The organism is Ruegeria sp. YTSC004, from assembly GCF_059609805.1.
The window spans coordinates 224,367-280,275 of record NZ_JBXWMJ010000002.1 but is presented as its reverse complement, the minus strand read 5'-3'; the positions used below and the strand labels follow the sequence as shown (position 1 = coordinate 280,275).

The window sequence follows — 55,909 nt, the reverse complement described above, 5'->3', positions numbered from 1 at the left end:
GGCAAACGTGCGAAGGTGCTTACCGTACAAGGCGACCGTCTGAGCGTGAACGCCAAGAACGGCGTAAAAGTGAACGACGCTAAAGTCGTTCAGGCCGACATCGAAACCAGCAATGGTGTGATCCACGTCGTCGATGCGGTGATCCTGCCGGAATAAGACCCCCATCTGAGTAGAAGAAAGCCCCGGTTCTGATGACCGGGGCTTTTTCGTTAGACTAGTCTGACTTGGGTTCCGACTTTTACCAGAGGATAAAGCTCCTCGACATGTTGGTTATACAGGCCAATGCACCCTGACGAGCTTTGGCGTCCGATCTTTCGCGTATCATGAGTTCCGTGCACAAGATAAGCTGGCCAACCTAGATACATGGCGCGTGTACCCAGCGGGTTGCCGGGCTCCCCGCCTTCCATACGAACCGGCAAAAGCGGGTCGCGTTCGCGCATCGAGGCGGTCGGCGTCCAGCTTGGGTTTTCCGCTTTGCGCACAACTTTGGTATAGCCGCGCTTGGTCAGCTCTTCGCTCATCGGTACCGAACTGGGGTACAGCTTGTAGGTGCCATCGGGTCCCCAATAGTGCACCGCGCGGCTTGTGATATCGGCCAGCAAAGCGCCAGCGCCCAGCTGGTCAAAATGGTCCTGCCAGTTCTGTTGCGAGAAGGACGAGACATTGCGGCGCACCGGCAGTTGCGTGCTGATCGCCTCTTCTGTTGTTGGGAAAGCATCTGAACTTTCGGCGCGCAACAGCGTCGGTGTCGCAAGGACGGACGCAGCACCCAGCAAGGCGGTACGACGATTAATACGGGAACTGGACACGGATGCCTCCTGAAGGACTGCTCGAGAGTTTCCAGCAATTTAGTGACTGCGTTGCTTCAGGGCCAGATGCTTGGCTTAAATTTTCCGTGAGATTTACATGTTTCACGCGGTTTTTTGCCTGCTCGGACGGGGAATTGACCGGTGTCCGGACAGGGTTTTGCTGTTTGCCGGATAAGGCTTGGGGTATTTTTCTAACTTGGCCCCTCCATTTCCAAGGGACAGGCCCACAGATGTTCGGAGACCGCACGATATGACCAAGAAATCAGAAACCCTGGAAAGTCCCGTATCTTATGAGCTGAAAACCAAATTGGCAGATCTGAGCGAGCTCCTAAACAACTGATACCTTGACGAGGAACGAAAAAGGCCGCCCATTGAGGCGGCCTTTGGTCAATTTGACGCTAAAAATCAGTCCATCGCTTTGAAGTTGAACTCGCCACCTTCTTTGATGCCCGACGGCCAACGGGCCGTAACGGTTTTCGTGCGGGTGTAGAACTTGAAGCTGTCCGGACCGTGCTGGTTCAGGTCACCAAACATGGATTTCTTCCAGCCGCCAAAGGTGTGGTAGGCCAGCGGAACCGGGATCGGAACGTTGATACCGACCATGCCGATATTCACACGGCTGGCAAAGTCGCGCGCAGTGTCGCCATCGCGCGTAAAGATCGCGGTGCCATTGCCATACTCATGGTCCATCGCCAGTTTCAGAGCTTCTTCATAAGAGCCTGCGCGCACGGTCGACAGAACCGGGCCAAAAATCTCTTGCTTGTAGATGTCCATCTCAGGCGTCACATTATCGAACAGGTGTGGGCCGACAAAGAATCCGTCCTCATAGCCCTGCAAGCTGAAGTCGCGGTTATCAACAACCAGCTTCGCGCCTTGTTCCACACCCGAATTGATCAGACCAAGAATACGCTCTTTGGCAGCGCCGGTTACAACTGGGCCCATGTCGACGTCATCACCGGCGGTGTAAGGTCCGACCTTCAGCTTTTCGACGCGCGGGATCAGTTTTTCGATCAGAGCGTCAGCGGTTTCTTCGCCAACTGGCACAGCAACCGAGATGGCCATGCAGCGTTCGCCCGCCGCGCCAAACCCGGCACCGACCAGAGCGTCGGCAGCCTGATCCAAATCCGCGTCAGGCATGACGATCATGTGGTTCTTGGCGCCGCCGAAACACTGCGCGCGCTTACCGTTCGCGGTTGCGCGGGAATAGATGTATTGCGCGATCGGGGTCGAGCCAACAAAGGACACGCCCTGAATGGTATCGCTGTCCAGCAGAGTGTCCACGGCCTCTTTGTCGCCGTTGACGACCTGGAAGACGCCCTTGGGCAGGCCGGCTTCGACGAACAGTTCAGCCAGCATCAGCGGTACCGAGGGGTCACGCTCAGACGGTTTCAGAACCACGGCGTTGCCGCAGGCCAGTGCAGGACCCACGTGCCACAGCGGCATCATGGCCGGGAAATTGAACGGCATGATCGAAGCAACAACACCCAGCGGCTGACGCATCGAATACATGTCAATGCCCGGACCTGCGCTGTCGGTGAATTCACCTTTCAGCATCTGAGGCGCGGCGATGCAGTATTCGATCACTTCCAGACCGCGCTGCAGATCGCCTTTTGCGTCAGGGATAGTTTTGCCATGCTCGCGGCTCAGCGCTTCGGCCAGCTTGTCCATGTCGCGATTCATCAGGTGAACCATTGCCATCATGACACGTGCGCGTTTCTGCGGGTTGGTTGCCCCCCAGGTCAGCTGCGCGGCGGCTGCGCTTTCGATTGCGGCTGTGGTTTCAGCAGCACTTGCCATCGGGCACTTGTACTGAACCTCTCCAGTGGCAGGGTTAAAGACGTCGTCAAATCGTCCTGAGGTTCCGGCGACATTCTCGCCGTTGATGAAATGGGACAGCTCGGTCATTGCAGATCTCCTCCGATGCATTTGTGCGCACAATAGGCTTGCATAAATTGCTTGAACAGAGGCAATGTCCCAAAGAGGTTTTGCAAAAATGCAAAGGGCAGGGCGTGACACCGAACTGGGATGATATGCGGGTCTTTCTGGCCGTCGCGCGAGAAGAAAGCCTTTCGGCTGCCGGGCGTCAGCTGAAGATCGACCCTGCCACCGTCGGGCGGCGGATTGCTCGGTTAGAAGCCTCATTGGAAGCCCCCCTGTTTACCAAGTCGCAGCAAGGCTACCTTTTGACCGCTGCGGGTGAGCGCCTAATGGAACACGGGCAAAAAGCAGAAGAGGCGATGCGCGCGGCGGCGGGTGCAATGGCGGGAACGTCAAAAACGCTCAGCGGACAAATACGGATTGGCGCGCCAGACGGGTCGGCCAACTATCTTTTGCCGCAGGTCTGCGCGAAAATCAGCGATGCAAACCCCGATCTGGATATTCAGATTCTGGCCCTGCCGCGCGTGATCAACCTGTCCCGGCGCGAGGCTGATATGGCGGTGACCGTCAGTGCACCAACAGCTGGGAGCCTTCTGGTCCAGAAAATCACCGATTACAAACTGCACCTTGTTGCGACGCGCGACTATCTGGCCTCTTACCCGGCAATCCGCACGGTCCAAGACCTGAGTGGCCATCGCATGATTGGCTACATTCCGGATATGATCTTTGACCGCGAGCTGGATTATCTAGTGGATATCGGTGTTGACCGTGTCGCGCTTGCATCGAATTCGGTGTCGGTTCAGCTGCGGCAGGCCACGCTTGGAACGGGGGTTTGTGTTGCGCATGACTTCACCTTGCCGTTTCATCCCAACCTGCAGAAAATCCTGACGGATCAGGTGAGTTTGACCCGGAGTTTTCACCTGGTGCGACATCAGGGCGATCAGCGGAATGAAAGGTTGAACCGGTTTGCGCAGGCCTTGTCTCAGGGTATTCGGGAAGAGGTTGAGCGGCTTGAGGCTCAAGTGTCACCTTGACAGGTTTAAGCATTCCGGCAACGCTTTGGAAAACAGGACATTATTTCGGAGGTTACGCTTATGCTCGTTCAGGCCATTCTGAAATCCAAGGCCACCGGAGGGGTCGAGACAGTCAGCCCGACAATCACTGTGGCTGACGCCTCGAAAATCCTAGCCGAAAAACGGATCGGGACGGTTGTTGTATCAGAAGATGGCGGCGAAACGGCATCTGGCATCCTTTCCGAGCGGGACATCGTAAGGGAGTTGGCCGCAAGCGGCAGTGGTTGCCTGGCGCAGCCAGTCAGCGCCTATATGACCCGTAACCTTGTGACAGCCACTCAGCAGGACACGGTTCAGGATATCATGACGCGCATGACCGAAGGGCGCTTTCGCCACATGCCCGTTGTTGAAGACGGCAAGCTGGTGGGGATCGTGACGCTGGGCGACGTGGTTAAGGCGCAGCTGGCGGAACTGGCTATGGAAAAAGACGCGCTGCAAGGCATGATCATGGGGCATTGACGCCCTTGATCCCCATAGCTGCCTCTTGCACCTGCGGCGAAGTTATGTTTGCTAGCGCAGAAAGTTTATTGCGCAGGAGGCCACGATGAGGGTTGGATTATATCCCGGAACATTCGATCCAATCACCCTGGGTCATATCGATATCATTCGCCGTGCGGCTGCTTTGGTGGACAAGCTCGTCATTGGCGTCGCGATCAACCGCGACAAGGGCCCATTGTTCTCACTTGAGGAACGCGTTGCGATGATCGAGGCGGAATGCGCCCATCTGACTGAGCAAACGGGAACTGAAATCGTTGCGCATCCCTTTGAAAACCTGCTGATCGACTGCGCCCGCGATGTTGGGGCGCAGATCATTGTCCGCGGGCTGCGGGCGGTTGCGGATTTTGAGTATGAATTCCAGATGGTCGGAATGAACCGGGCATTGGACGACTCGATCGAGACGGTCTTCCTGATGGCCGAGGCGCGGCATCAGGCCATTGCCTCCAAGTTGGTTAAGGAAATCGCCCGGTTGGACGGGGACGTGTCGAAATTCGTCACGCCCCGCGTCAATGCTGCGCTGCGTGACCGTTTAGGATAGGGCTCCCATCGCCGCGGCGGTGTCTAGCATCCGGTTCGAAAAACCCCATTCGTTGTCATACCACGCCAGCACACGCACCAGTGTGCCGTCGGTCACCTTGGTTTCCGGCAATGAAACGGTCGAACTGTGTGGGTCGTGGTTAAAATCCACCGAGACCAACGGGCGGTTCTCTGCCGCCAGAACTCCGGGGATTCTGGCTGCGGCTTCGGTAAACAGCGCGTTGACTTCTTCTTCCGTTGTCGGGCGCGAGACTTCGGCGACCAGATCAACCACGGACACGTTCGGGGTTGGGACACGAATAGCCTGACCTGTCAGTTTTCCGGCCAATTGCGGCAAGACGAGGCCAACGGCAGAGGCCGCGCCTGTTGTGGTCGGAATCATCGACAATGCTGCCGCGCGGGACAGGTATGGGTCTTTCCCGGCAGTGTCGTGGACGGGTTGGCTGGCTGTGTAGGCGTGAACCGTGGTCATGTTGCCATGCACAATGCCAAGCCCTGCATCCAGTGCTGCGGCAACCGGTGACAAGCAATTGGTCGTGCAAGACGCGTTGGACACCACGTTATCTTCAGCCGTCAGCTCGTGATCGTTGACGCCGAACACAATCGTTTTTACCGCGCCATCGCCGCGGGCTGGGGCCGAGATCAAAACCTTCTTCGATCCGTTCGTGAAATGGCGGGATGCAGCTTCGCGTGTGCGGAATACGCCAGTGCATTCCAGAACGACGTCCACATCGGACCAATCCAGTTTTTCCGGCTCGCGTTCGCTGCTCAGGCGGATCGGACCGTTTCCAACGTCCAGGCCTGCCTCGGTTAAAGTGACCGGTTTGCCGTACCGGCCATGGACGCTGTCGAATTCGAACAAATGCGCGTTCAATTCCGGCTTCGCCAAGTCGTTTATCGCAACGATTTCAACGTCCGTCCGCCCGGATTCTATGACGGCCCGCAGCACGCCGCGTCCGATCCGTCCAAATCCGTTGATTGCCAGCTTGAGTGTCATGTCCTGCTCCGTGCGAATTGCGGCCAATATGAAGTTAGCGCTAACAAAGCCAGATCAGAGAAAAAGTCAAGCAAAACCTCAGTCAACGCCAGAAGGCGAGCCAGTCCAGAAAGAAGTAGAGTTTCTTGCCAAGGAACACGAATTGTTCGGTTCCAAAGAGGGCATAGCTGATAACGAACAAGCCCAGAATGAGCAGGGCAAGCCAAATGGCGATTTGATTTGTCATGCTAGCCCCGGACGAAAACGCCCGCCCAGTTAACCTGAGCGGGCGAAAAGGTTCAAGATTTCAAAGCAACCTTAGTTAAGGCGACCCATGGCAACTGCAACGTCTGCCATGCGGACCGAGAACGCCCATTCGTTGTCGTACCATGCCAGAACGCGGACCATGCGGTCGCCGACCACGCGGGTCTGATCGGGTGCGAAGATCGAGCTTTCTTCGGTGTTGTTGAAATCGGTCGAAACCAGCGGAGCGGGCTCATAGCCCAGAACGCGCTGCATCGAACCCTGCGAGGCCTCGCGTACGATGGCGTTCACTTCTTCTACCGTTACATCACGTGCGGCGCGGAATGTCAGATCAACCGCAGAAACATTCGGGGTCGGAACACGAATGGCCGAACCATCCAGGCGACCTTTCAGGTTGGGCAGAACCTCGCCCAGTGCTTTCGCGGCACCTGTTGAGGTCGGGATCATCGACATCGCGGCAGCACGGGCGCGGTACAAATCGCTGTGACGGCGGTCCAGGGTCGGCTGGTCGCCGGTATAAGCATGGATCGTGGTCATGATGCCGTTCTCGATGCCGATGCCCTCGTCCAGTACCTTGGCAAGCGGAGCAAGGCAGTTCGTGGTGCACGAACCGTTCGAGACCATTTTATCATCGGTCACAAGGCTGTTGTGGTTTACACCATACACGATGGTCTTATCGACGTTCTTGCCGGGGGCTGACAGCAGGACCTTTTGCGCACCACGATCTAGGTGCGTTTTGGCTTTCAGACCGTCATTGAATTTACCGGTGCATTCCAGAACGACATCGCAGCCATCCCAGTCCAGTTCATTCATGTCATAGGTCGAGAACATCTCCATCGGGCCGCGGCCCAGATCCATGGTTTTTCCGTCGATTGCGACATCGCGGGGGAAACGTCCGTGGACACTGTCATACTTTAGCAGGTGCGCTGTGGTTTCCAGCGGGCCGGTTGCGTTGACCTTGATCACTTCGATGTCGTTGCGGGCGGATGCCGCGATATGCGACAACGTGCAGCGGCCAATGCGGCCAAAACCATTGATACCGACCTTGATGGTCATGTGCTGTCTCCAAATGCGCTTGCGTTGGACGCCATATAGCGGTCAAAGCGCTTTCTCAAAAGACCAAAAGTGACATATTTTTAACGTGTTAGCGCAAACCTATGCCGGTTGCGCTAACGCTTGCGCTAGCCGTCGGATCGGGTAGGCTCCGGGTGCGGCAGGTGAATTGAAAGGAAACACCATGAGCGGTCTGTTGGCCCTGTTGGATGATGTAGCGGGTATTGCAAAGGTAGCGGCATCGTCTGTGGATGATGTGGTCGCGGCTGCCGGGAAGGCAGGGGCGAAGACCGCAGGCGTTATCATTGACGATGCCGCCGTGACCCCGAAATACGTTCAGGGATTCGCCCCGGCGCGGGAATTGCCGATCATCTGGCGTATCGCGCGCGGATCTATCTTTAACAAGATCATCCTGCTGCTGCCGGTTGCCTTACTGCTGGCGAACTTTGCACCGTGGTTGATTACGCCTTTGTTGATGATCGGCGGCTCTTATTTGTGTTTCGAAGGGGCCGAGAAGATATTTCATGTCCTATTCCCTCATGGCAGTCACGTTATCGACGAAGATATGGCCATTCGCGACCCCGGCCATCTGGAAGAGCAAAAGGTCAAAGGCGCGATCAAGACAGATTTTATCCTTTCGGCTGAAATCATGACGATTGCGCTGGCCGCGATTGAGGCCCCAAACCTGTGGATGCAGGCCGCGACCTTGGCGGTTGTGGGGATCGGTGTCACCGTGGCGGTCTACGGGTCAGTTGCCCTGATCGTGAAGATGGACGATGTCGGGCTGTACCTCGCGCAAAACGCACCGACACCGATTGGGCGAGGGCTTGGGCGCGGGTTGGTCAAAGCCATGCCGGTTGTCATGAAAATCCTGTCCATAGTCGGCACCGCCGCGATGTTGTGGGTCGGCGGTTCCATCATCATTCACGGGATGGAGGTTCTGGGCTTTGGGTGGCTGGGACACCACATCCACGACTGGGCCTATGCCATTGGTCATTCCGTGTCTGAGCAGTGGACCGGCGTTGTTGAATGGGTATCCAAGGCAACGATGGACGGTGTGTTCGGTCTGGCATGGGGATTTGTTCTGATCCCGGTGGCGACAAAGGTGGTCGGGCCGATGATCGGGATGTTTTCAAAGAAGACTGATGCGCATTAAATTCATAATCCTGAAATGAGAGACCTGAGCCATTTACCGACTTTTAGACCGGTCCAGAGTTGGGTTCGCATACAATTGAAGGGACGGGCAGCCAAACGCAAAGCGGCGGCCTTGTCGGCCATGAACCTTGGTGCGGAACAAATACCGTTTGAACCGCTCAGGCTTTACCAGGTACTGTATTTCCGGATCGACACGGCGGAGACTGCGGCCCGACGCGCCAAGTGGGCAGGGGGGCGATTGTTTAACCTGCTCAGCGGCCAGTCGGCGCAATTCATTCCGCTATATGGAACGCATGTTAGGCAGGTTTTGTCTGCTGCAGGGCTGAACGTGCCCGATAGGATTGTGCCAGCAGAACGGTATGAGTTGCGGTTGGGTTATGCGAAACGGGCCTATACGGCGTTGAAGGCCGAGCTAAAGCAGCCAAAATAGGAAAGGGCGGCCAAAGCCGCCCTTTTTGTATCTGGCTGATGAGCCGAGCGTTTATTGACCCAGCAGTTCCTTGACCTTGGCCACTGTCGCCTCGGCGGTGATGCCGAAATGCTTGTACAGTTCACCGGCTGGGGCCGACGCACCGAAGCTGGACATGCCGATGAAACCGGCTTTGGCTTCGCGACCACGTTCACCCAGCAACCAGCGATCCCAGCCACCGGCGCGAACGGCGGCCTCAATACCAACGCGGACGGGTCCACCTGGCAGGACGCGCTTTCGATAGGCTTCATCCTGCTCGGCGAACAGCTCCATCGAGGGCATTGAGACGACGCGGGTGCCAATGCCTTCAGCCTCAAGCATCGCTTTGGCTTCCATCGCCAGCGATACTTCGGACCCGGTGGCGATCAGGATGGCCTGACGTTTGCTGTCCGCGTCGGCCAGAACATACGCGCCCTGTGCGGTCAGGTTCTTGGTCTTGTGTTCTTTGCGAACCGTCGGCACGCCCTGACGGGTCAGCGACAGAACGGACGGGCTATTCTTGAAGGTCAGAGCCAACTCCCAGGCCTCAGCCGTCTCGACCACATCAGCAGGACGGAACACATAAGTGTTCGGCGTTGCGCGCGAGATTGCCAAATGCTCGACCGGCTGGTGGGTCGGGCCGTCTTCGCCCAGACCAATCGAGTCATGGGTCATCACGAAGACCGTCGGCACCTTCATCAAAGCGGCCAAACGCATAGAGGGGCGGGCATAGTCGGTGAACGCCATGAACGTGCCGCCATATGGGCGGATACCACCGTGCAGCGCCATACCGTTCATCGCTGCGGCCATTCCGTGCTCACGGATACCATAGTGAATATAGCGACCCTTGCGGTTTTCCGGCAGGAATACGCCCATATCCGCAGATTTGGTGTTGTTCGACCCGGTCAAGTCGGCCGAACCGCCAACGGTCTCGGGCATGATCGGGTTCACGACGTTCAGAACCTTTTCCGAAGACGCGCGGGTGGCGAGTTTCGGCTGATCTTCCGACATCTGCTTTTTGAACGCACGGATGGCACCGGCCAGTTTCTTAGGTGCATCAAACGCATAGGCGCGGTTGAATTCGGCCTGTTTGCGTTCGGAAATCTGCGCGAAACGCTCTTCCCATTCGGCGCGTTCAGCCGCGCCACGGGCACCGATGGCCTCCCAAGCCGATTTGACGTCAGTAGGGACCACAAAGGCATCATGGGGCCAACCATAGCCGTTTTTGGCGGCTTTCAGCTGATCCTGATCGGTCAGTGCGCCGTGACCTTTGGAAGTATCTTGTGCGGCGTGACCAAGCGCAATATGGCTTTCGCAGGCGATCATGGATGGTTTGTTCGATGATTTGGCTTGCACAATGGCCGCATCAATCGCGATCGGATCATGACCATCGATTTCAATCACGTTCCAGCCCGAAGCCTTGAAACGGCGCACTTGATCGGTGCGATCGGCAATATCCACGGTGCCGTCGATGGTGATGTTGTTGTTGTCCCAGAAAACAATCAGTTTGCTGAGCTCATGACGGCCAGCCAGAGTGATGGCTTCCTGGCTGACGCCTTCCATCAGGCAGCCGTCACCCGCGATGACGTAAGTATAGTGGTCGACAACCTTTTTACCGTAATGGGCGCGCTGAATTTCTTCGGCCATGGCGAAACCAACTGCGTTGGAAATGCCCTGACCCAGTGGTCCGGTCGTGGTTTCAATCCCGTCCACCAGGAAGTTTTCCGGGTGGCCTGCAGTTTTCGCACCCAGCTGGCGGAAGTTCTTGATCTCGTCCAGCGTCACGTCCGCATGACCGGTGAGATACAGCAGAGAATAGACCAGCATCGAACCGTGACCTGCAGACAGGATGAACCGATCACGATCGGGCCAGTTCGGGGCCGAGGCGTCGAATTTCAGATGCTTTTCAAACAGCACGGTCGCAACGTCGGCCATGCCCATCGGCATACCGGAATGGCCGGAATTGGCGGCAGCGACGGCGTCAAGGGTCAGGGTGCGGATAGCCGCAGCCTTGTTCCAGTGTTCAGGATTGGCATTGCGCAGCGCAGTCAGGTCCACGGGCGTTGTTCCTTTGGATTACAGGCAGATGGGGCGCTCAATACCATCCACCCCCCAAAGTGCAAGTGGAACCGAGGGTGGCGTCGCATTCGTGGTTCAAGAATGCTGTCCAAGTGATTGAAAGCAAACAGTGGGTATTTTCCGTTTCATTCGGTTAGACTAGGCCAATACCCGGCCTGTATTGATTCGGATGGGCCGCGAAAAAGTGAACCTTGGTAAAGAGGTGGCAGGGGCATGAGCCAGATCGAAGAATTACAGCGCCGTATCGTTGCCGCGATGGAGAGGATCGGAACCGGGGTCGACGCCCTGCGTGACGCGGTGCCTGCAAGTGGCGGTGACGACACCGCTCTACACACGGCATTGGAAGACGAGCGCGTCGCCAATGCGCAGCTGGAAGAGCGGCTGAAATCCCTCAAGGAACGGCACGAGAAAGAAGTCGACGCGATGCGCGCCGACATGGATGCGCTGAAAGCAACGCCAGCCGAAGATCCTGAAAACGGCGCGTTGCGTCAGCAGCTGTCAGAGGCCACCGCCAAATTGGCGGCGGTCGAAGCGGCCAGGGCCGAGTTGGCAGAGGCTAAGGCTGCATTGGAAAACCAGGACGAACTGGTTGTTCTCAAGACAGAAAACGATGAACTTAAATCGGTTGTGAGCAAAACGCAGTCGCTTGAAGATGAGAATAGAAAGTTGCGGTCCGAATTGGCCGACAGCGAGCGTGTTGCGGAGTTAAGCGCAGAGCTTGAGATGCTGCGTGCGGAACGTGCCAGCCACGGCGCGGCCATGTCGCGTTTGGATGATGATCTTCAACGTATGCGCAAGGCGAACGAACAACTGCGCAACTCGGTTGATGAGTTGCGGGCGGCCAGCAAGGACGGTCTGGCCGATGCCGAGCTGTTGAACCGCGCGACTGTGGCCGAGCTTGAGGCGACGAAGGCTGCGCAGGCGACGGACGCTGCCGAAGCTCAGGCGGTACTGGCCCGGCTGGAACCGTTGCTGTCGCAGGCAAAGCTGGCTGAGGGGGAGGTAGAGTAATGCCCGAATTGACCATTCATATCGGTGGCCGTGGTTTTGACGTTTCCTGCCAGGACGGTGAAGAGCCATTTCTGCAATCTGCGGCGAAAATGCTGGATGACGAAGCGCAGGTTTTGTCTGATCAGATCGGTCGGATGCCCGAAGCACGCATGCTGTTGATGGCCGGGCTGATGCTGGCCGACAAGACCGCCGCTACAGATGACAAGCTCAAACGGGCAGAGTCCAAGTTGGCCGAAGTTGAAGCCGAATTGCAAAGCCTGCGCAACCGACCTGAGCCCGAGCCTGAAAGAATTGAAGTGGCCGTCGTCCCGCCTTCGGTCACGGACACACTGGCCGAACTGGCCGCACGCGCCGAAGCCCTGGCCTCGGTGGTTGAGGAGAAAACGGCAAAATGAATGTGTTGAAAACGGTAGCGTTGACCGGTCTGATTGGTCTACCGGGGGGCTTGGCCTGGGCGGAAATAGATATCCTACCGGTTACCTTCACCTGCCAGAATGGCGTTGAATTGCAGGTTGCGTATTTCAATGCGGCTGATGGGTCTGGTGCGGCGGCGATGATGGTGGACAACCAATTGGTTGCCCTGCAGCAAGTGCCCAGCGGATCGGGTATTCGCTATGAAACCGTAGGAGAGACCGGGTCGTATATCCTGCGATCAAAAGGGTGGGATGCGACAGTCAGCTTTCTGGCGACCGGAGGGGCCGCCAGTGAGCAGGTTGTTTTGGAGAATTGCAACAGTCGCTGATCAGGCGTTTGCTTCGCGAATTTTGTCAGCAGCTTCCTTGTTGAATTCGACACCGTTTTCGTCAAACAAAGTGTCCAATTCGCCCGACAGGGTCATCTCGGTGATGATGTCGCAGCCACCGACGAATTCACCTTTGACATACAGCTGTGGAACTGTTGGCCAGTCAGAATAATCCTTGATGCCCTGACGAACGTCTTCGTCGGCCAGAACATTAACATCGGCATATTCAACGCCCATGTAATTCAGCACGCCGGCCACGCGGGACGAGAACCCACATTGGGGCATCTCTTTGGTGCCTTTCATGTAGAGCACCACATCGTTGGCTTTGACGGTTTCGTCGATCTGAGTCTTAACGTCGGTCATCTTGCTTGTCCTTTTCACCCGCGTCGGGGGCGGTCGTTTCATCTTGTGACGGGTCGGGACCCCATCCTTCTTCCTCAAGTCGCCGATGCTCGGCCTGTGCCAGAGCCAGCGGATCCAGCCCGTATCTTTCAATGCCGCCGACTTTGCTGATCTTGTCCGGATCGGGGCGCATGTCGGCCAGCTTACGCTTTCTGTTGCGCTTCACATAGGCTTCGATAAGCGCCGCGGCAACTATCAATGTCGCGAGTGCGCCTATCCAGAAGAGCCAGCCGGTCATTTTTTTGGAGCCATGGCTTTGGCGTATTCATGAGGGTCTCTAGGTATTAGCCCAGCTTGTCCTTGATCCCCATTTAGTCCGTTAAAGCTTGACGCAACCAGTGTAGCGTTCTGATTGGGTGTTGTTCCACGTTTGGTTGAATAGCGCGTTTTGCCAAACGTCGATTTGATGATGAGTACAATTCCGATGAACGTAAACACCCCGGAAACAGTATATACCCAAGCAGTAAACGTCATTCAGGCACTTTCGTCGTGAGCGCCAGAGCGTGCAGCTCTCCGTCCGAGCCGTCCATCTTGCCCTTCAGGGCGGCATAGACTGCGCGCTGTTGTTGCACCCGGTTTTTCCCGCGAAAGCTTTCGTCCACGACCATTGCGGACATATGCACGCCATCGCTGCCGCCAACCTGAATTTCCGCATCCGGAAAGGTTTCACGCAGTAGGGCTTCGATTTCGTGGGCGCTCATCGGCATGTAGGTTTCTCCTGAAGGTCTTTCTCAAGATGTAGAGCGCCCGGACGGGGCGTGCAAGAGGAGGATAGGGAACCTGAAACGACAAAACCTGCGCCGGGGCAGGCGCAGGTTTCATTTTGCAAAGATTGCTTCGGTGTTATGCGACGGCCTCAGCAAAGCTGGTGCGGAACGTGGTAGCCAGATCCTCTAACGCGGCCTCAGAGTTGCCAACCCGAATGCTATCGCCAGTGAACCGACCTACGGACACCAGAGGAACGCCTGCCTGACCAGCAGCGATCATCAGCGCCTCGGCCTGATCAAAGTTGCACGCGACCAGATAACGGGCCTGATCCTCGCCGAACAGGAACTCGGTCGAGGCTTCATCGAGGTGAACGCCGACGCCTGCGGATTCCGCCAGCTCAAAGGCTGCTAGCGCCAGGCCACCGTCACCCAGATCGGTGCAGGCCTTGATCATCTCGCGGTTGGCCCGGATGAACTCGCCGTTGCGTTTTTCGGCATCCAGATCAACATGCGGCGCGTCGCCGTCTTCGCGGTTGAACACTTCGGCCAGCAGGGCGGATTGGCCAAGATGGCCGTTTGTCTCGCCGATGACTAGCGCGACATGGCCCTCGCGAACCTCGTTGCCGATGATCTCGTCCGTGTGGTTCAGCAAACCTACTGCGCCAATGGTCGGGGTCGGCAGGATCGCCTGGCCATCGGTTTCGTTGTACAGTGAGACGTTGCCCGACACGATCGGCATATCCAGCGCGGCTACGGCTTCGCCGATGCCCTGGATCGCGCCGACGAACTGGCCCATGATCTCGGGCTTTTCGGGGTTGCCGAAGTTCAGGTTATCGGTGGTCGCCAATGGGTTGGCTCCAACGGCGGTCAGGTTGCGGTAGGCCTCGGCCACAGCCTGCTTGCCGCCCTCAACAGGGTTGGCGCGGACATAGCGTGGGGTTACGTCGCTGGTGAAGGCAAGTGCCTTGTCAGTGCCGTGCACGCGGACCATGCCTGCGCCCAGACCTGGGGTTCGGGCGGTGTCGGCCATGACCATGGTGTCGTACTGCTCATAAACCCACTGCTTGCCTGCATAGTTTGGAGAAGCGAGCAAGGCGCGCAGACCGTCGATCGGGTCGATTTGCGGGACTTCAGCCAGTTCTTCGGCTTCCGGCGTAGCCTCCCACGGGCGGTCGTATTCCGGCGCCGTCGAGGACAGCTTGGACAGGACCAGATCGGCTTTGACTTCGCCGTTGTGAAGGATCAGGAAGCGGTCTTCGGCGATGGTTTCGCCGACGATGGCGAAGTCCAGGTCCCATTTTTCGAACACGGCGCGGGCTTCGGCTTCAAGCTCGGGCTTGAGGACCATCAGCATGCGTTCCTGAGATTCAGACAGCATCATCTCATAGGCTGTCATATCCTCTTCGCGCTGGGGAACGTTTTCCAGATCCAGACGCACACCCAGACCGCCCTTGTCGCCCATCTCAACGGCAGAACAGGTCAGACCAGCCGCCCCCATATCCTGGATCGAGATCACGGCACCCGTCTGCATCAGCTCCAGCGTCGCCTCCATCAGGCGCTTTTCAGTGAACGGGTCGCCAACTTGAACAGTGGGGCGCTTTTCTTCGATGGTGTCATCGAACTCGGCCGAGGCCATGGTTGCACCGCCAACGCCATCGCGGCCAGTTTTTGCACCCAGATAGACGACGGGCATACCAACGCCGGAGGCTGCCGAGTAGAAAATCTTGTCGCTGTCGGCCAATCCGGCGGCAAAGGCGTTTACAAGACAGTTGCCGTTATACGCTGGGTGGAAACGAACTTCACCGCCAACACATGGTACTCCGAAACAGTTGCCGTAGCCGCCGATGCCTTCGACCACACCATTGACCAGTTGGCGGGTTTTGTGGTGGCCGGGCTCACCAAAGGATAGCGCGTTCATGGATGCGATAGGCCGCGCGCCCATGGTAAAGACGTCACGCAAGATGCCGCCAACGCCTGTGGCCGCGCCCTGATAGGGTTCGATGTATGAAGGGTGGTTGTGGCTTTCCATCTTGAACACCACTGCCTGCCCGTCGCCAATATCGACCACACCTGCGTTTTCGCCCGGTCCGCAGATCACCTGAGGCCCGGAGGTGGGCAAGGTGCGCAGCCATTTCTTGGACGATTTGTAGGAACAATGTTCGTTCCACATGGCCGAAAAGATGCCGAGTTCGGTAAATGTCGGCTCGCGCCCGATGATTTCGAGGATCATATCGTATTCGTCGGGCTTCAGCCCGTGTGCGGCAATCAGATCCGGGGTGATGGCGGGCTCTTGCATCGTTTGTCCTTGTCCAGGTTGGCCGGGATTGCCGGCCTTTTAGGGCAAGGTGCCGTCTGTGGAAAGGGTCAAGTCAGCGCAGGCCAATTGTGAAAGTAAAAAACGGAACCGGCGATTGGGCCGGTTCCGTCTGTTGTTTTGAAAATGAGGGTGTCAGTCAGTGTCCAATCAGCGACTGAACCGATGCCGCTAGGCCGGGTTTTGCGCCTTGGACGCATCTGCAGCCGCAGCGCCAACGGCTGCCTTTTGCTCCTCGGTCAGATTTTCGGCATCATCCAGCCCCGGAATAGCGACGCGAACTTCGCGACGGGCAAAGTCGATGCCGTTTTCCTTGAAGGCGGCTTTGACCCGATTGAAGATCTCTTTGCGCAAGGTGAACTGCTTGCCCGGTTTTGCCATGAACTTACCGCGGATGATCATGCCTACATCGTCAAAGTCGAACACACCCTGAGATTTGAAGGGCTGCAGGAAGCCGTCCTTGTGAACCTCATCCTCCATCATCTCGGCGCCGATCTTCTTGAAGATTTTCTTCACCTTGTTCGGATCGGTATCGAAGGGCACGGTGAACTTCAGCTTCATGATGACCCAGTCGCGGCTGAAGTTGGTGATCTTCTGAATCTCACCATATGGGATGGTATGAACCAGACCGCGGTGGTGGCGCAATTGCATGGAGCGGATCGAGATCTTTTCGACCGTTCCCATGGTGCCGCCGATATCGACATATTCACCTACCCGGAACGCATCGTCGATCAGGAAAAAGATCCCGCCGACAATGTCAGAGACCAGTTTCTGCGCACCAAAGCCGATAGCCAGGCCTAGAATACCAGCACCAGCCAGCAGCGGTGTGATATCCAGACCCAGCGCGCCAAGCGCCAGCAGGACAAATATCACCGCAATCGCGACCTGAGCTGTCACGCGCAGCAGGGGCAGAACCGTCGCCAGACGTGATCCACCAGAACCGCCGCCTTCGCCCGCTTCTTGATCGGCACTTTGTTCAACCGCAGTTTGCTCTTTCGCAAGGCGACGGTTGATCCAAAGCGAAACGACCTCGTTCAGGATGTAGCCAACAGCAATGATGATGAAGAACTGGATGACCTTGCTACCGGATTCATCCCCACCACCCGCGATTTCACTGAGGTCGAGATCCCATGCCCTGGCGATCATCAGGATGACAAGAATGCCGGCCAAAACCCGACCAATCCGGATATAACTGCGTTTAGTAGACTTGTATGCGCGCTCGGCCACCGGGCCTTCGCCAAGCATAGGCGGTTGCAGATGGCGAACCAACCCACGTATCAGCGTATCCAAGGCAGGTGCGATCAGCAGCCAAGCCATGGTGGTGAAATGCGCCCCCTTGACCAGCAGCGCCAAAGACGAGGGATTGCGTTGCGCTACGATAAACTCGACCAGCAGCCAGATTACCGCCGACACGCCGATTGCGAAGTAGGGGTAGTAGTGGGCGACTTCCTCATCAAATTTGGAATGATCAGGGTCGGTACCCAACATCATCTGAGACAGGCCTTCGCGCGCGGTCCAGGCGATGACGCCGATATAGATATGGATCGCTGCGTTCAGCCAGAAACCAATGCGTGTTTCGCCGCTGGTAATGCCGTTCAGCCTGTTGAAATGAAGCAGGAACAGCGTGAAACCGACCAAAATAAGCAGACCGATCAGGTTGCGGTGTAGGTATTTCGCCCAGTGATCATCGATATTCACCAGCCGGTAGTGAGGTTTGCTGGGTGCAAGTACGAACCGCGAGGCTGCTGCGCCCAAGCGCGGAATCCAGATCAGGTAAAAAACGAAGGGTGCCGCGTAGGTGATTTGTTCCGGAGTCAGAAGCCCACGCCCGACCGCGCGGATGACGACATAGAACACGACCAATCCTGCGATCTCGCGGCAAAAACGGCGAAACAGGTACCTGACGGCGCCCCAAAGATCATTTTCATCTCCGACTTCAGCATGTTCGTGCCACCGCCGAGTAAGGAATTCGAACAGCTTTTCTGCGAGGAAGCCGACGACAAGTACGCTGAGGATTAGGCCCAACAGGGTAAACGCGCCGGTTGTACCAAAGGTTGCCGAAAAGTTTTTGAAAGCGTCGGCTTGCGCACTGAAAATGTTCGGAACCGTGACGATAACCTGAGTCCACGACGCCACCATTTCGGCCCAGATCTCATTGATTTCCGTGATTGGGTCTTCGCGCTCTTCCGCTTCGGCGGCATTTTTTTCCGCAACCGCGTCCAGACGCTCTAACAAGATCGCGCGGACCTGGTCGTCGGACATACGTGCGACCATGTCATCGACTTGTTCGGGCGTCAGATCCTCGGGAATTGTGACGGTAGTCGGTGCACTAGAGGTACTAGTGACCTGGGCAAGTGCTGGCCCAGATAATAGCGCAATGGAGAAGAACGCCATTAACAGGCGAGTGAGGTGAAACATCGAATCTGTCCTCGACCATAAGTCTTGATGATTTTTTCGTGATCATAGGCTTAAGTGCAGGATCTTCCCAGATGTTTCACCCATTTCAGATATGAATTTAGTGTTGCGGGCAAAAAAAAGGCCGAGCACTAAGCTCGGCCGTAGTCCAACAGGGAGGTGAAGATGATGAGCGTTACAGCATCACCGCCTTCGATTGCTCATTTAGGGGGCGGTTTGTGTACTATCAAGGTTTTATAGACTGATCGCAGATCATTGCCGCTATGCCACTGGTGCATAGCTACAGTTTTCCCATCTGCTTCAACTGCTTGCGCTGCGCAATGATCTCATCCTGAACAAAGTCGCGGAATGCCGCGACGCGTTTGGAATGGCGCAGTTCCTCGGGGTAGGCGAGATAAACCGGGACATCGGCGGTTTCGATATCCGACAGGATCGACTGCAGATGCGGAAAGTCATGGGTCACGTAATCCGGCAACACACCGATGCCGAGGTTGTGCAAAACACCCTGCAAAACACCAAAATAGTTGTTCACCGTCAACAGCGAGGTCGGATTATAGGTCATCAGGTGCCGGACCATCATTGCGCTTGCGCCGACCTGCGGGGCCGAGGGTGTCTGGCAGATCAACCTGTGTTTCGAGATGTCTTCGGGACTTTCTGGGCTGCCGCGTTCTTCCAGGTATTCCGGCGTAGCATAAAGCTGCATTTGCACGGTCATCAGGCGTTTTCGAACCAGATCGGCTTGGCTGGGTTCTTTCATGCGGATGGCGACATCGGCCTCGCGCATCGGCAGGTCGAGAACACGCTCTTCCAGCATCAGGTCGATATTTAGATCGGGGTATTGCTCGTATAGTTTCGGAAGGCGTGGTGCTAGCCAGAGTGTGCCAAAGCCAAACGTGGTGGTAACGCGCAGAACTCCGAACACTTCTTCTTCGCTGTCGCGAATGCGGGCGGCGGCCGCATCCAGACGTTTTGACATGGCCGATGTCGCGTCGAACAGCAGCTCTCCCTGTTCGGTTAGAATCAGGCCGCGGGCGTGGCGGTGAAAAAGCGTCGAATCAAGCGACTCTTCAAGCGCACGGATCTGCCGACTGACCGCGGATTGGGACAAATTCAGCTTGTCCCCCGCATGAGTCAGGCTGCCCGCATCCGCAACCGCGTGAAATATCCTTAACTTGTCCCAATCCATCGCCGCAACTTTCGTTATCCTTCCGAAGCCCTATATGAAATAGGTAACAAGTTCTACATTCAAACTGTTGAAACGTTACAATAACAGACTGGTAGGTCCTATACAGGTCAGCTTTTTTGACCTAAAATGCGTATGAATGAAGCACACTGATCTGACGAGGGGAGGCGTCCGATGAGTCAGCCACAAATATCGCTAAACGACCGGTTCGATCTTGAGAAAAACCCCGTTCTTTTGAACGGCACACAGGCGCTGGTGCGTCTTATGTTGATGCAGAAGGCACGGGACAATGAGGCGGGTCTGAATACCGCAGGTCTTGTGACCGGATACCGCGGTTCGCCCCTTGGGGCTGTAGATCAACAGATGATGCGAGCCCAGAAACATCTGGCTGAAAGCGATGTGACCTTTCAGTTCGGGCTGAACGAAGATTTGGCCGCCACAGCATTATGGGGTAGCCAACAGGCCGGGTTGCGCGGTGACGGCAAGTTCGACGGCGTCTTTGGACTTTGGTACGGCAAGGGTCCGGGAGTGGACCGTTCCGGCGACGTGATGCGTCACGCGAACATGGCCGGAACCGCCAAACATGGCGGCGTTCTGATGGCCATGGGTGACGACCATACCGGCGAAAGCTCGACCGTGTTGCATCAGTCTGAATGGTCTTTGGTCGACACGTACATGCCTGTGGTTAGCCCTGCTGGTGTGCAGGAAATTTTGGACTATGGCATCTACGGGTTCGCACTCAGCCGGTTTGCAGGCGTCTGGGTAGGGCTGAAGACAATGAAAGACACGATCGAGGTTACCTCGGTCGTGGATGGCAGCCCGGATCGCATGAACGTGGTGGTTCCCGAATTCGACATGCCCGAAGGCGGTTTGAACATTCGGTTGGGTGATACACCGCACCTACAGGAAGGGCGGGTCATTGACTATAAGCGTTTCGCGGCCGAGACGTTCTCGCATGCCAACAAGATGGACAAGCGCGTCTGGGGCAAACCGGGCGCGAAAATCGGGTTTGTAGCGGCCGGCAAGAATTGGCTGGACCTGACGCACGCCATGTCATTGCTGAATATTGATGAGGCCGAGGCCGAGCGCCTGGGCATTACGACTTACAAGATTGGTCAGACATTCCCGCTGGATATGGCGGGTTTCCATGACTGGGCCGAAGGATTGGACCTGATTGTAATCGTTGAAGAAAAACGAAAGCTGATCGAGGTTCAGGTCAAAGAGGCCATCTTTGACGACCGCCGCGGGCGTCGCGTCTACGGCTGGTACAAGGGCGGGGCCGGTACCTTGCATCGTGAAGAACTGTTCCCGACACGCGGCGCGCTGGATCCGATCATGATCGCCGAAAAACTGGGCGATATCCTGATTGAGGAAGGGCGCGATACTGACGGGGTGCGCGCTGGAATGGCCAAGCTATCCGAGGCGCGCCGGGCGGATAATGCAGAAGAGATTGCAACGCGTTTGCCGTATTTCTGCTCGGGCTGCCCACATAACAGTTCGACCAAACTGCCCGACGGCAGCCGGGCCTATGCGGGGATCGGCTGTCACTACATGGTGCAGTGGATGGATCGGGAAACCACCGGGTTCACCCAGATGGGCGGAGAGGGTGCGAACTGGATCGGCGAAGCGCCGTTCTCGACGACCGATCACGTGTTTCAGAACCTAGGTGACGGGACATACAACCACTCGGGCGTTCAATCGATCCGAGCGGCGCTGTCGGCAGGAACCAACATCACCTTCAAAATCCTGTTCAATGATGCCGTCGCCATGACGGGCGGGCAGGATAACGAAGGTGATCTGAGCGCAGAGCGGATCGTGGCCGAGGTCAAGGCCATGGGCGTTCAGCATGTGGCCGTGGTTTACGATGAAAAAGAAGACGTGAACTTCAAGGCAATGCCGTCTGGCGTGGAAACCTTTGAACGCGCCGAGCTGATGAACGTGCAGAAGAAATTCCGCGAGATCGAAGGCGTTTCGGTCATCGTCTACGTTCAGACCTGCGCGGCAGAAAAGCGTCGCCGTCGCAAGCGGGGTACGTTCCCGGATCCAGACAAGCGCGTGTTCATCAACTCGGACATCTGTGAGGGGTGCGGCGATTGCGGGGTTCAGTCGAACTGCGTCTCGATCGTTCCGAAAGAGACCGAGTTGGGGCGCAAGCGCGCTATCGACCAGTCCAGCTGCAACAAGGATTTCTCTTGCCTGAAAGGGTTTTGCCCGTCTTTCGTGACATTGGAAGGGGCCAAGATCCGCAAAGAGGCCACGACCGAGATCGATTTGCCGGACTTGCCGATGCCCGTTCTGCCGACGATCAACGGTACACATAACGTTGTCATTACTGGCATTGGCGGGACTGGCGTGGTCACTCTGGGCGCTGTGATGGCGCAAGCAGCTCAGATCGACGGCAAGGGCGCCGGGATGATGGAGATGGCGGGTCTGGCCCAAAAAGGCGGCGCGGTGCACATACATTGCCGTCTGGCCAACCGGCCCGAGGACATCAGTGCCATTCGTGTGGCCACGGGCGAGGCACATGCGCTGATTGGGGGCGACCTTGTTGTGTCCGCTGGGGCCAAAACGCTTGGACTGACTCGCACCGGACAAACTGGTGCCGTGGTAAACAGCCATGAAACCGTCACGGGCGACTTTACCCGCGACACCAACTTCCAAATCCCCGGCGATCGACTAGAGCTTGCGCTGCAGGCGCGGTTGAAAGAGGGTCTGTCGCTGTTCGACGCCACCGATCTGGCACGCGCGGTGATGGGCGACTCGATTTACTCCAACATGATGGTCTTGGGAGCGGCCTGGCAGCGTGGTTTGTTACCGATCAGCCTTGAAGCGATGTTACAGGCGATCGAGTTGAACGGGACCGCGGTTGAGCGCAACAAACGCGCCTTTGATATTGGCCGTTGGGCCGTTCTGCATCCGGAAGATGTCACCGCGATTTTGAACCCTCAGGTGACCGAGCTGCCAAAAACTCTGGAACAGCTGATTGAATTCCGTGCGCAGCACCTGACCGACTACCAAGGCGCCCGTCTGGCAAAGCGTTATCGTAAGCTTGTCGATAGCTTCGAGGATGATACCGTCAAAGAGGCCGTCGCAAGAGGGTATCATAAGCTATTGTCTTACAAGGATGAATACGAAGTTGCGCGTCTGTTGCTTCGCAGTCGCGAACAGGCAGAGGCCGAGTTTGACGGCGACTTCAAGATGACCCTGCACCTTGCGCCACCGATATTGGGTGGGAAGGATGCAGAAGGCCGGCCACGCAAGCGGGCATTCGGAGAGTGGATGTTGGGTCCGTTGAAGTTGCTTTCCAGGTTGAAAGGCCTGCGTGGTACTCCATGGGATATCTTTGGCTACAGCACCGAGAGACGGATGGAGCGCGCCTTGATCCGGCAATATGAACATGATCTCAAAGAGATAACGCCCTTGGTTACACCACAAACCAAGGATGCGGTTGTTGCTTTGGCCAAGTTGCCACTAGAGATCAAGGGTTTTGGCCCGGTTCTACTTGAAAACGAGGCTAAGGCCGCAAAAAGGCGCGAAGAACTGTTGGCGACCATTCGAAATGGCGGTCCAGAAATGCAAGCGGCGGCCGAATAATCCGTCACAAGCCTGTCACGATAGCTAGGCAAAAATGTTACTTGGTACTATCTAGCAGGTGCCAAGTATCGGAGTTCGAAATGCCCTCGCGCCGCCACGTTGCTCGTGACATCTCTTATGCCTATTCCGCCGAAACCAAAGGCGGGCGTATGGTTATTAAGTTGATGGAGAACACAACGGGTCGCATGCGCCTGATTAAGCGTGCAGACGGGTATGAAAAAGAGGTGGCCGACGGGCGTGATTTCTGGTCGGTCATGGTTGAGAGGTACGGGCTTACGCTGGACGTGGTCAGCGGGTCTTTGTCCAACATTCCCAAAACCGGGCCACTGATCCTGATTGCCAACCATCCATATGGTATTCTGGACGGGATGATGATGGGGCATATCTTGTCCGAAACGCGCGGAGATTTTCGCATTCTGGCGAACCACGTGTTTCGCAAGGCCGAAGACTTGGACAACATTGTCTTGCCTATATCGTTTGAAGAAACGAAAGAGGCGATGAAGCAGAATATTGAAACCCGGAAAACCGCGCTGAACTATCTGGGTGATGGCGGTGCCATTGGGATATTTCCGGGTGGCACGGTGAGCACGGGCGTAAAGCCGTTCTCACATCCGATGGATCCGGGGTGGCGTGGGTTTACTGCAAGGATGGTGGCCAAATCCGAGGCTACCGTAGTGCCCGTTTTCTTTGACGGTCACACCTCGCGCCTGTTCCAGATTGCCAGCCATCTGCACAACACTTTGCGCATGGGGTTGCTGATCAAAGAGTTCAAAAAGCGCGTCGATACGCCGGTAAAAGTGGTCATCGGTGAGCCGATTTCCCGCGACGTTTTGGACCCGTTAGCCACCGACAAACGCAAGATGATGGATTTCTTGCGCAAAGCCACGTATGAGCTGTCCCCAAAGCCGCTGAAGTCTTATGACTACGGCTATGAATTTGAGGAACGGCATCGCGCCTAAAGGGGCAAATGGCAGTAGGCATCTTTGATTCCGGATTGGGCGGTCTGACCGTCCTGAACGCCGCGCAGAAACGTCTGCCCGACGTAGATTTTCTATATTTCGCGGACAGCGCACACGCGCCCTATGGCGTGCGGGACGCTGAAAATATCTATGACCTGACACGCAGAGCCGTGAACGATCTGTGGAACCGTGGTTGTGATCTTGTGATTCTGGCTTGCAATACCGCCAGCGCGGCCGCATTGCGCCGGATGCAGGAAGAGGGTGTGCCCGAAGGCAAGCGCGTGCTTGGCGTGTTTGTTCCGCTTATTGAGGCGCTGACGGAACGGCAGTGGGGCGATAACAGTCCGCCTCGTGAGGTTGCGGTCAAGCACGTGGCCCTGTTTGCGACGCCTGCCACAGTGTCCAGTCGGGCCTTTCAGCGGGAACTGGCGTTTCGAGCCATCGGTGTCGATGTCGAGGCGCAGGCCTGTGGAGGTGTCGTGGATGCCATCGAAGACGGTGACATGATCCTCGCTGAAGCGTTGGTTCGGTCGCATGTGGATGCGCTGAAACGCAAGATGCCCGAACCGCAGGCGGCGATTCTGGGTTGCACCCATTACCCGCTGATGGCCGAAACCTTCCAGCGGGCTCTTGGGCCGGATGTTCAGGTGTACAGTCAGGGTGATTTGGTCGCCGAAAGCCTAGCGGATTACTTGCAACGGCATCCGAGAATGCAGGGTGACGGCGACGGTGGCTTTCTGACCACCGGCAAGCCCGCGTTTGTCAGCGACAGGGCGACGCAATTCCTCCGACGACAAATCACCTTTCAGGCCGCCTGACTTAGGTCAAGGACGCAGCCTGTTTGATCCCGTAGTTCAACGACCGTCACACCGGCGATCGTATCCCGTGTCACACTGAAACAAGAGGTCTCACATGACCCATAGAATCGCAATTCTGGGCGCATCTGGTTATACCGGCGCTGAACTGGTGCGGCTGATCGCCGAACACCCGAATATGGACATCGTCGCGCTGGCCGCCGAGCGAAAGGCCGGTCAGTCGATGGCGCAGGTCTTTCCGCATCTGCGGCACATGGACTTGCCGGATCTGTGCAAAATCTCCGAAATCGATTTCTCGAAAGTCGACCTTTGTTTCTGTGCCTTGCCGCACAAAACCAGCCAGGTGGTCATTCGCGACCTGCCCAAGACACTTAAAATCGTGGACCTGTCCGCTGATTTCCGGCTGCGTGATCCGGACGAATACGAAAAGTGGTACGGGAACCCTCATACGGCCTTAGAGCAACAGGAAGAGGCCGTCTATGGCCTGACTGAGTTCTATCGGGATGAGATCCGCAATGCGCGCCTTGTAGCCGGAACCGGCTGCAATGCGGCGACTGGTCAGTACGTGCTGCGCCCGCTGATTTCGACCGGCGTCATTGATCTGGATGACATTGTTTTGGACCTGAAATGTGCGGTGTCAGGGGCAGGGCGGTCGCTTAAGGAAAACTTGCTGCATGCAGAGTTGAGCGAAGGATACAACGCCTACGCGATTGGCGGCACGCACCGCCATTTGGGTGAGTTCGATCAGGAATTCTCGGCGCTCGCCGGGCGCACAGTGCACGTTCAGTTTACGCCACATCTGATCCCGGCCAACCGCGGTATTCTGGCGACAACATACGTCAAGGGCGATCCGGCCAGCGTGTACGAGACATTGGCCAAGGCTTATGAAGACGAACCCTTTATCCAGATGCTGCCTTTTGGTGAGGCGCCTTCGACCCACCATGTGCGGGGATCGAACTTCTGCCATATCGGCGTGGTCGCCGACCGGATCGAACGCCGGGCCATAGTGATCGGAGCATTGGATAACCTGACAAAAGGTAGCAGCGGGCAAGCCTTGCAGAACGCCAACCTGATGTTAGGTGAGGATGAAACCCGGGGCCTGATGATGGCCCCCTTGTTCCCGTGAGGACGGTATGAAAACGCTCAAGAAACGTCGTCGTATTCAGGTCATTGTTTTGGCCGCTGTCGCATTGGCGCTGTCGACGGCGTTGATTGGGTATGCCATGCGGGATGGCATCAATTTCTTCCGTTCGCCCAGCGAGGTGATCGCCGAGCCCCCGAAGCCGACCGAAGTGTTTCGGATTGGCGGACTGGTCGAAGAGGGCTCGATTGTGCGTGGGCAGGGAGAGACAGTGCGATTTGTTGTAACCGATGGCGGCGAAAGCGTTCCAGTGGCATTCACTGGAGTTCTGCCGGACCTGTTCTCGGAGAATCAGGGGATGATCGGCACCGGATCTTACGTAAACGGCGTTTTCGAAGCCACTGAAATTCTTGCCAAACACGATGAAACCTATATGCCGAAAGAGGTCGTCGATGCCCTGAAGGAACAGGGTGTCTATAAAGAGGTCGACGGAGGCTGATCCGGGCCTGATACCTAACTTCAAACAGGGGCGTTGCGTGCACATGGCACACAGCGCCCTTTTTCATTGCCACGGGTTAACTAATTTGCCCGAGCCTTTACGCAATCACAGGCGGAGGGTCCGATGCAGACGGTTCGGCAAATTGCGATTGAGATCGTGGGGCGTGAGGGTGGGTTCGTAGATGACCGGGATGATCCGGGCGGCGCGACAAACTATGGTGTGACCGTTCATACCATGCGGCGTCTGGGTCTGGATTTGTCCGGTGATGGAGTGGTGGACCGGACGGATGTTCGAAGGCTCAGCAAAGCGCAGGCCATTGATATTTTCGTCCGACATTATTTTGAGCTTCCGCGCCTGAGACTGTTGCCTCAGATAGTCCAACCCTCGGTGTTCGACATGTATGTCAATGCTGGTGCGCAGGCAGTCCGCATTCTGCAGCGATTGTTGCGCGAAATGGGTTTCGACGTGGTGGTGGACGGGGTTGTTGGGCCACAGACAGCTCGGGCATGCCGAAGCGCGGCCAAGTCTGACCCGGTTACCTTTGCAGATGCCTATGGGGTTGCACGCCGCAACTATTACTTCCGTCTTGCGGATCGAAGGCCCGCGTCCCGGAAATTCGCGCGCAGTAGGGCGGGCGGTAAAGGAGGCTGGATCCGGCGGGCGGAAGAGTTTGTTTCACCTTCCTATCACCTGACGGACACAGAGTTTCAAAAGAGGGTTTCACGATGGGATTGATCTCGGGTATTTTGGCTTTTCTGTTTGGAAACGAGCGCAACATCATACGAGAAACCGCCGAGGTCTTTCGGGAAAATGCAGAAAGCGGCGCCGAGAGGGGTTTGCAGATTCGACGGCAGGCTGTCAGTCAGTTCGGGGCAGAATTTCAGGGCTCTGGAAAAGCTCCGTTTGATCGGTTTATCGACGGTCTTAACCGCCTGCCCAGGCCCGCGATGGCACTGGGAACGCTTGGTCTTTTTGTGGCGGCGATGGTCGATCCGATCTGGTTTTCGGCGCGTATGCAGGGGATCGCCCTGGTACCCGAGCCGTTGTGGTGGTTGCTGGGGGTGATCGTGTCCTTCTATTTCGGCGCGCGGCATCAGGCCAAGGTGCAAGAATTGCAACGCGAAATTTCGGCCACCATGATGCGCACTCCGCAGGTGCTTGAAAGCCTAAAGGCGCTGGCTGAGATGCGTAGCGACGGCGTGGGCGTGGCCAAATCCGGCCCCGACGCGGCACTAACAGCAGCCGTAATAAAACCTGACGAAAACCTTGCGTTAGAGACATGGCGGCGCAAAAGGACCGGCTGACCCGCGACACTATGTTCGCGGCAAGGGGGCGAAAGTGATTGGTGCTGGTCACGCAACAGGATTATATCTGGGGCATGATTACAGAACTTGGCCATTTCGCCCTGATCCTCGCCTTCCTCGTCGCAATCGTGCAGTCGATCGTTCCCTTGATCGGCGCAGCCAAACGTTGGGTCGGCTGGATGGGGGTCGCGGAACCCGCCGCAATCGTCCAGTTCTTGCTGGTTTCTTTCTCGTTCGGAGCCTTGGTCTGGGCGTTCGTGACTTCGGACTTTTCCCTGCGTGTGGTCGTCGAGAACAGCCATTCGGCCAAGCCGATGCTGTACAAGATCAGCGGGACATGGGGAAACCACGAGGGCTCGATGCTGTTGTGGGTTCTTATCGTGTCATTGTTCGGAGCGATGGCTGCTTTTTTTGGGGGTGGCTTGCCACCGACATTGAAAGCGCGCGTTCTATCGGTTCAATCGATGATTGCGGTCGCCTTTTTCGCGTTCATCCTGTTCACATCGAACCCGTTTGAACGGCTGATTGTCGCCCCGTTCGATGGTCGTGATCTGAACCCGTTGTTGCAGGATCCCGGCTTGGCCTTCCATCCGCCGTTCCTGTATCTGGGTTATGTGGGGCTTAGCATGGCCTTCAGCTTTGCCGTCGCCGCCCTGATCGAAGGGCGCGTTGATGCCGCATGGGGCCGCTGGGTGCGTCCGTGGACCCTTGCCGCGTGGATATTCCTGACCATTGGCATCGCTCTGGGATCATGGTGGGCCTATTACGAGCTGGGTTGGGGCGGTTTCTGGTTCTGGGACCCGGTGGAAAACGCCTCGTTCATGCCATGGCTTTTGGCCGCCGCGCTGTTGCATTCCGCCATCGTCGTGGAAAAACGCGAAGCGTTGAAAAGCTGGACCATCCTTTTGGCGATCATCGCATTCGGCTTCTCGCTGATCGGGACATTCATCGTGCGGTCGGGCTTGCTGACTTCTGTGCATGCCTTTGCAAATGACCCGGAACGCGGCGTCTTTATCCTGATCATTCTGGTGCTCTTCATCGGTGGCGCACTGACCCTGTTCGCGGCCCGCGCCCAAGCGATGGAGGCAAAGGGTGTGTTCAGCGTGGTTAGCCGCGAAAGCGCGTTGATTCTAAATAACATCCTGCTGGCGGTCAGCTGTTTCGTGGTATTCTTCGGAACGATGTGGCCGATGGTGGCAGAGATGGCGTTCGACCGTAAGCTCTCGGTCGGCGCGCCATTCTTCAATGCGGCCTTCACGCCCTTTATGGTCGCCCTAGGTATCGCGTTGCCGATAGGGTCCATGTTGCCATGGAAGCGAGGCAAATTGGGCAAGACGGCCTATTCCCTGCGCTATGTGTTCATCTTGTCGGTCGCGTTGGCCCTGTTGGTCTGGGTTATGCAGACCGGACGCAGTGCCCTTGGGCCGATCGGACTGTTTCTTGGGGCCTGGATCACTTTAGGTGCGGCCGTTGATTTATGGAGCCGCACCGGTCGCAAGGGCAGCATCCAACGTCTGTTCCGCTTGCCGGGCGCGGACTGGGGTAAAGCGGTGGCTCATACCGGGCTTGGAGTAACCATCTTTGCCATTGCCGGTCTGACCGCGTGGGAGGTTGAAGATATCCGCGTTGCGCAGCCCGGTCAGCCGTTTGAAGTTGGGCAGTTCACACTGACGCTTGAAAATGTCCGCAACGTGCAAGGGCCGAACTATTTTTCAACCACTGCGGATGTTCAGGTTGAAAAGAGCGGTCGATCTATGGGCACGCTGCATCCCGAGAAACGCAATTACCCCGTTGCCCGGATGCCTACTACCGAGGCGGCGATCGACTATCGCTTTTGGGGCGACCTCTATGTCGTGATAGGGGACCAGCAAGCCGATGGTGGTTGGGTCATGCGGACTTACATCAAACCTCTGGCCAACTGGATCTGGGGCGGATGTATCCTGATGGCATTAGGCGGGCTCCTGAGCTTGACTGACCGCAGGTTCCGGGTGGCAGCGGGTGCGCGCAAAGCACCCTCGGGTGGAGTACCGGCGGAATGAAGCGTCTGATCCTGATTTTCGCCCTGATCGCATCGCCCTTGTTTGCGGTGCAGCCAGACGAGGTACTGGAGGACCCGGTCCTGGAGCAACGCGCGCGTGACCTGAGCACCGGCCTGCGCTGCCTTGTCTGCCGCAACGAAAGCATCGACGAAAGCAATGCCGAACTTGCCCGCGATCTACGTTTGTTGCTGCGCGAACGGCTGGTCGCGGGCGATACCGATGAGGAAGCGGTCGATTTTATCGTGGATCGTTACGGTGAATACGTTCTGTTAAAGCCTACGGTTACGGGGGCGAACCTGATGCTATGGCTGGCCGGTCCGATCATGCTGTTGATCGCCGCCGTGATAGGCTGGAGTTTTTTACGCAACCGATCTCAGGCGGTGGGCACGGAAGTCAAGGACGGCCTCAGCGAAGCTGAGAAAGAACGCCTGCGCCAGATTCTTGACGACTGACCCACCGTATTTCTTTCCCTTCGTCTTGAATTGAGTCAGGGTTCCCTAATGCCGTGAGCATGGGGAGAGCACTACATGGACTATGAGGCTATACTGCTGGATATCACTGACAATCTGGCAGTGGTAACCCTGAACCGGCCCGACAAGATGAACGCGCTGACCGCACAGATGCGGGCCGAGGTCACCCATGCGATGACACATGCGGCCCGGCATGCGCGGGCAATCGTGCTGACAGGGGCAGGGGGCGCCTTCTGCTCAGGTCAGGATCTGGGCGATTCTTCCAGCACTGGCCGGATTGATCTGGAACGCACACTGCGCGACGAATATGATCCCATGCTGGAATCCATCTACAACTGTCCGGTCCCAACCATCGCAGCCGTCAATGGACCAGCAGCCGGGGCCGGGGCGAACATTGCGCTCAGCGCAGATGTGGTGATTGCGACTGAAAGCGCGTATTTCCTGCAGGCGTTTTCCCGTATCGGCTTGATGCCAGATGCGGGCGGCACATGGTTCCTGCCACGACAGATGGGGTTCGCCAAAGCCATGGGGGCGGCACTGTTTGCCGACAAAGTCAGTGCCAGACAAGCGGACGAATGGGGCATGATCTGGGAAGCGGTGGCTGACGACGATTTCGACGCGCATTGGCGCAAGCGAGCTGCCTATCTGGCAAACGGACCGACCACCGCGTTTGGCGCGATCAAACAGGCAATCCGCGGAACTTACGACAACACTCTGCCGCAGCAACTGGAGATGGAGGCGCATTTGCAGGGCTACTGTGGCCGTTCGCGCGACTTTGCCGAAGGGGTAGTAGCCTTCATGGAAAAACGCCCCCCGAAATTCGAGGGGCGTTGAACAGTTTAAGCGCGACGCCGGCGGCGATTGCGCCGTTCGGGCACTGCCGCATCGTCTCCGGTACCGTCCGAAGCTGAAGAGAACGGGCCCAAAGCATCCGTGATCTGATCCAGCGTCGGACGTGTCCCGCGGCTGGTTGTATCCAGTGCCTCACGCATTTTGCGCAGGTGATCTGGCATGGTGCCACAGCACCCGCCGATGATCGTGGCACCCGCATCCCGTGCCATCGCGGCGTACTGCCCCATCAATTCAGGCGTGCCGTCATAGTGGATATGGCCATCGACATATTTCGGGATACCCGCGTTGCCTTTGGAAATCACCGGACGTTCCGTTCCCTGAGCCGCAAATCCAAGCACAGTACGCAGGATGTCTGACGCACCGGTGCCGCAGTTGGCCCCAAATGCGATTGGCGGATTAGGCAGGGTTTCGACCAGTTGGGCCAGATCGGCCGACGTTACACCCATCATGGTACGTCCGGCAGTGTCAAAGCTCATGGTGCCACACCAGGGCATGTCGGCCAGCGCAAAAGCTTCCGCCGCTGCTTTGAATTCCTCTGGTGCGCTGATGGTTTCGACCCATAGAACGTCCGCACCACCTTCTTTCAGCGCTTCGGCTTGCTCGTGAAACATCTCAACAGCGCCGGCATGGGACAGGCTGCCAATAGGTTCCATGATCTCACCGGTCGGACCAACAGAGCCTGCAACAACAATGGTGCGCCCGGATTTGTCCGCCACTTCACGGCCCAGTTCGGCACCGATCCGGTTCAACTCACCAACCCGGTTATGGGCGTCGTGCAGTTTCAGGCGCGCGGATGTGCCGCCAAAGGTGTTGGTCAGAAACAGGTCGCTGCCTGCGTCAACCGAACCCTGGTACAAAGCGCGGATTTTATCCGGTGCTTCGACATTCCACAGCTCGGGCGCGTCACCTGATTGCAGGCCCATATTGAACAAGTTCGTGCCTGTGGCACCATCGGCCAGCAAAGCATCATTTGTTTCCAGAAGTTTATAGAGCGCATTTGTCATGGGGGTATTCCCAAATAGCCGAATGGGGCCGTTAAAAATTCAGACGCCCCGTGTCTCATGACCGGGGCATCAAATCAAATTCATAAAACTCATGAAGATCATGAGCCGAGTGTTTTTTTATTCGGTTTCGCTCAGGACCTGCGCTTTGGCTTCAGGCAATAGCTCGGCCATTTTTGCGCGGATTTCCTCATCGGACGACAACGCGCCCAAATCTCCGGCGACCTTGCGCACGACATCTTCGTGCCCGGCCTCTTCGAAATCGGCGATTACTACGGTTTTGGCATAGGCTTCGGCGTCCTCGCCGGACTTGCCCATCTTTTCTGCGGCCCAGAGACCTAGCAATCTGTTGCAGCGCGCCTGTGCTTTGAACTGCATTTCCTCGTCATGGGCGAATTTAGCCTCAAAAGCGTTTTCGCGTTCGTCAAAAGTGGTCATTGGTTGCGGACCTCATAGATTACATCTTCTTTATTGATGATATGACTATAGCTGAGCGCCTGTGCAAGGGAATTGCGCTGCGTCAAAGCCTCTCGGTCCGCTGAACTTGCGGGAAAGGGGGGCTTGGACTATGAGGGCGCCAACGCGAAGGGACTCATTCCCTCGCCCCGGACTGGAAAGGTCGCTCATGGCGCGTCGCAAAAAGATCTACGAAGGTAAGGCCAAAATTCTGTATGAAGGCCCGGAACCCGGCACCATTGTCCAGTATTTCAAGGATGATGCCACCGCGTTCAATGCGGAAAAGAAAGATGTCATCGACGGAAAGGGCGTGTTGAACAACCGTCTGAGCGAGTTCTTCATGACTGGCCTCAACCAGATTGGTGTTCCGACCCACTTCATCCGTCGCCTGAACATGCGTGAGCAATTGGTGCGCAATTGCGAGATTGTTCCGCTTGAAATCATCGTTCGCAACTATGCGGCGGGAACAATGTCAAAACGTTTGGGCATTGCCGAAGGGACGCAACTGCCGCGCCCGATTGTCGAGTATTGCTACAAAGACGACGCGTTGGGTGATCCGCTGGTCACCGAGGAACATATCGCCGCTTTTGGCTGGGCCAGCCAACAGGACATGGACGATATCCTGAGCCTCGCGCTGCGCGTCAATGACTTTATGAGCGGCATGATGCTGGCTGTCGGCATTCGTCTGGTCGATTTCAAGATCGAGATCGGTCGCGTTTACGACGGGGATTTCCAGCGTTTGATCGTGGCTGATGAAATCAGCCCCGACAGTTGCCGCCTGTGGGATATCGAAACCGGTCAAAAGCTGGACAAAGACGTATTCCGCCGCGATCTGGGTAGCCTGACGGACGCATATTCCGAAGTTGCACGCCGGCTGGGCGTATTGCCGAAAAGCAACGTCGCTAAGCCCACGCTGATCAACTGATCACACGGGCGAACCGGATTTTATCAAAAGCACTGCTATACTCAAAGCGGTGCTTTTTTCTTTGTATCTGGCGGTTTGACAGGATTGCCGGTTGTCCGGCATTGTCGGGCAAATAGGAAAACGAGAGTAGCGCTATACATGGCCGAATTGTTTGATCAGGCAGTTTTTCTAAAGTTCCTTGCAGCCCTTCTGGCGATTTTCAACCCGCTCTACGGCATCCCGATTTTTCTTAGCATGACGAAAGGGTATTCGGCCCCCGAACGCCGGCGGGTAGCGTTTATCGTGACGGGTACGGTGATTATTATCGGTCTGATAGCGGTTGTGATCGGAGAAGAGATCCTGGCTGTGTTCGGGATCGACATACCCTCGTTCCGTATTGCCGGGGGTCTGATCATCTTCGGTATTGGTATGTCGATGCTGAACGCGTCGGACAGGCCACAAGGGGATCAGCAAGCTGTGGAGGAGGGGCATAAGAAAAAAGAAAACATTGCCGTTGTACCGCTTGCAATTCCGTTGACTATTGGGCCCGGCACTATTGCGATAACAATCGTCTACTCTCATACGCTTAGCGATGGTGCCGAAGTGGTGACGCTTGGCACGGCAATCGTAATCGCTTGTTTGATCGTTGGCTTAGGCTTGTTGTTCGCCGATCCGATCTCGCGCTTATTGGGGATGACGATGATTAATGTCATCACGCGTGTCATGGCTCTCATACTTGTGGCGGTCGCAATCGAGATGGTTTTGACAGGCACGTTCAATGCAATTGACGCGCACTATCCTGGTCTGATTTCCGGGGGTGGCGGGTAGCGGGCATAAGTGCGGTCATCTGCCCACTTCAAGAAGGGTTGTCGAACGCCTTTCAGCACGTTATCCCCCGCGCAACGGAACGGGCCGACAATATCGGCCCTCAGCTGGAGTTGCGAGAATGAAAGCACGTGTGCATGTGATGCTCAAAAACGGGGTCCTCGACCCGCAGGGTGAGGCGGTGCGTCACGCATTGGGTGCCATGGGCTTTGATCAGGTCGAAGGCGTGCGGCAGGGCAAGGTGATCGATCTTGAGCTGGCCGAAGGCGCGACCGAGGCGGACATCACCGAGATGTGCGAAAAGCTGTTGGCCAACACGGTCATCGAACGCTACGAAATCGAACTGGTCTGAACCTTATCCCCGGAGGCCCCGCCATGCGCGCAGCTGTCATCGTATTCCCAGGCTCAAACTGTGACCGGGATCTTGCCGTCGCTTTCGAACAGGCAGGTTTTGAGGTCGATATGGTCTGGCACAAGGACGCCGCGCTGCCTGAAGGTGTGGATATCGTCGGCGTTCCGGGTGGCTTTTCCTACGGCGATTACCTGCGCTGCGGCGCCATTGCTGCGCAGTCACCGATCTGCAAAGCCGTGGTCGAACATACCAAACGTGGCGGTTATGCCATTGGTGTCTGCAACGGGTTTCAGATATTGACTGAAACCGGCATCCTGCCGGGCGCTTTGCTGCGCAATGCCGGTTTGAAATACATTTGCCGCACGGTCGGTCTGAAGGTGGAAACCAGCGACAGCGCGTTCACCGAAGGTTACAATGCGGGCGATGTGATCGGTATTCCAATCGCGCACCATGACGGTAACTATTTTGCGGATGACGCCACACTGGCCAAACTGCAGGATCAGGATCGGGTCGCGTTCACCTATACCGAGAATCCGAACGGCTCGGTCGGGGATATCGCCGGTATTCTGTCTGAAAATCGCCGGGTGCTGGGAATGATGCCACACCCTGAACGTGCGGCGGATGACGGCCATGGTGGAACGGACGGAACGGCATTGTTCCGCGCATTGTCTGGTGTTCTTGCCCCAGCGTGACTTGAGGTTATGATCCAGCCCGCGTAACTTTCTGGGATGAGTTCCGAAGTTCGCTCTGGCTGGTCCTTTCTGACAAAACCGTTTCGTGGTGCGCCATTGGGTTGGCGGCTGCGCTTGGCGATTATCATTCTTTTGATCGCAACGGTCACCACGGTTTATGTAACCAACCGTCTTCTGACGGACCGGTTTACTGAATCAACACGAAACCGGGCCGAAGTGCGGCTGGCGTTGTATTCCGGCAACTTGCTGAGCGAACTGCGCCGAAACGCAATTGTTCCGCAGCTTTTAGCACGCGACCCGACGTTGATTTCCGCGCTGCAGTCCAGTGACTATTCCCTTTCCACCCAGCGTTTGATTTCGTTTGTCGAAGAGATTGGCGCGGCCTCGCTGATGTTGCTTGACGGGGACGGGCGAACTGTTGCGGCCACTGATCGTGCTCGCTTGGGAGAACCACACCGGAGTTCGCCGTATTTCATTGATGCAGTGCGGGCGAATTCGACGATCTTCACCGTGATTGAAAAGGAATCGGGCGGCTACAGCTTTGTCTATTCAAGACGAATGGAAGCCAATGCCGACGTTCTGGGCGTCATCGTGGTCGAGGTCGATCTGCAGAAATTCGAGCGCGCCTGGGCAGGTATTTCCGACGCTGTAATGGTGACTGACAGTACCGGAACGATCATTCTGTCGACTGAACCGCAATGGCGGGGGCTTGAAGAGAACGCCGCGTTGCTTCGCCAGCCGGCGCAAGGTGCCATTCAGCGGGCAATACGCGCCACAACAGACTGGACCGCGTTGCCGCCAGACGCCTATCTGCAGGGTGAGGCGGTGATGCGGATGGAAACGCGCATCCCGTTCCGGGGATGGAAAATGACGTCGTTCACCACTTACGAGTCGATTCGGGAAAAGGTTAACAGCGTTATCGCGCTCGAGATCATGGGTTTTGCGATTCTTCTGGCACTGGCCTTCTATGCGCTTAGCCGTCGAGCCACGTTCCGCATGGCGTTGTTCCAGCGCGAGTCGGCAGAGCTTCGCGCATTGAACTCAAGGCTAAAGCGGGAAATTGCTGAGCGGGAAAGGGTTGAAAAAACACTGGAAGTTGCCGAACAGACGCTGGCGCAAAGCTCGAAACTGGCCGCTTTGGGTGAGATGTCGGCGGCCGTGAGCCACGAGCTAAATCAACCTCTGGCTGCAATGAAGACCTACCTGGCTGGCGCGCGTCTTTTGCTGCGTCGGAATAGGCCGGAAGAGGCGCTGGCAAGCTTTGGTCGGATCGATGGTCTGATCGAAAGGATGGGGGCGATTACCCGCCAGCTCAAATCCTATGCGCGTAAGGGTGCGGATACGTTTTCCCCAGTAAATCTTAGTGAAGCGCTGGCATCGTCGCTGTCCATGATGGAGCCGCAACTGCGCCAGCGTCACGTCAAGATCACTCAGATACTGCCCGACGAACCGGTGTCAGTTATGGGCGATCGGATGCGGATCGAGCAAGTGATGGTGAACCTCTTGCGCAATGCGCTAGACGCCACCAAATCAGTATCCGAACCAGATATCGAAATCATACTTGCAGCGGGCGATACAGCGGTGCTGACAGTGCGCGATAACGGCTTTGGAATCGAGAACATCGAAAATCTGTTCGAACCGTTCTATACTACGAAACAGCCCGGCGACGGGGTCGGTCTGGGTCTTGCCATCTCTTCCGGGATCGTGAACGACCATGGTGGAAGGCTGACTGCACGAAACAGCCCACAAGGCGGGGCCGTGTTCGAGATGCAGTTGCCGATTCTGGGAAGCGACGGCCTAGAGGCCGCGGAATAACGAGGAATGACTATGGCACAGGCCATGAAGATCGCCATTGTGGATGACGAACAGGACATGCGCCAGTCGATCAGCCAATGGCTGGCACTGTCGGGATATGACACGGAAACCTTCGCCAGCGCCGAGGACGCGCTGAAAGTGTTGGGACCGGAATATCCGGGTATCGTGATCTCGGATATCAAAATGCCCGGCATGGACGGCATTCAGCTCCTGAAAAAGCTTATGGGCGCCGACAGTACGTTGCCGGTCATCATGATCACCGGTCATGGCGATGTGCCGATGGCGGTAGAAGCAATGCGCGTTGGGGCGTTTGATTTTCTAGAAAAGCCCTTTAATCCTGATCGCATGTCGGAACTGGCCAAACGGGCCAGCAATGCGCGCCGACTGACCCTGGACAATCGTGCCTTGCGGCGCGAGCTGTCGGGCGGAACCCAGATCATGAACAAGTTGATCGGCGCCAGCCCGGTCATGGAACGTCTGCGCGAAGATATCCTCGATCTGGGTCAGGCCGATGGCCATGTACTGATCGATGGTGAGACCGGCACCGGTAAGACACTTGTGGCTCACGCGTTACACGCGGTTGGCAGCCGTGCTGGTAAGAAGTTCGTTCTGGTGTCTTGTGCCGCGCTTGAGGAAGAGGCGCTGTCGAAACGCCTGTTTGGCCCAATGATGCCGGAAGACGCGCAATTGCCAGCGATCGAAGAGGCGCGAGGCGGTACACTTGTGCTGGAAGACGTAGAGGCGTTGAGCGATACGCTGCAGGCCCGGTTACTGAGCGTGATGAACGATCAAGGAACGCCGGCTGAAACCCGGATCATCGCAATTTCTAACCTGCAAGAAGCAGGCAAGACCAGCGAAGACGTTCTGCGCCCGGACCTGTTCTATCGTCTTGCTGCATTGCGGATCACCATGCCGCCTTTGCGTCAGCGTGGCGAGGATATCCTGACGCTGTTCACCCGGCTGAGTGAGCAGTTCTCGGAAGAATATGGCTGTGACGCGCCACAGGTAAGTGCACAGGAAGCGGCTCAGCTATTGCAAGCGCCGTGGCCGGGCAATGTGCGGCAATTGATCAACATCGCGGAACGCGCCGTTCTGCAATCACGCCGCGGGTCGGGGACGATTGCGTCGCTGTTGATGTCCGATCATGAAGAAATGCAGCCCGTGATGACGACCGAAGGCAAGCCGCTCAAGGAATATGTTGAGGCGTTCGAGCGGATGCTGATCGACAACACGATGCGGCGGCATAAGGGCTCGATTGCATCTGTGATGGACGAACTTTGTTTGCCACGTCGGACCTTGAACGAGAAGATGGCGAAATACGGGCTGCAGCGCTCGGACTATTTGTAAGAAAGAGAGGGGGCCAGCCCCCTTTTGAGCCTACGGCTCAAATCACCCCCGGGATATTTTTAGCCAGATGAAGTGATCCCGGGGCTTTGTGTTGCTCTTCTCGCAGTTTGCCCATTGTGTTTTCCACAGGACTGCTTTTATTGTATCCGGACGGGCAGGGCTAATTTGCGCCCAAAAGTCCCGAATCTTTGAGTTTCGCTGCTCTGTCGTTGATGGTGATCAATCCCGCAAGGCAAAGCAGACCGATTATGCCCCCAAGGGGGCAGCTGAACGCCTGAGCCCGCAAAAGCGAGCGAAAGGAATAAATGGGCAGGCAGCGGTTAGATCTGCGCCTGTCGGAGAAGAACCGCGATGACGCGCGCGCAACGATTGAGTATACGGGCAGGGGGCCACAGCGCCAGACCCTGCCGCGCGCCGTCCGAAATCGCCCTGACAAGACACCACCCCAAAAGCGCCTGTCCCCCCGGACGGGTAAGGACAACGCGTTTGGCGCGGTGCACCAAGGACACATGGCTAAGAAAATGCTTATCGATGCCACCCACGCGGAGGAAACCCGCGTCGTGGTGGTTGACGGAAACAAGGTTGAGGAGTTCGACTTTGAATCCGAAAACAAACGCCAGCTTGCTGGCAACATCTATCTTGCAAAAGTAACCCGGGTCGAACCGTCCCTACAGGCGGCTTTTGTGGATTACGGCGGGAATCGGCACGGTTTCCTGGCGTTTTCGGAAATCCATCCGGACTACTATCAAATCCCGGTCGCAGATCGCGAAGCGCTGATGGAAGAAGAGCGCGCCTATGCCGAGGCAATGAAGGCGCGGGATGAAGCCGAAGAGGCGAAGCCTAAAAAGCGTCGCTCGCGTTCGCGCACGAAGGCTGCGGATGTAAAATCCGATGATGCAGTAGAGTCGATTGAGGTTTCATCCGAACCCACCGGCATGGAAACCATCGATCTGGACGAAGGTGAAGAAGGGGCCGACATGTCGGTTCCGGAAGGCACCTCTCCGGCTGATCGTGTGGCTGAAACTCCGGTGGAAGAGCCGGTCGATGCCGAAGTAACCAAAGAGCAACCTATTGAAGCTGAATCTTCGGAAGAGCCAGTTGATGCCGAGGTTGTGGCAGAAGCAGAAGGTGCTGCTGAGGTCGAGGAAGTGGCCGAAGCCCCTGCAGAAGCTGAGGAAGCAGCCGCCGATGGTAGTCAGCATGACTCTGTCGAAGCTGCCCCAGAGGAGTCCGTTGAAGATTCCGAGGTTGGCGGTGACGAACCAGAGGCAGCCGTAGAAGAGGTTGAAGCCTCTGAGGACACCACGTCTGAAGATGACGAAAAGTCCGATGTCGAAGCGCGGGCTGATGCGACCTCGAAGGACGATTCAATCGAATCCGTCGCCGACGAAGATGACAGCGAAGACATTCGCCCGGTGCGTAAGCCGCGGCCACGTCGCTATAAGATTCAAGAGGTTATCAAGGTCCGCCAGGTCTTACTGGTGCAGGTCGTAAAGGAAGAACGTGGCAACAAGGGTGCTGCTCTGACCACCTACTTGTCTCTGGCAGGTCGGTATTGCGTTCTGATGCCTAACACGGCGCGTGGGGGCGGGATCAGCCGCAAAATCACCAATGCGCCGGACCGTAAGAAACTTAAGGAAATCGCGGCGGAAATCGACGTGCCTACCGGAGCCGGACTCATCATCCGGACCGCCGGCGCCAAGCGTACTAAATCCGAGATCAAGCGTGATTATGAATACCTGCAGCGCATGTGGGAGCAGATCCGCGAACTGACGCTGAAATCGATTGCGCCGGCGAAAATCTATGAAGAAGGCGATCTGATCAAACGGTCGATCCGCGATCTCTATAATCGCGAAATTGATGAGGTTCTGGTCGAAGGTGAAGGCGGTTATCGCATCGCCAAAGACTTCATGAAGATGATCATGCCTTCACACGCGAAGAATGTGAAACGGTATGAAGACGCGCTGCCTTTGTTCGCGCGCTATCAGGTCGAAAGCTATCTGGCCGGAATGTTCAACCCGACCGTTCAGCTGAAATCGGGCGGATATATCGTGATCGGCGTGACCGAAGCGCTGGTCGCGATTGATGTGAACTCGGGTCGGGCGACCAAAGAGGGTTCAATCGAGGAAACCGCGCTCAAGACCAACCTTGAGGCCGCAGAAGAGGTTGCGCGCCAGCTGCGCCTGCGTGATTTGGCAGGCCTGATCGTCATCGACTTCATCGATATGGACGAGCGCAAGAATAATCTGGCCGTCGAAAAGCGTATGAAGGAACGGCTAAAAACAGACCGTGCGCGCATTCAGGTCGGCCGCATCTCGGGCTTTGGCCTGATGGAGATGAGCCGCCAGCGTCTGCGTCCGGGGATGTTGGAGGCGACGACACAGCCATGCCCGGCCTGTCATGGCACTGGCCTGATCCGCTCGGACGACAACATGGCGCTGACCATCTTGCGTCAGATCGAAGAAGAGGGTACCCGCCGCCGCTCACGCGAGGTGCTTGTTCGTTGCCCAGTCAGCATCGCCAACTTTCTGATGAACCAGAAACGCGAGCATATCGCACAGATTGAGGCCCGTTATGGCCTGTCTGTACGTGTTGAAGGCGACGTACATCTGGTCAGCCCGGATTTCTCGATGGAGAAATTCAAGACGGCAAGCCGGATCGTTCCCGAAGCCAGCGCGCCCGTTGTTTCCGTGGATGCGTCCCTGATGGATCTTATCGACGCCAGTGAGGAAGAGCCGGTCGAAGAGGAAACCACCGTTCAAGCCGAAGAGGAGGCTAAGCCCAAGCGCAAGCGTCGTCGCCGCCGTCGGAAGAAGAGCAATGGTTCTGACGAAACCCCTGAGGTGAACGCTGAAGAGGGTAACGCGGCGGCGTCCGAGGAATCGGATGAAGCCAAAACCGAAGCGGCGGATGACGTAAAGCCTGAGGGTGAAGCACCTGAGCCTGCCGAAGAAGAAAAAGCGGCCAAGCCCAAGCGTCGCCGCGCACCGCGTCGCAAGAAGAAGGACGCGGAACCTGTTGAAGCTGCAGAAGAAGTCGCCGCTGAAGCGGTTGTGAGCAAGGATGCCCAGGCCGCAAACCCTGAAGCACCGGCCGAGGAAGGTGGTGTGACAGATGCACCTGTTGAAGCCCCTGTCGAAACTGCCGAAAAAGTTGAGCAGACTGAAACAGCGGCAGAGCAGCCCGCGCCCGAGGCGGAAAGCGTCGTTGAAGAACAGGTTGAACCTGCAGAGGCTGAACAACCCGAACCTTTGGCCGATGTGGTCTCAGAAGACCTGCAGGAACCAGCGGACATCATGGTTGAAGAAGCCCCTGAGCCAGTTCTGGAGGTCGTAGCCGAAGAGCCGGAGCAGCCCGCCAAACCCAAACGGCGTGGCTGGTGGTCACTGGGTCAGTAACAAGAAAAGGCGGGCCAGGTGCCCGCCTTTTTCTTTTTGGCCGATCTCAGTGGGATTTCTGGATCAAATAGATCTGATGGCCGTCTGCGTCTTCCTGCGACAGCAATTGGTGCCCGCTCTCAGAACAGAAATGCGGGACATCAATTATGGCGGCAGGATCATCTGCCAGCACGCGCAAAACGGCCCCGGCAGGCATGGATTTCAAACGCTTGCGCGCTTTCAGGACGGGCAGAGGGCACAACAGACCCAACGCATCGAGTGTTTCAGGCGGATTTGACATAAGGTTCAGATATTTCCAACTGGGCAGGGTGTCCAGCATGCAACCACGAGGATGTGACCGAATGGCCCCGTGACGTTGGCCGTCTCATACCATATGTGCTGAGACATGTTCGGAATAGATATCATAGACGCGGGCCTGCTGCCTGCCATGTTCATCGCGATGTTGGGCGGATTGATCAGCTTTCTGTCGCCCTGCGTTCTGCCCATTGTTCCGCCGTATCTGGCTTATATGAGCGGCGTGACGATCAACGAGATGCAGGATGAGGCGAAAGCACGCCGCAAGGCAACCTTCGCCGCCCTGTTCTTTGTTCTGGGCCTGTCTACGGTGTTTTTGTTGCTGGGTTTCACCGCTTCTGCCTTCGGGGTGTTTGTCCTGCAGAACCAGGTGTTGTTCGCAAAGATCTCTGGCGCAGTGGTCATCGTCTTTGGCCTGCATTTTCTGAACGTCTTCCGTATCCCGTTTCTGGACCGCGAAGCGCGGATTGAGACCGGTGATTCTGGTGGATCAGTGTTTGGCGCTTATATCCTTGGTCTGGCCTTTGCGTTTGGATGGACACCGTGCATTGGGCCGCAGCTGGGGGCGATCTTGTCACTGGCCGCGTCCGAGGCCTCGGTCGCGCGGGGAACCCTGTTGTTGGGCGTCTATGCGGCGGGCCTGGGTATTCCATTTCTGCTGGCTGCGATGTTCCTGAACCGGTCGATGTCGGTGATGAATCGGATCAAGCCATACATGGGCACGATCGAAAAGGTGATGGGTGGCTTGTTACTGTTCGTGGGCATCATGCTGATCACCGGTCTGTTCACTGAATTCAGCTGGTGGCTGTTAGAGACATTCCCGGCGCTGGCGAATTTTGGATGATCTGCTGATCTGACTTACCTTGGCCCCATTGCTGGGTTAACCTGCGCCGCAGAAGGTAAGGCCATGAGCAGTCAGAAAAATCAACCTCGGGTGTGTAAACGCCGGGTATTCTATATACCCGGCTACGACCCGATTCCGCCGCGGCGATATCGGGAGCTGTATCGAACCGAAGGCAAGCTGCAGGCCGAGATTTCCGGTTATGAAATTTCGACGTCCGCCAAGTCTGGCGATGGCCCTTATGGGTGGCATGTCACTTCACGTCAGGACGGGACCGAAGTTCACGTTGATGTGGATGTTCTTGTCTGGTCGGACCTGGTTCGTGACAGCATGTCCAACTCGATCCCAGCGACCTATCTGCAACTGGTGCGGACCGCGTGGATCTATATGTCGACAGGAACACTGTGGCGCCTGATGCGGTTGCGCAAGGGGCCGGTGGTTGCCGCACTATATCCGGTTGGAATGTTGCTGGCTCAACTGCTGTTGGCGATCTTGCTAGCCGGGGCCATGACATGGGTTTTAATGCCGTTTATCGGATGGATGGGCGTAATCCTTGCGGTTGTGGCCGCTTACGGTCTGTTGCGCTGGTTTCGCCGGCAAGACGGTCAGCTTTTTGCCTATTACCTGATGCATGATTATGCCTATTCCGCAAAACTCAAAGGGGCGACGCCAGTTGAATTGCGCAATCGCCTGCGTGCATTCGGTGCGTTGATCCAAGAGGCGCTGAATTCAGACGCAGACGAGGTGCTGGTCGTCGGGCATAGCTCAGGGGCCCATCTGGGTGTCAGCGTTCTGGCCGATGTTATCCGCGACAACAGTCAACGTGATGACGGCCCTGTATTTTCGTTCCTAACGTTGGGACAGGTCGTGCCGATGGTATCTTTTCTGCCCCAAGCCCGTGAATTGAGGGCAGATTTGCAATTCTTGTCCACGCAGGAAGGCCTGACCTGGGTCGACGTCTCGGCCCCCGGCGATGGCTGTTCTTTTGCGCTGTGCGATCCGGTTTCCGTCAGCGGTGTCGCTACCGCCGAAAAGAAATGGCCGCTGGTTCTGTCTGCGGCCTTCACGCAGACCCTGTCCCCCGAGCGATGGCAAGCATTGCGTTGGAAATTCTTCCGCCTGCATTTCCAGTATCTCTGCTCCTTCGACAAGCCGGATCGTTATGATTATTTCCGCATCACCGCCGGCCCACTGACGCTTGGGCAGAGGTTCAAGGGCCGGGCGCCTTCTAAGTCGCGGGTGGAAAAGCCGGTTTCAAAATACAGTTCGGTGACGGCATGACGCCGCCCAAGCCACCTTCACGCCCTGATAAAGTATCGCTTTGGCGGTATCTGAGGTTGTTTCGCAAGGACGTTCTGTCAGCCCAACCCCATAGGCTGTACCGCGCCTGGATGGCCGAATTTCGCACGCCGTTCTTTCGATCATACTTGGTGAATCAGCCAGAATTGATCGACACAGTTCTGAAAAAACGCCCTGATGATTTCCCCAAATCTAACCGCATAAGTGAGGGGCTGCGTCCGTTGCTGGGGGACTCTGTCTTCCTGACCAACGGGGACACCTGGAAGAGGCAGCGCAGGATCATTGATCCGGCGTTTGAAGGCGGCCGTTTGAAAGATACGTTTCCAGCAATGCATGCGGCTGGTCAAGCGGGCGTGGATCGGTTGCGCACGCAGGCAGGTGGTGTTGTTGAATTTGAAGAGGTCACCAGCCATATCGCGGCGGATGTCATCTTTCGCACTTTGTTTTCGGTGCCCATCGAACACGAAATCGCCGCTCAGGTGTTTGACAAGTTTCGCAGCTATCAGCGTGAACAACCCATTCTGAACATTGCGGCCTTTGTCCCCCTGCCAAAGTGGTTGCCACGACTGCATTCGTGGCGCACCAAGAAGAATGCAAAGGATATCAGGGCGCTAATCCAGCGACTTACGGCGGACCGGGCTGAACTGATCGCTCGTGGTAGCGCGCCGAATGATCTGGCAACCAAGATCATGACCACGCGTGATCCCGAAACCGGGCGTAGGTTTGACACGCAGGAAATGGTTGATCAGGTGGCGATCTTCTTTCTTGCCGGGCACGAAACCAGCGCGTCCGCACTGGCCTGGACGCTGTACCTGATTGCAATGTATCCCGAATGGCAGGACAGGCTGGCTGAGGAAGCTGTGGCGCTCGACTCGCCTGATTTTTCTGTATTGTCGCGGCTAAAGCTCAGCAGGGATGTGTTTCGCGAAGCGCTGCGGCTTTACCCGCCCGTGCCGATGATGGTGCGCGAGGCGACATGCCCCGAACATTTCCGGGACAGGGATGTCCCCGAAGGGTCGCAAATCGTGATCAGTCCGTGGCATCTGCATCGGCAGGAAAGGCTCTGGGACCGTCCCGACGAGTTCGATCCGACCCGGTGGGGAACTGAGAATGGAAAGACCTGTCAGCGCAACGCGTACATTCCATTCTCGACAGGGTCCCGCGTATGTCCCGGTACTGGGTTCGCCATGATCGAGGGGCCGCTTCTGTTATCCATGCTGCTGCGACACTTCCGGTTCGAGTTGGTCGCGGGACAAACGCCCATTCCGGTCGCGCATTTGACCGTCCGATCGAAAGACGGAATTTGGTTGCGCTTGGTTGAGCGCTAACAAACTACCATCCTATCACGCCTTGCTGTATGCGGTTTGAAATCGCGGAATCATATTGAACGGGAAAGTCTTATGTCATCAGCAGAACAGCGCACACAAATGTCCGACGGCGCAGGATTCATCGCAGCATTGGATCAAAGCGGTGGCTCGACCCCCAAGGCGCTGGCGCTTTATGGCGTTGACGCATCTGAATACGGCTCGGACGAAGAGATGTTCGGTGAAATCCAGAAAATGCGCGCGCGGATCATTCTGGCGGATGATTTCACCAAGGACAAAGTGATCGGCGCGATCCTGTTCGAACGCACTCTGGGCGAGCAAATTGATGGTCAGAAGGTCGCCGACTACTTGTGGTCAGTGAAAGGCATTGTACCTTTCCTCAAGATTGACAAAGGTTTGGAAGACGAAGCGAATGGCGTTCAGATGATGAAACCCATCCCGGGTCTGGCCGCAACATTGGCCAAAGCCGATGGTGTTTTCGGAACCAAGGAGCGCTCGGTCATTCATGAGGCAAACGCCGAAGGCATCGCGGCGGTTGTTGCACAGCAGTTCGACGTTGCGCGTGAAGTCGTGGCTTCCGGAATGGTTCCGATTGTTGAGCCCGAGGTGAACATCAACTCCGCCACCAAAGCCGAAGCCGAAGACATCCTGAAGGCTGAAATCCTGAAAAACCTTGATCAATTGGCTGACGGACAGGACATCATGCTCAAGCTGACGATCCCTAACCGAGCTAACCTCTATGACGAATTGGCCGATCATCCGCGTGTTCTGCGTGTGGTTGCCCTGTCTGGCGGTTATTCGACGGAACAGGCCTGCGATCTGCTTGGCCAGAACGGTAAGATGATCGCGTCCTTCTCGCGCGCGCTGACCGAAGGATTATCAAAAAAGCAATCAGACGCCGAGTTCAATGCAGCCCTGGGCGGAAACATCGACAAGATTTTCCGAGCGTCAGTCTAAACACTATTGGGGTTTGGTGAATTCGCGGCGCAACTGCGCCGCTTTTTCACGCATGACGCAACCTTCGGCGTGATCATTCACCAGCCCCATTGCCTGCATGAAGGCAAACACCGTCGTCGGCCCGACAAACTTCCAGCCCCGTTTTTTCAGGTCTTTCGACATCGCCACAGATTCTGGCGACGTTGAAGCGGTTTGCGGGGCGGGCGGTGAGTCCGCCTCGTATCGCCATACATATGCGGCCAGAGACCCTTCGGCAGCGATTAACTCTTGCGCGCGGCGTGCGTTGTTAATCACGGCCTCGATCTTTCCACGATGTCGCACAATCCCTGCATCTTGTAACAAGCGCTGTGTATCTGCATCATCAAACGCGGCTACTGCGTTGATATCAAAAGCTTTGAAAGCTTTCCGAAAGTTCTCGCGCTTGGACAAAATCGTGCGCCAGCTTAGACCGGATTGAAAGCTTTCGAGGCATAGCTTTTCGAACAGGCGTTGGTCGTCACCAACCGGATACCCCCATTCCTGATCGTGGTAGTCAAAGAATTCGGGCGCGGCCTGACACCACGCGCAGCGTGGTTTTCCGTCTGGACCTAGAACTGTATCAACCACCGCTTCGTACTCCTTTTGTTCCCCCTTACTGTAAGCGGTTTCTGGATGTCAGAGCAAGACTGATTTACTTGGATTGATACCAGTTCAGAATGAAAACCCGTATGGCCGATGCAAGTCCGATGTCCGGGTCACGCTCGACATCAATTTCGGCCGCCAGAGCGTTGATCGGTAAGTTTTTTTCCTTGGCAATGGTCCGGAACGCCTGCCAGAATTCATCTTCCAGCGATACGGATGTCCGATGGCCTTTCAGCGTCAGGGATCGTTTGACCGGGCGTCCGCTCATTTGTCCAACTTATGGCCTTCATGGTCCTGGCGCAGCTTGTGTTGCTGCTTTTTTGCCAGATCCTTTTCGGCCTTGGTGCGGCCAAAAGCGACGGCATTTTGGTCAGCACGGGCCTTGTTTTCGGTCCGCGCTTTTTCTTTTCGAAACTTGTTCAGATTGACCGGTTCCGTCATTGCGCATGTCTCACTTTGGTCAGACTATCGAACAATTCCGCACGGCTGTCATCTGAAAGGCATTCGACATTCACGGTGTCTAGAAAATCGGCCTGCAACGCAGTTGAAACCGGTGGTTGATCCGACATTGTCTCAAGGATTTGTCCGCCCAGATCTAACAGAGCGGGGCGCACCTCGGTCATCAGATCCGCATAGCTTTCGGGAACAGAGGTTTGGTCTTCGGTCCACCGTTCAATCCAACAGGATTGAATCTCTTTCGCGGCTTCGATCTGCACTTCGAAAAACAGCTGCGCGCTGTCCGGGTCAATACCCGAAAGCGCTGCTTGTTCCAAGGTCTTGTCAATTACGACTTTTTCACGCTCGAGGTCTTCCACCGGGCGGTCATTGGCGTGTTTGAACGCAGCAACGTCCTGCATCCATTCCAGCCGAGAGTCGATCAGGTTGAACAGGTCAGCCTGAGCTGAGGTCGCTGTGCCTGCGATTAGCAGGCACAGGTTGGCAAACTTACGCCACGCGATCATTTGGGGCCGATCATGTGTTCGGGGCGTACGACCGCATCGAATGTCTCCTCATCGACAAAGCCCAGCGCAATGGCCTCTTCCTTGAGGGTCGTGCCGTTCTTATGCGCCGTTTTGGCGACAGTAGTGGCGTTGTCGTAACCGATGGTCGGAGCCAACGCCGTGACCAGCATCAGGGATTCCTTCATCAGCTTATCGATGCGTAGTTCATTGGCCTTGATGCCCAGCAGCATACGCTCGGTAAAGCTGTCGGTGGCATCACCCAGCAGCTGAATGGATTGCAGCAAGTTGTACGACATCATCGGGTTGTAGACGTTCAGCTGGAAATGGCCCTGCGAACCCGCAAACTTCATCGCTGCATCGTTGCCTATTACATGTGCGGCCACCTGTGTCAGCGCTTCGGCCTGTGTCGGGTTCACCTTTCCGGGCATGATCGACGAACCCGGCTCATTCTCTGGCAGGATCAGCTCACCCAAGCCCGATCGCGGGCCAGAGCCCAGGAACCGGATGTCGTTGGCGATTTTGTAGCAAGAGCCAGCAATGGTCGCCAGCGCGCCTGATAGGAAGACCATGGCATCATGGGCCGCGAGCGCTTCGAACTTGTTGGGCGCGGTAACGAAGGGCAGGCCGGTGATGTCAGCCATGTTCTTGGCGACGGCCTCATCCCAGCCATCATGCGTGTTCAGACCGGTGCCGACGGCGGTGCCGCCTTGCGCCAGTTCATAGATGCCAGGCATTGCGGCTTCGACCCGGGCGATACCCTGACGGATCTGGTGCGCATAGCCGCCGAATTCCTGTTCCAGGGTCAAAGGGGTCGCATCCTGAGTGTGTGTGCGGCCGATTTTGATGATACCGGCAAACTCTTTGGCTTTCGCTTCCAGCGCGGATGCAAATTTCTCAAGCCCGGGCAGCAATACGTCGCGCACGCTCATCGCAGTGGCGATGTGCATTGCGGTCGGGAACGTGTCGTTCGACGATTGCCCCATATTGCAGTGATCGTTCGGGTGCACAGGCTCTTTGGAACCGATCACACCGCCCATGATCTCAATCGCGCGATTGGCGATTACTTCGTTCGAGTTCATGTTCGACTGAGTACCCGAACCGGTTTGCCACACGACCAGCGGGAAGTTGTCGTCAAACTTACCCTCAATCACTTCGCCCGCGGCCTGAATAACAGCGTCGGCGATCTTGGCATCCAGCTTGCCGATGGCTTTGTTCTCCATCGCACAGGCCTTTTTGATGACGCCCAGCGCACGCACGATGGCGACGGGTTGCTTTTCCCAGCCGATCGGAAAGTTCATGATCGAGCGTTGAGTTTGTGCACCCCAATATTTGTCGGCGGGAACTTCCAACGGGCCAAAGCTGTCGGATTCGGTGCGGGTCTGGGACATCGGTCACTCCGTCTAGTATGCAGTCGTATGCCGTTTACCCGTGACGGCGTCATCGCGCAATCGGCCAGTTGCGCGCACCATAAGCGTAAGCCGACCAAAGGTATAGGCGTTGGGGCGGCGCATTTTTCTTTGATACACAGGTACTAGGACCATTGTGTGCGCCTGTGACTGGGGTAGAATAGCAAGATCAAAACGCTGGAGGGTCAGGTGCTGCAATTTAACGGGGTTAATCCGCTGCGGCTTATCGCATTCGCGGTGGGTGCCGTATTCTGGCTTATCTTTTCCAATCTTCAGGCCCAGGCCGGGGACATCACGCCCTTTATCGGGGATTACGTCGGTTCAGCCAATTTAGTTGACGATGATGGTACAGAAACCCCACGCGATATGAGCGTTTCGATCCATGAAACCAAAGAAGGGTTCAACGTCAGTTGGAAGACCACGACCTATAAGCCGGATGGCCGGGTCAAAGATCAGTCCTTCTCGATCGATTTCAAGCAATCTGACAGGTCAGACGTGTATTCAGCGGCGATGAAGCGCAATGTGTTTGGTCACGAGGTGCCCCTGGACCCAATGCAGGGTGAACCGTTCGTCTGGGGCCGGATCGAGGGCGAGACTCTGACGGTGTTCTCGTTGTTCATTGATGAAAACGGTGGCTATGAATTGCAGCAGTTCGATCGCACGCTGGCCGACGGTGGGCTTAACCTGTCCTTTTCGCGGTTCCGTAATGGGATTAAATCCCGCTCGGTCGATACGTTCCTCGAAAAACAGTAAACCCCGCGAGAGGCGGGGTTTGTAAGTCTGAGCTTACTTTCTGAAACTGTCCAGTGAAACGACATCCGCGTCTTGCTGGACCGGAGTTTCCTCAACCTCAATCGATTCTTCGACGATATGGGTCGCAACCTCTTCTTCGTCTTCGGGGCTCTCGAAACGCAACCCGAATTCAACCGACGGGTCCACGAAGGTTTTGATCGCATCATACGGAATATAAAGCGGTTCGGGCGCGTCACCGAAATTCAGTGTAATCGCAAAGCCGTTGTCGCCGACCTCGAGGTTTTCGAACCAGTGCTGCATTACGACAGTCATTTCTTCGGGATAGCGTTCGCGCAACCAGTCAGCTATTTCAACTCCGTCCTGCCGTGTATCGAACGTGATAAAGAAATGATGCGCCCCAGGCAGACCGTTTTCAGAAACGTTGGTCAGAACTTTCTGAATGAGGCCGCGCATGGCGGTGTGCATCAGGGTTCCATAGTCAATGTCCTGCGACATGTGTCATCCTCAAAAGTGGTTACCCCAAGCATAGGGGATTCGTTCGGAAACGAAAGACCGGGAGGGGGTGGATTGTTCAAAGAAAATGAAAACCGACTCCGGCCACGACCATCAGGGCCAAGGTCATTCCCATGCCGAATTTTAGCTTGAATATCAACACCCCGGCCATGAACGTCAAAACCAGCGCTTTTGTGTTCAGTGTCGCAAGTTCGGGCCATGGGATGGTTAGGGGTCCCCATGCCAATTCCGGGATTGTTCCGAAAAGAACCTTAAGAGCAAACCACACGGAAAGGTTGAGAATCACGCCGACAACCGCTGCTGTTATCCCGTGTAGGGCTGCGGACAGCCGTGGACGGGCGGCCAGCTGGTCCAGATATGGTGCGGCTAGGAAGATCCACAGGAAACACGGGACAAAGGTGGCCCAAAGTGCCACCGCGCCGGCGGCAAGTGCCAAAGGGATGCCGCCCGAAATCTGTCCCGTCAGCATGGCCACAAATTGTGTCACCAGTATCAGAGGTCCAGGCGTTGTTTCGGCCAGCCCCAGCGCATCAATCATCTGATCTGTGCTGATCCACTGATATTTGTCCACGACGGTTTGGGTCATATATGCCAGAACCGCATAAGCGCCGCCGAACGTAACAACGGCCAGGCGGGCAAAGAACCACCCGAGATCGCTCAGCAATTTCTGACCAGTAACGCTCAGCAACACCAATGGGCCAAGCCATAGGGTCAGCCAGATGGCACAGGTGCGCAGCGGGCGCGTCGCATTTGGGGCAGGGGGTGTTTGGGCGGTGTTGGCCTCACCTTTGAAACTCAGATACCCCCAAAGCGCTGCAGCCAGAATGATCAAGGGAAAAGGCAGGTTAAAGGCAAAGATTGCAACAAAGCCCAATCCGGCGATTGCCCGGTGCTCCACATCGGTCAGGGCTTTGCGCGACAGGTTTCTAAGCGCTTGAAGGACAATGATGATTACAGTTGCCTTCACCCCGACGAAAGCGGCCTGAACCAGTGGCAGGTCCCCGAAAGCTGCATAAAGCCCGACCAAAACGGCGATAATCAGCGCGCCAGGGATGACGAACAGGCCGCCGGCGATCAACCCTCCGGTCACGCCGCGCAGCCGCCAGCCGGCATATGTGGCAAGTTGCATGGCCTCGGGGCCGGGCAACAGCATGCAAAGAGACAGCGCCCGTAGATACGATTGTTCGTCCAGCCACGGGCGTTTTTCCACCAATTCCTGATGCATCAGTGAGATTTGCGCCGCAGGCCCCCCAAAGGACAAAAGCCCGATGCGCCCAAAGATACGGACCAGCTCCGATAGTGTCGGGGTCATGATTTGCGGTCCATTGGCCAGTCGTGTTGTTCTTCAAACCCGTCGCGCGCCCAGCGATACAACGCATCGTACAGATGCATTCCTGCAGCAAGGTTTTCGTGATCGTCACGGTATTGCCGGGACAACCCGACAGAGACAGCAAGCAACCCGGCAGCTTCTGGTGCAAGGTCATGGCGATTGGTGTCTGCGCCCCGAATGACAGTTGCAAGCCGATCCAGCGCGGGCGTGTGCAATGCGAATTCGTCCAGCATAGTGTCAAAGGTGCATTTGTCTTGCCGGTGGCTCCAATGAGCGCCTTCGATGTCAAAAGGGGTCGCGTCAAATATTGCAGCGGTGGCTTCGACTTCCGACGGGGCAACAAACAGGAACCGGGCATTTGGGTCCACAAACCGCCGGATCAGCCAGGGGCAGGCGATGCGATCGATCTTTGGGCGGTGTCGGGTCACCCAAAGGGATCCTTCGGGCTGCAGCATCGAAAACGCCTTCGCAGGCACACGCGGAGCGTCTGGCATGTCTCGCCACGCAAACATGCCGCCTTCAAGATACTCGGCTTTTACACCTTCGCCTCGCAACCACGAGACGACGGCCTGGCTGAGCTTCTTGCCTTTCTGGCAAATCACGACTGCAGGTCGGTCACCGATCAGGTTGACCAGCCCTTCGATATCCTTCGCAGGATGGCGTATTGAGCCGGGGATAAGATAGGGGTCAGCCTCAAAATCCGCATCCATACAGATGTCGATCAGTATGGGGGATTGCGGCTTGCCGATCAGTCTTAACAATTGCTTTGGGGTGATCGAGTTTGGTGCGGGCACAGCATGTCTCCTGGTTTCGTCGGATACATGCGAAACTTGGGCTGACGCCTCACGGGGTGTTCGCAATCTTACCCCATGGCACTTGCTACCGTGTAAGCGCCGAGGGGGTCAAGATTGCATATATGGTCAGGCCCAATCCAGCCTTTGACCGGTCATACACACAGGCAATGTGTCCTGCGGAAATTGGCCGAGCTGTTCAAAGAGTGAGATGAAATCGAACTGGTTATACGCTTCAACCATGCGCCCGTTTTTAATCCGCCCCATGACGCTGCCCGTGGCTTGAAGCGGGGCACCGTTATCGGCGCGCGTTGTGCGCAGGTGAATGATGGCGGATACCCAATCGCCGTTTTCGATGATTTTGGGCATATCGACCTGAATGTCCCCAAGGATATGGCGAAAGGCCATGACCAGATCCCGGAAATCATCCGCACCGACCTGCATTTCCGGAATAAGCCCTTCAGCCAAGGCTTCGGGGGCGAAATATTGGTCAATCGCGTCGGTATTGCCGTTTTCCCAAACCTCGGAATACCACTCTCTGAGTAGATCTGCGTGCGACATCCCAGCTCTCCTTATTCTGCTGGGGTAAGCATGAGACCAAATAGTGAAAAAACTCTGAACATGAACATGCTCAGCGAAAAACTCAGACTTTAAGTGGAAGGTGCAGGTTTCTGTTGCCAGGTACCTGCGAACCCCGCCTTACGCGGCTAGGCGCAAGGGCTTAAGTTTCGGTCTTGCTACTGCTTACGCAGCAACTGCAACCGGAGCACGATTGTCATTTGCAATTGTACTTTTCGGGCCGATACGGTGGCACCCCGCCGAGACAAAGCTAACCCCTTTAGACGTTCGTCGATCCTATTTCGGCCCCATGATCCCCAAATGAAGGATGTTGGTGGAGCCGCCGGGTACCGCCCCCGGGTCCGATCCGCTTATTACGAGCGCGTTTATGTCCATAGTCCCGAAGGACATATCCTATATAGGTGAGCGTGCGAGCAGATGCAAACTGGGAATTGAATCGGGTGTGCTAAGCAATTACAGCGGGTTAAATGGCCCTGTTGATGTTGGCCAGTATCAACCAAAGCGCAAGGACTAGTTCGATTCCACCAAAAGTAGCCGCCTTGACCAAAGGCGGGTTGTCCAGAAAAACCGAAACGAACCGGCCCAATGCCGCGCCCGCATAGACAACCCCCAACATGGCGTAGGCCATCGGGTTGTTGAGGAACAAAACAGCCACGCCAGTGACGACGAAAAGCCCACCGACCGAAGCACGCATCTCGCTTAGCCCCATATTGCTGTTTGTAGTGCTCAGATCCAGCGCGCCCAAGGTAAAGCTGGGCGCGAGAAAACCGAACAGGCCAAACCCAATGGTCATAAGGGCGGCAATCACGTTCAAAGCGGTGGTCATTTCAATTTCCTTACGCCGGATTACGTCTTTGCTGCGCCACGTCTTGCGCCAATTGTCTTGTGTAGCTCTCAAGCTCAACTAGCGTCGCGTCCACTTTGGTCGAGTCGCGATCTTCCAGCGCGTCGGCGATCTGATTGTGGAAGGTAATAATTGCTTCCCGGGACCGCGCTGTGAAAGTGATCATGTTCATCAGCGGCTGCATCGCTTCGACCGCGCCAGCCAGTTGATAGGACAGCACAGGATTGCCTGCACCATCCACCAGCGCCCGGTGAAACGCCACGTCCGAGGCGCAGAACGCCTCATCTGTCAGGCCCGGTTGGGATTGGCGGTGAACTTCGGCCCGCATGGTGGCCAACTGATCCGCGGTACGGCGTTGCGCGGACAAGGCAGCGCAGGCGCGTTCAAGTGCGAAGCGCGCTTCGCAGGCGGTGTCGAAGCTGACCGCATTCATCGACAGCAACAGGGTCGAGGTCGTGATCTGTTGGGAATACGCGCCCTCAAAACTCAGCCGGTTCACAAATGCACCACCGCTTGCACCGCGTTGCGTGCGGATCAGGGATTGCGCCGCAAGACGCTTCAAAGCCTCGCGCACGGTCGGGCGAGATACCTGGAATTGCTCGGACAATTCCGCCTCGGAGGGCAAACGTTCATCCACGATCAATTCGCCCGAGATGATTGCGTCACGAATGGCCTGAGCGATCTGCGCAGACAGATCAGCAGGTTTTTTGGGGTCGATTTTCATATTCCGGGGACCGTCGGTGAATTTTTATTTGTCTGACATTTAAAAGTCTGACATTTGAAAAGCAAGGACTGAGTCGGGAGGAGCGCGTGAGTCGCACAGTTCTACGCACCGCATTTTGGCTGGGGTTTTATGCCCTGATCCTGTCCGCGTGGTGGTTCATGTTCACCATGAGCCGCGACATGGATCTGGATTGGATCGGTCGCCCTGGCCCAATGGGTCAGGCCATGGCGGCCATGGACCCGCGCATGGACATGTATATGCCCATGGCCGAGTTTGGCCCGCTGTTCTGGATGTGGGCTATCATGATGGCGGCGATGATGCTGCCGACGCTCGTGCCGACGTTGCGCAGCTATGACGATCTGATCCGCAGCGCCAATGGCTCGCGCGCAGGTTGGTTGGGTGTTCTGTCCGGGTATCTGGTCGTCTGGGTTGGCTTTGCAGCTTTGATCACCGGTGTTCAGTTGGCGCTGTTGTTTGGTGGGGTCGTTGACATGCTGGGCATTGGCAAATCCGGATATTTCGCGGGCGGCTTGATGATCGCCGTCGGCGCATTTCAGTTCACCCGCGCGAAAGAGGTCTGCCACGGCGTCTGCCATGCCCCCATGACCTATTTCCTGGGGCACTGGAAAACCGGGTTCACCGGCGGATTGCGCATGGGGCTGGGACTGGGCGCATTCTGTGTGGGCTGCTGCTGGGGCTTCATGGCGCTTGGGTTTGTTGGCG

58 protein-coding genes and 1 other RNA gene (2 of these 59 only partly in view) are annotated in these 55,909 nt (G+C 56.6%); 32 read left to right on the top strand and 27 right to left on the bottom strand.

Features of this window, described 5'->3' with window-relative positions:
• On the top strand, positions 1-156 hold the final stretch of the coding sequence (locus AC2FFP_RS05100) for a fasciclin domain-containing protein (RefSeq protein ID WP_496722649.1). Its footprint begins 321 nt before the window's first position; the window shows 156 of its 477 coding nt (coding positions 322-477); its start codon lies beyond the left edge, outside the window; the stop codon is at positions 154-156.
• 53 nt (positions 157-209) lie between these two features.
• Here AC2FFP_RS05100 and AC2FFP_RS05095 read toward each other — a convergent pair whose 3' ends face one another.
• Both AC2FFP_RS05095 and AC2FFP_RS05090 read right to left on the bottom strand, forming a co-directional pair.
• The gene (locus AC2FFP_RS05095; protein WP_496765147.1) at positions 210-809 is read right to left on the bottom strand and encodes a L,D-transpeptidase; all 600 of its coding nucleotides are present in this window, start codon (positions 807-809) and stop codon (positions 210-212) included.
• A 405-nt stretch (positions 810-1,214) separates the two neighbouring features.
• The gene (locus tag AC2FFP_RS05090; RefSeq protein ID WP_108858716.1) at positions 1,215-2,714 is read right to left on the bottom strand and encodes a CoA-acylating methylmalonate-semialdehyde dehydrogenase; all 1,500 of its coding nucleotides are present in this window, start codon (positions 2,712-2,714) and stop codon (positions 1,215-1,217) included.
• Between the two features lie 104 nt (positions 2,715-2,818).
• On the opposite strand from AC2FFP_RS05090, the gene AC2FFP_RS05085 reads away from it, so the two are divergent.
• The 3 genes from AC2FFP_RS05085 (at position 2,819) to coaD (ending at position 4,796) form a co-directional block, all read left to right on the top strand.
• Positions 2,819-3,721, top strand: a complete 903-nt coding sequence (locus AC2FFP_RS05085; RefSeq protein ID WP_496765141.1) for a LysR family transcriptional regulator — start codon at positions 2,819-2,821, stop codon at positions 3,719-3,721.
• Between the two features lie 60 nt (positions 3,722-3,781).
• Complete coding sequence (locus AC2FFP_RS05080) at positions 3,782-4,219, top strand: CBS domain-containing protein (RefSeq protein WP_058271514.1); 438 nt, start codon at positions 3,782-3,784, stop codon at positions 4,217-4,219.
• 85 nt (positions 4,220-4,304) lie between these two features.
• A complete protein-coding gene (coaD, locus tag AC2FFP_RS05075) occupies positions 4,305-4,796 on the top strand; it encodes a pantetheine-phosphate adenylyltransferase (RefSeq protein ID WP_170412872.1) in 492 nt (163 codons plus the stop codon).
• Here coaD and gap (AC2FFP_RS05070) read toward each other — a convergent pair.
• From gap (AC2FFP_RS05070) to gap (AC2FFP_RS05060), 3 genes are all read right to left on the bottom strand, one after another.
• Entirely contained in the window at positions 4,788-5,792 is a 1,005-nt protein-coding gene (gene gap / locus AC2FFP_RS05070; protein WP_496880781.1) for a type I glyceraldehyde-3-phosphate dehydrogenase, read from the bottom strand. The genes coaD and gap (AC2FFP_RS05070) overlap by 9 nt on opposite strands.
• Before the next feature lie 82 nt (positions 5,793-5,874).
• Entirely contained in the window at positions 5,875-6,018 is a 144-nt protein-coding gene (locus tag AC2FFP_RS05065) for a hypothetical protein (protein WP_282151119.1), read from the bottom strand.
• Between the two features lie 71 nt (positions 6,019-6,089).
• On the bottom strand, positions 6,090-7,091 hold the full coding sequence (gene gap / locus AC2FFP_RS05060; protein WP_496722660.1) for a type I glyceraldehyde-3-phosphate dehydrogenase: 1,002 nt from the start codon (positions 7,089-7,091) through the stop codon (positions 6,090-6,092).
• 181 nt (positions 7,092-7,272) lie between these two features.
• Here gap (AC2FFP_RS05060) and AC2FFP_RS05055 point away from each other — a divergent pair, with 181 nt between their 5' ends.
• Positions 7,273-8,244, top strand: a complete 972-nt coding sequence (locus tag AC2FFP_RS05055; protein ID WP_496739915.1) for a DUF808 domain-containing protein — start codon at positions 7,273-7,275, stop codon at positions 8,242-8,244.
• A 75-nt stretch (positions 8,245-8,319) separates the two neighbouring features.
• A complete protein-coding gene (locus AC2FFP_RS05050) occupies positions 8,320-8,673 on the top strand; it encodes a hypothetical protein (RefSeq protein WP_496843903.1) in 354 nt (117 codons plus the stop codon).
• 51 nt (positions 8,674-8,724) lie between these two features.
• On the opposite strand, the gene tkt is transcribed toward AC2FFP_RS05050, so the two are convergent.
• A complete protein-coding gene (gene tkt / locus AC2FFP_RS05045) occupies positions 8,725-10,749 on the bottom strand; it encodes a transketolase (RefSeq protein ID WP_496765105.1) in 2,025 nt (674 codons plus the stop codon).
• 234 nt (positions 10,750-10,983) lie between these two features.
• Here tkt and AC2FFP_RS05040 point away from each other — a divergent pair, with 234 nt between their 5' ends.
• Genes AC2FFP_RS05040 through AC2FFP_RS05030 form a run of 3 tightly spaced genes read left to right on the top strand, consistent with a single transcriptional unit; the run spans position 10,984 to position 12,523 of the window.
• Positions 10,984-11,781 (top strand): hypothetical protein, encoded by a 798-nt coding sequence (locus tag AC2FFP_RS05040; protein ID WP_496765102.1) that lies wholly within the window; start codon positions 10,984-10,986, stop codon positions 11,779-11,781.
• Entirely contained in the window at positions 11,781-12,176 is a 396-nt protein-coding gene (locus tag AC2FFP_RS05035; protein ID WP_496739919.1) for a cell division protein ZapA, read from the top strand. The genes AC2FFP_RS05040 and AC2FFP_RS05035 overlap by 1 nt, the downstream gene beginning before the upstream one ends.
• Positions 12,173-12,523 carry an MliC family protein gene (locus tag AC2FFP_RS05030; RefSeq protein WP_496765100.1) on the top strand — a complete coding sequence of 117 codons (351 nt, stop codon included), beginning with the start codon at positions 12,173-12,175 and terminating at the stop codon, positions 12,521-12,523. The genes AC2FFP_RS05035 and AC2FFP_RS05030 overlap by 4 nt, the downstream gene beginning before the upstream one ends.
• Here the strand turns inward: AC2FFP_RS05030 and grxD are convergent, their stop codons facing one another.
• From grxD to AC2FFP_RS05000, 6 genes are all read right to left on the bottom strand, one after another.
• The gene (gene grxD / locus AC2FFP_RS05025) at positions 12,524-12,886 is read right to left on the bottom strand and encodes a Grx4 family monothiol glutaredoxin (protein ID WP_496765098.1); all 363 of its coding nucleotides are present in this window, start codon (positions 12,884-12,886) and stop codon (positions 12,524-12,526) included.
• Complete coding sequence (locus AC2FFP_RS05020) at positions 12,873-13,163, bottom strand: hypothetical protein (protein ID WP_496776729.1); 291 nt, start codon at positions 13,161-13,163, stop codon at positions 12,873-12,875. Before AC2FFP_RS05020 ends, grxD begins: the two co-directional genes overlap by 14 nt.
• A 232-nt stretch (positions 13,164-13,395) precedes the next feature.
• Positions 13,396-13,632 (bottom strand): BolA/IbaG family iron-sulfur metabolism protein, encoded by a 237-nt coding sequence (locus tag AC2FFP_RS05015; protein WP_170412908.1) that lies wholly within the window; start codon positions 13,630-13,632, stop codon positions 13,396-13,398.
• Positions 13,633-13,768: 136 nt separating this feature from the next.
• Positions 13,769-15,928 carry a phosphoribosylformylglycinamidine synthase subunit PurL gene (purL, locus tag AC2FFP_RS05010; RefSeq protein WP_496781338.1) on the bottom strand — a complete coding sequence of 720 codons (2,160 nt, stop codon included), beginning with the start codon at positions 15,926-15,928 and terminating at the stop codon, positions 13,769-13,771.
• Positions 15,929-16,117: 189 nt separating this feature from the next.
• Positions 16,118-18,364 (bottom strand): mechanosensitive ion channel family protein, encoded by a 2,247-nt coding sequence (locus tag AC2FFP_RS05005; protein ID WP_496843901.1) that lies wholly within the window; start codon positions 18,362-18,364, stop codon positions 16,118-16,120.
• 277 nt (positions 18,365-18,641) lie between these two features.
• A complete protein-coding gene (locus AC2FFP_RS05000; protein WP_058271530.1) occupies positions 18,642-19,547 on the bottom strand; it encodes a LysR family transcriptional regulator in 906 nt (301 codons plus the stop codon).
• Positions 19,548-19,718: 171 nt separating this feature from the next.
• Between AC2FFP_RS05000 and AC2FFP_RS04995 the strand changes: the two genes are divergently transcribed.
• The 10 genes from AC2FFP_RS04995 to AC2FFP_RS04950 all read left to right on the top strand — a co-directional run bounded on the left by AC2FFP_RS04995 (position 19,719) and on the right by AC2FFP_RS04950 (position 31,139).
• Entirely contained in the window at positions 19,719-23,138 is a 3,420-nt protein-coding gene (locus AC2FFP_RS04995) for an indolepyruvate ferredoxin oxidoreductase family protein (RefSeq protein WP_496880780.1), read from the top strand.
• An 80-nt stretch (positions 23,139-23,218) separates the two neighbouring features.
• The gene (locus AC2FFP_RS04990) at positions 23,219-24,097 is read left to right on the top strand and encodes a lysophospholipid acyltransferase family protein (RefSeq protein WP_496765084.1); all 879 of its coding nucleotides are present in this window, start codon (positions 23,219-23,221) and stop codon (positions 24,095-24,097) included.
• A gap of 8 nt (positions 24,098-24,105) precedes the next feature.
• Positions 24,106-24,915, top strand: coding sequence for a glutamate racemase (gene murI / locus AC2FFP_RS04985; protein ID WP_496739925.1), 810 nt, complete (start codon positions 24,106-24,108; stop codon positions 24,913-24,915).
• A 94-nt stretch (positions 24,916-25,009) separates the two neighbouring features.
• Complete coding sequence (gene argC / locus AC2FFP_RS04980) at positions 25,010-26,038, top strand: N-acetyl-gamma-glutamyl-phosphate reductase (RefSeq protein WP_496765081.1); 1,029 nt, start codon at positions 25,010-25,012, stop codon at positions 26,036-26,038.
• Between the two features lie 7 nt (positions 26,039-26,045).
• Positions 26,046-26,492: a cytochrome c maturation protein CcmE gene (gene ccmE / locus AC2FFP_RS04975; protein WP_496739927.1), complete on the top strand. Its 447-nt coding sequence runs from the start codon at positions 26,046-26,048 to the stop codon at positions 26,490-26,492.
• Between the two features lie 123 nt (positions 26,493-26,615).
• Positions 26,616-27,227 (top strand): holin-associated N-acetylmuramidase, encoded by a 612-nt coding sequence (locus AC2FFP_RS04970; protein ID WP_496765078.1) that lies wholly within the window; start codon positions 26,616-26,618, stop codon positions 27,225-27,227.
• The gene (locus AC2FFP_RS04965) at positions 27,218-27,796 is read left to right on the top strand and encodes a holin family protein (RefSeq protein WP_496765075.1); all 579 of its coding nucleotides are present in this window, start codon (positions 27,218-27,220) and stop codon (positions 27,794-27,796) included. Before AC2FFP_RS04970 ends, AC2FFP_RS04965 begins: the two co-directional genes overlap by 10 nt.
• Before the next feature lie 74 nt (positions 27,797-27,870).
• Positions 27,871-29,835 (top strand): heme lyase CcmF/NrfE family subunit, encoded by a 1,965-nt coding sequence (locus AC2FFP_RS04960; RefSeq protein WP_496844042.1) that lies wholly within the window; start codon positions 27,871-27,873, stop codon positions 29,833-29,835.
• Complete coding sequence (locus tag AC2FFP_RS04955; protein WP_058271538.1) at positions 29,832-30,287, top strand: cytochrome c-type biogenesis protein; 456 nt, start codon at positions 29,832-29,834, stop codon at positions 30,285-30,287. Before AC2FFP_RS04960 ends, AC2FFP_RS04955 begins: the two co-directional genes overlap by 4 nt.
• Positions 30,288-30,362: 75 nt before the next feature.
• A complete protein-coding gene (locus tag AC2FFP_RS04950; RefSeq protein ID WP_496776743.1) occupies positions 30,363-31,139 on the top strand; it encodes an enoyl-CoA hydratase-related protein in 777 nt (258 codons plus the stop codon).
• A gap of 5 nt (positions 31,140-31,144) precedes the next feature.
• On the opposite strand, the gene bmt is transcribed toward AC2FFP_RS04950, so the two are convergent.
• Together bmt and AC2FFP_RS04940 are read right to left on the bottom strand one after the other, a co-directional pair.
• Positions 31,145-32,161: a betaine--homocysteine S-methyltransferase gene (gene bmt / locus AC2FFP_RS04945; RefSeq protein WP_496843894.1), complete on the bottom strand. Its 1,017-nt coding sequence runs from the start codon at positions 32,159-32,161 to the stop codon at positions 31,145-31,147.
• A 117-nt stretch (positions 32,162-32,278) separates the two neighbouring features.
• Positions 32,279-32,596 (bottom strand): DUF1476 domain-containing protein, encoded by a 318-nt coding sequence (locus AC2FFP_RS04940; RefSeq protein WP_496765068.1) that lies wholly within the window; start codon positions 32,594-32,596, stop codon positions 32,279-32,281.
• Between the two features lie 187 nt (positions 32,597-32,783).
• Between AC2FFP_RS04940 and purC the strand changes: the two genes are divergently transcribed.
• From purC to AC2FFP_RS04905, 7 genes are all read left to right on the top strand, one after another.
• Entirely contained in the window at positions 32,784-33,539 is a 756-nt protein-coding gene (gene purC, locus AC2FFP_RS04935; protein WP_058271542.1) for a phosphoribosylaminoimidazolesuccinocarboxamide synthase, read from the top strand.
• Positions 33,540-33,677: 138 nt separating this feature from the next.
• Positions 33,678-34,346, top strand: coding sequence for a MarC family protein (locus AC2FFP_RS04930; protein ID WP_496722693.1), 669 nt, complete (start codon positions 33,678-33,680; stop codon positions 34,344-34,346).
• Positions 34,347-34,464: 118 nt separating this feature from the next.
• Positions 34,465-34,695, top strand: coding sequence for a phosphoribosylformylglycinamidine synthase subunit PurS (gene purS, locus AC2FFP_RS04925; protein ID WP_109311572.1), 231 nt, complete (start codon positions 34,465-34,467; stop codon positions 34,693-34,695).
• 23 nt (positions 34,696-34,718) lie between these two features.
• Positions 34,719-35,387, top strand: a complete 669-nt coding sequence (gene purQ, locus AC2FFP_RS04920) for a phosphoribosylformylglycinamidine synthase subunit PurQ (protein WP_496722696.1) — start codon at positions 34,719-34,721, stop codon at positions 35,385-35,387.
• A gap of 36 nt (positions 35,388-35,423) precedes the next feature.
• Complete coding sequence (locus tag AC2FFP_RS04915) at positions 35,424-37,202, top strand: sensor histidine kinase (protein ID WP_496880779.1); 1,779 nt, start codon at positions 35,424-35,426, stop codon at positions 37,200-37,202.
• 12 nt (positions 37,203-37,214) lie between these two features.
• Positions 37,215-38,549, top strand: a complete 1,335-nt coding sequence (locus tag AC2FFP_RS04910) for a sigma-54-dependent transcriptional regulator (RefSeq protein WP_496722971.1) — start codon at positions 37,215-37,217, stop codon at positions 38,547-38,549.
• A gap of 509 nt (positions 38,550-39,058) precedes the next feature.
• Entirely contained in the window at positions 39,059-41,947 is a 2,889-nt protein-coding gene (locus AC2FFP_RS04905) for an Rne/Rng family ribonuclease (RefSeq protein WP_496880846.1), read from the top strand.
• 46 nt (positions 41,948-41,993) lie between these two features.
• On the opposite strand, the gene AC2FFP_RS04900 is transcribed toward AC2FFP_RS04905, so the two are convergent.
• A complete protein-coding gene (locus AC2FFP_RS04900; protein WP_058271547.1) occupies positions 41,994-42,227 on the bottom strand; it encodes a sulfurtransferase TusA family protein in 234 nt (77 codons plus the stop codon).
• A gap of 105 nt (positions 42,228-42,332) precedes the next feature.
• Between AC2FFP_RS04900 and AC2FFP_RS04895 the strand changes: the two genes are divergently transcribed.
• The 4 genes from AC2FFP_RS04895 (at position 42,333) to AC2FFP_RS04880 (ending at position 46,663) form a co-directional block, all read left to right on the top strand.
• A complete protein-coding gene (locus AC2FFP_RS04895; protein ID WP_496880778.1) occupies positions 42,333-43,085 on the top strand; it encodes a cytochrome c biogenesis CcdA family protein in 753 nt (250 codons plus the stop codon).
• A gap of 63 nt (positions 43,086-43,148) precedes the next feature.
• Positions 43,149-44,363 (top strand): hypothetical protein, encoded by a 1,215-nt coding sequence (locus AC2FFP_RS04890; protein ID WP_496765065.1) that lies wholly within the window; start codon positions 43,149-43,151, stop codon positions 44,361-44,363.
• Positions 44,360-45,709 carry a cytochrome P450 gene (locus tag AC2FFP_RS04885; RefSeq protein ID WP_496843890.1) on the top strand — a complete coding sequence of 450 codons (1,350 nt, stop codon included), beginning with the start codon at positions 44,360-44,362 and terminating at the stop codon, positions 45,707-45,709. The genes AC2FFP_RS04890 and AC2FFP_RS04885 overlap by 4 nt, the downstream gene beginning before the upstream one ends.
• 72 nt (positions 45,710-45,781) lie before the next feature.
• Positions 45,782-46,663: a fructose bisphosphate aldolase gene (locus AC2FFP_RS04880; protein WP_496880777.1), complete on the top strand. Its 882-nt coding sequence runs from the start codon at positions 45,782-45,784 to the stop codon at positions 46,661-46,663.
• A gap of 3 nt (positions 46,664-46,666) precedes the next feature.
• Here AC2FFP_RS04880 and AC2FFP_RS04875 read toward each other — a convergent pair whose 3' ends face one another.
• The 5 genes from AC2FFP_RS04875 to fumC form a co-directional block, all read right to left on the bottom strand.
• Complete coding sequence (locus AC2FFP_RS04875; RefSeq protein ID WP_496880776.1) at positions 46,667-47,269, bottom strand: DNA-3-methyladenine glycosylase I; 603 nt, start codon at positions 47,267-47,269, stop codon at positions 46,667-46,669.
• Between the two features lie 64 nt (positions 47,270-47,333).
• Positions 47,334-47,552, bottom strand: a complete 219-nt coding sequence (locus AC2FFP_RS04870; protein ID WP_496739939.1) for a ribbon-helix-helix domain-containing protein — start codon at positions 47,550-47,552, stop codon at positions 47,334-47,336.
• Complete coding sequence (locus tag AC2FFP_RS04865; protein WP_496739940.1) at positions 47,549-47,725, bottom strand: DUF4169 family protein; 177 nt, start codon at positions 47,723-47,725, stop codon at positions 47,549-47,551. The genes AC2FFP_RS04870 and AC2FFP_RS04865 overlap by 4 nt, the downstream gene beginning before the upstream one ends.
• Complete coding sequence (aroQ, locus tag AC2FFP_RS04860) at positions 47,722-48,246, bottom strand: gamma subclass chorismate mutase AroQ (RefSeq protein WP_496739941.1); 525 nt, start codon at positions 48,244-48,246, stop codon at positions 47,722-47,724. Before aroQ ends, AC2FFP_RS04865 begins: the two co-directional genes overlap by 4 nt.
• Entirely contained in the window at positions 48,243-49,634 is a 1,392-nt protein-coding gene (gene fumC / locus AC2FFP_RS04855) for a class II fumarate hydratase (protein WP_496880775.1), read from the bottom strand. Before fumC ends, aroQ begins: the two co-directional genes overlap by 4 nt.
• 207 nt (positions 49,635-49,841) lie before the next feature.
• On the opposite strand from fumC, the gene AC2FFP_RS04850 reads away from it, so the two are divergent.
• Positions 49,842-50,405 carry a hypothetical protein gene (locus AC2FFP_RS04850; protein WP_496739942.1) on the top strand — a complete coding sequence of 188 codons (564 nt, stop codon included), beginning with the start codon at positions 49,842-49,844 and terminating at the stop codon, positions 50,403-50,405.
• Between the two features lie 33 nt (positions 50,406-50,438).
• Here AC2FFP_RS04850 and AC2FFP_RS04845 read toward each other — a convergent pair whose 3' ends face one another.
• From AC2FFP_RS04845 to AC2FFP_RS04815, 7 genes are all read right to left on the bottom strand, one after another.
• The gene (locus AC2FFP_RS04845) at positions 50,439-50,900 is read right to left on the bottom strand and encodes an SspB family protein (protein ID WP_496765043.1); all 462 of its coding nucleotides are present in this window, start codon (positions 50,898-50,900) and stop codon (positions 50,439-50,441) included.
• Between the two features lie 76 nt (positions 50,901-50,976).
• On the bottom strand, positions 50,977-52,230 hold the full coding sequence (gene chrA, locus AC2FFP_RS04840) for a chromate efflux transporter (protein ID WP_496843887.1): 1,254 nt from the start codon (positions 52,228-52,230) through the stop codon (positions 50,977-50,979).
• Positions 52,227-53,042: a chromate resistance protein ChrB domain-containing protein gene (locus AC2FFP_RS04835; RefSeq protein ID WP_496722726.1), complete on the bottom strand. Its 816-nt coding sequence runs from the start codon at positions 53,040-53,042 to the stop codon at positions 52,227-52,229. Before AC2FFP_RS04835 ends, chrA begins: the two co-directional genes overlap by 4 nt.
• 126 nt (positions 53,043-53,168) lie before the next feature.
• A complete protein-coding gene (locus tag AC2FFP_RS04830) occupies positions 53,169-53,600 on the bottom strand; it encodes an ester cyclase (RefSeq protein ID WP_496760508.1) in 432 nt (143 codons plus the stop codon).
• A 99-nt stretch (positions 53,601-53,699) separates the two neighbouring features.
• Positions 53,700-54,045: a transfer-messenger RNA gene (ssrA, locus tag AC2FFP_RS04825) on the bottom strand.
• 36 nt (positions 54,046-54,081) lie between these two features.
• Positions 54,082-54,444, bottom strand: a complete 363-nt coding sequence (locus AC2FFP_RS04820) for a DUF4345 family protein (protein WP_496843886.1) — start codon at positions 54,442-54,444, stop codon at positions 54,082-54,084.
• A 10-nt stretch (positions 54,445-54,454) separates the two neighbouring features.
• Positions 54,455-55,186 (bottom strand): FadR/GntR family transcriptional regulator, encoded by a 732-nt coding sequence (locus AC2FFP_RS04815; RefSeq protein ID WP_496880774.1) that lies wholly within the window; start codon positions 55,184-55,186, stop codon positions 54,455-54,457.
• An 86-nt stretch (positions 55,187-55,272) separates the two neighbouring features.
• Between AC2FFP_RS04815 and AC2FFP_RS04810 the strand changes: the two genes are divergently transcribed.
• On the top strand, positions 55,273-55,909 hold the 5' portion of the coding sequence (locus AC2FFP_RS04810) for a DUF2182 domain-containing protein (RefSeq protein WP_496880773.1). Its footprint extends 155 nt past the window's final position; 637 of the gene's 792 nt are visible here — the first part of the coding sequence; its start codon is at positions 55,273-55,275; its stop codon lies off the right edge, out of view.

Bases quoted from the DNA above. Each gene is read 5' to 3' on its own strand.
- AC2FFP_RS05080 (WP_058271514.1), top strand. From the start codon at position 3,782: ATGCTCGTTCAGGCCATTCTGAAATCCAAGGCCACCGGAGGGGTCGAG.
- AC2FFP_RS04995 (WP_496880780.1), top strand. From the start codon at position 19,719: ATGAGTCAGCCACAAATATCGCTAAACGACCGGTTCGATCTTGAGAAA.
- AC2FFP_RS04940 (WP_496765068.1), bottom strand. From the start codon at position 32,596: ATGACCACTTTTGACGAACGCGAAAACGCTTTTGAGGCTAAATTCGCC.
- AC2FFP_RS04970 (WP_496765078.1), top strand. From the start codon at position 26,616: ATGCAGACGGTTCGGCAAATTGCGATTGAGATCGTGGGGCGTGAGGGT.
- AC2FFP_RS05000 (WP_058271530.1), bottom strand. From the start codon at position 19,547: ATGGATTGGGACAAGTTAAGGATATTTCACGCGGTTGCGGATGCGGGC.
- purQ (WP_496722696.1), top strand. From the start codon at position 34,719: ATGCGCGCAGCTGTCATCGTATTCCCAGGCTCAAACTGTGACCGGGAT.
- AC2FFP_RS04930 (WP_496722693.1), top strand. From the start codon at position 33,678: ATGGCCGAATTGTTTGATCAGGCAGTTTTTCTAAAGTTCCTTGCAGCC.
- AC2FFP_RS04990 (WP_496765084.1), top strand. From the start codon at position 23,219: ATGCCCTCGCGCCGCCACGTTGCTCGTGACATCTCTTATGCCTATTCC.
- AC2FFP_RS05055 (WP_496739915.1), top strand. From the start codon at position 7,273: ATGAGCGGTCTGTTGGCCCTGTTGGATGATGTAGCGGGTATTGCAAAG.
- AC2FFP_RS05015 (WP_170412908.1), bottom strand. From the start codon at position 13,632: ATGCCGATGAGCGCCCACGAAATCGAAGCCCTACTGCGTGAAACCTTT.
- gap (WP_496880781.1), bottom strand. From the start codon at position 5,792: ATGACACTCAAGCTGGCAATCAACGGATTTGGACGGATCGGACGCGGC.
- chrA (WP_496843887.1), bottom strand. From the start codon at position 52,230: ATGACCCCGACACTATCGGAGCTGGTCCGTATCTTTGGGCGCATCGGG.
- AC2FFP_RS04905 (WP_496880846.1), top strand. From the start codon at position 39,059: ATGGCTAAGAAAATGCTTATCGATGCCACCCACGCGGAGGAAACCCGC.
- AC2FFP_RS04895 (WP_496880778.1), top strand. From the start codon at position 42,333: ATGTTCGGAATAGATATCATAGACGCGGGCCTGCTGCCTGCCATGTTC.
- AC2FFP_RS04950 (WP_496776743.1), top strand. From the start codon at position 30,363: ATGGACTATGAGGCTATACTGCTGGATATCACTGACAATCTGGCAGTG.
- purC (WP_058271542.1), top strand. From the start codon at position 32,784: ATGGCGCGTCGCAAAAAGATCTACGAAGGTAAGGCCAAAATTCTGTAT.
- AC2FFP_RS05020 (WP_496776729.1), bottom strand. From the start codon at position 13,163: ATGACCGGCTGGCTCTTCTGGATAGGCGCACTCGCGACATTGATAGTT.
- AC2FFP_RS04820 (WP_496843886.1), bottom strand. From the start codon at position 54,444: ATGACCACCGCTTTGAACGTGATTGCCGCCCTTATGACCATTGGGTTT.
- AC2FFP_RS05005 (WP_496843901.1), bottom strand. From the start codon at position 18,364: ATGTTTCACCTCACTCGCCTGTTAATGGCGTTCTTCTCCATTGCGCTA.
- coaD (WP_170412872.1), top strand. From the start codon at position 4,305: ATGAGGGTTGGATTATATCCCGGAACATTCGATCCAATCACCCTGGGT.
- ccmE (WP_496739927.1), top strand. From the start codon at position 26,046: ATGAAAACGCTCAAGAAACGTCGTCGTATTCAGGTCATTGTTTTGGCC.
- AC2FFP_RS04870 (WP_496739939.1), bottom strand. From the start codon at position 47,552: ATGAGCGGACGCCCGGTCAAACGATCCCTGACGCTGAAAGGCCATCGG.
- AC2FFP_RS04890 (WP_496765065.1), top strand. From the start codon at position 43,149: ATGAGCAGTCAGAAAAATCAACCTCGGGTGTGTAAACGCCGGGTATTC.
- gap (WP_496722660.1), bottom strand. From the start codon at position 7,091: ATGACCATCAAGGTCGGTATCAATGGTTTTGGCCGCATTGGCCGCTGC.
- AC2FFP_RS04965 (WP_496765075.1), top strand. From the start codon at position 27,218: ATGGGATTGATCTCGGGTATTTTGGCTTTTCTGTTTGGAAACGAGCGC.
- AC2FFP_RS04815 (WP_496880774.1), bottom strand. From the start codon at position 55,186: ATGAAAATCGACCCCAAAAAACCTGCTGATCTGTCTGCGCAGATCGCT.
- AC2FFP_RS05065 (WP_282151119.1), bottom strand. From the start codon at position 6,018: ATGACAAATCAAATCGCCATTTGGCTTGCCCTGCTCATTCTGGGCTTG.
- AC2FFP_RS04955 (WP_058271538.1), top strand. From the start codon at position 29,832: ATGAAGCGTCTGATCCTGATTTTCGCCCTGATCGCATCGCCCTTGTTT.
- AC2FFP_RS04915 (WP_496880779.1), top strand. From the start codon at position 35,424: ATGAGTTCCGAAGTTCGCTCTGGCTGGTCCTTTCTGACAAAACCGTTT.
- AC2FFP_RS04880 (WP_496880777.1), top strand. From the start codon at position 45,782: ATGTCATCAGCAGAACAGCGCACACAAATGTCCGACGGCGCAGGATTC.
- bmt (WP_496843894.1), bottom strand. From the start codon at position 32,161: ATGACAAATGCGCTCTATAAACTTCTGGAAACAAATGATGCTTTGCTG.
- AC2FFP_RS04830 (WP_496760508.1), bottom strand. From the start codon at position 53,600: ATGTCGCACGCAGATCTACTCAGAGAGTGGTATTCCGAGGTTTGGGAA.
- AC2FFP_RS05030 (WP_496765100.1), top strand. From the start codon at position 12,173: ATGAATGTGTTGAAAACGGTAGCGTTGACCGGTCTGATTGGTCTACCG.
- AC2FFP_RS04960 (WP_496844042.1), top strand. From the start codon at position 27,871: ATGATTACAGAACTTGGCCATTTCGCCCTGATCCTCGCCTTCCTCGTC.
- AC2FFP_RS04885 (WP_496843890.1), top strand. From the start codon at position 44,360: ATGACGCCGCCCAAGCCACCTTCACGCCCTGATAAAGTATCGCTTTGG.
- fumC (WP_496880775.1), bottom strand. From the start codon at position 49,634: ATGTCCCAGACCCGCACCGAATCCGACAGCTTTGGCCCGTTGGAAGTT.
- AC2FFP_RS05040 (WP_496765102.1), top strand. From the start codon at position 10,984: ATGAGCCAGATCGAAGAATTACAGCGCCGTATCGTTGCCGCGATGGAG.
- argC (WP_496765081.1), top strand. From the start codon at position 25,010: ATGACCCATAGAATCGCAATTCTGGGCGCATCTGGTTATACCGGCGCT.
- AC2FFP_RS05035 (WP_496739919.1), top strand. From the start codon at position 11,781: ATGCCCGAATTGACCATTCATATCGGTGGCCGTGGTTTTGACGTTTCC.
- AC2FFP_RS04845 (WP_496765043.1), bottom strand. From the start codon at position 50,900: ATGTCGCAGGACATTGACTATGGAACCCTGATGCACACCGCCATGCGC.
- AC2FFP_RS04910 (WP_496722971.1), top strand. From the start codon at position 37,215: ATGGCACAGGCCATGAAGATCGCCATTGTGGATGACGAACAGGACATG.
- AC2FFP_RS04865 (WP_496739940.1), bottom strand. From the start codon at position 47,725: ATGACGGAACCGGTCAATCTGAACAAGTTTCGAAAAGAAAAAGCGCGG.
- AC2FFP_RS04900 (WP_058271547.1), bottom strand. From the start codon at position 42,227: ATGTCAAATCCGCCTGAAACACTCGATGCGTTGGGTCTGTTGTGCCCT.
- purL (WP_496781338.1), bottom strand. From the start codon at position 15,928: ATGCAAGAGCCCGCCATCACCCCGGATCTGATTGCCGCACACGGGCTG.
- aroQ (WP_496739941.1), bottom strand. From the start codon at position 48,246: ATGATCGCGTGGCGTAAGTTTGCCAACCTGTGCCTGCTAATCGCAGGC.
- grxD (WP_496765098.1), bottom strand. From the start codon at position 12,886: ATGACCGACGTTAAGACTCAGATCGACGAAACCGTCAAAGCCAACGAT.
- AC2FFP_RS05090 (WP_108858716.1), bottom strand. From the start codon at position 2,714: ATGACCGAGCTGTCCCATTTCATCAACGGCGAGAATGTCGCCGGAACC.
- murI (WP_496739925.1), top strand. From the start codon at position 24,106: ATGGCAGTAGGCATCTTTGATTCCGGATTGGGCGGTCTGACCGTCCTG.
- purS (WP_109311572.1), top strand. From the start codon at position 34,465: ATGAAAGCACGTGTGCATGTGATGCTCAAAAACGGGGTCCTCGACCCG.